50 protein-coding genes (1 of these 50 running past the window's edge) are annotated in these 57,671 nt (G+C 69.4%); 33 read left to right on the top strand and 17 right to left on the bottom strand.

The genetic code is table 11. The features are described from left to right. From IEZ06_RS28230 to IEZ06_RS28220, 3 genes are all read left to right on the top strand, one after another. On the top strand, nucleotides 1-86 hold the 3' portion of the coding sequence (locus IEZ06_RS28230; RefSeq protein ID WP_189239721.1) for a hypothetical protein. 823 nt of this gene lie to the left of the window's left edge; 86 of the gene's 909 nt are visible here — the last part of the coding sequence; its start codon lies beyond the left edge, outside the window; it ends in the stop codon at nucleotides 84-86. Between the two features lie 1,062 nt (nucleotides 87-1,148). Further along, a complete protein-coding gene (locus IEZ06_RS28225; RefSeq protein ID WP_307811760.1) occupies nucleotides 1,149-1,994 on the top strand; it encodes a DUF5710 domain-containing protein in 846 nt (281 codons plus the stop codon). Between the two features lie 153 nt (nucleotides 1,995-2,147). Further along, on the top strand, nucleotides 2,148-2,756 hold the full coding sequence (locus IEZ06_RS28220; protein ID WP_189239720.1) for a hypothetical protein: 609 nt from the start codon (nucleotides 2,148-2,150) through the stop codon (nucleotides 2,754-2,756). 193 nt (nucleotides 2,757-2,949) lie between these two features. Here IEZ06_RS28220 and IEZ06_RS28215 read toward each other — a convergent pair whose 3' ends face one another. From IEZ06_RS28215 to IEZ06_RS28195, 5 genes are all read right to left on the bottom strand, one after another. Continuing rightward, complete coding sequence (locus tag IEZ06_RS28215) at nucleotides 2,950-3,594, bottom strand: hypothetical protein (protein WP_189239719.1); 645 nt, start codon at nucleotides 3,592-3,594, stop codon at nucleotides 2,950-2,952. A gap of 97 nt (nucleotides 3,595-3,691) precedes the next feature. Then, entirely contained in the window at nucleotides 3,692-4,681 is a 990-nt protein-coding gene (locus IEZ06_RS28210; protein WP_189239718.1) for a sigma-70 family RNA polymerase sigma factor, read from the bottom strand. Nucleotides 4,682-4,908: 227 nt separating this feature from the next. Continuing rightward, nucleotides 4,909-6,009, bottom strand: a complete 1,101-nt coding sequence (locus IEZ06_RS28205; RefSeq protein WP_189239717.1) for a GNAT family N-acetyltransferase — start codon at nucleotides 6,007-6,009, stop codon at nucleotides 4,909-4,911. Next, nucleotides 6,006-7,571, bottom strand: coding sequence for an MFS transporter (locus IEZ06_RS28200; RefSeq protein ID WP_189239716.1), 1,566 nt, complete (start codon nucleotides 7,569-7,571; stop codon nucleotides 6,006-6,008). The genes IEZ06_RS28205 and IEZ06_RS28200 overlap by 4 nt, the downstream gene beginning before the upstream one ends. Then, nucleotides 7,568-8,779 carry a GNAT family N-acetyltransferase gene (locus tag IEZ06_RS28195; RefSeq protein ID WP_189239715.1) on the bottom strand — a complete coding sequence of 404 codons (1,212 nt, stop codon included), beginning with the start codon at nucleotides 8,777-8,779 and terminating at the stop codon, nucleotides 7,568-7,570. Before IEZ06_RS28195 ends, IEZ06_RS28200 begins: the two co-directional genes overlap by 4 nt. A 528-nt stretch (nucleotides 8,780-9,307) precedes the next feature. Between IEZ06_RS28195 and IEZ06_RS28190 the strand changes: the two genes are divergently transcribed. From IEZ06_RS28190 to IEZ06_RS28170, 5 genes are all read left to right on the top strand, one after another. Then, the gene (locus IEZ06_RS28190; RefSeq protein WP_189239714.1) at nucleotides 9,308-10,021 is read left to right on the top strand and encodes a hypothetical protein; all 714 of its coding nucleotides are present in this window, start codon (nucleotides 9,308-9,310) and stop codon (nucleotides 10,019-10,021) included. A 137-nt stretch (nucleotides 10,022-10,158) separates the two neighbouring features. Next, nucleotides 10,159-11,775: an MFS transporter gene (locus IEZ06_RS28185; RefSeq protein ID WP_189239713.1), complete on the top strand. Its 1,617-nt coding sequence runs from the start codon at nucleotides 10,159-10,161 to the stop codon at nucleotides 11,773-11,775. Nucleotides 11,776-11,973: 198 nt separating this feature from the next. Next, on the top strand, nucleotides 11,974-12,462 hold the full coding sequence (locus IEZ06_RS28180) for a hypothetical protein (RefSeq protein WP_189239712.1): 489 nt from the start codon (nucleotides 11,974-11,976) through the stop codon (nucleotides 12,460-12,462). An 88-nt stretch (nucleotides 12,463-12,550) separates the two neighbouring features. Beyond that, nucleotides 12,551-13,324, top strand: coding sequence for a hypothetical protein (locus IEZ06_RS28175; protein WP_189239711.1), 774 nt, complete (start codon nucleotides 12,551-12,553; stop codon nucleotides 13,322-13,324). A gap of 90 nt (nucleotides 13,325-13,414) precedes the next feature. Next, nucleotides 13,415-13,597 (top strand): hypothetical protein, encoded by a 183-nt coding sequence (locus IEZ06_RS28170; RefSeq protein ID WP_189239710.1) that lies wholly within the window; start codon nucleotides 13,415-13,417, stop codon nucleotides 13,595-13,597. A 211-nt stretch (nucleotides 13,598-13,808) separates the two neighbouring features. Here the strand turns inward: IEZ06_RS28170 and aroF are convergent, their stop codons facing one another. From aroF to IEZ06_RS28150, 4 genes are all read right to left on the bottom strand, one after another. After that, a complete protein-coding gene (gene aroF / locus IEZ06_RS28165) occupies nucleotides 13,809-14,903 on the bottom strand; it encodes a 3-deoxy-7-phosphoheptulonate synthase (RefSeq protein WP_189239709.1) in 1,095 nt (364 codons plus the stop codon). Next, nucleotides 14,904-15,311, bottom strand: a complete 408-nt coding sequence (locus IEZ06_RS28160; protein ID WP_189239708.1) for a hypothetical protein — start codon at nucleotides 15,309-15,311, stop codon at nucleotides 14,904-14,906. Between the two features lie 299 nt (nucleotides 15,312-15,610). Then, a complete protein-coding gene (locus tag IEZ06_RS28155) occupies nucleotides 15,611-16,621 on the bottom strand; it encodes a cytochrome P450 (RefSeq protein ID WP_189239707.1) in 1,011 nt (336 codons plus the stop codon). Next, complete coding sequence (locus tag IEZ06_RS28150; RefSeq protein ID WP_189239706.1) at nucleotides 16,618-16,890, bottom strand: hypothetical protein; 273 nt, start codon at nucleotides 16,888-16,890, stop codon at nucleotides 16,618-16,620. The genes IEZ06_RS28155 and IEZ06_RS28150 overlap by 4 nt, the downstream gene beginning before the upstream one ends. A gap of 551 nt (nucleotides 16,891-17,441) precedes the next feature. Between IEZ06_RS28150 and IEZ06_RS28145 the strand changes: the two genes are divergently transcribed. After that, on the top strand, nucleotides 17,442-17,906 hold the full coding sequence (locus IEZ06_RS28145) for a hypothetical protein (protein WP_189239705.1): 465 nt from the start codon (nucleotides 17,442-17,444) through the stop codon (nucleotides 17,904-17,906). A 271-nt stretch (nucleotides 17,907-18,177) separates the two neighbouring features. Here the strand turns inward: IEZ06_RS28145 and IEZ06_RS28140 are convergent, their stop codons facing one another. Continuing rightward, nucleotides 18,178-18,975: an SAM-dependent methyltransferase gene (locus IEZ06_RS28140; RefSeq protein WP_189239704.1), complete on the bottom strand. Its 798-nt coding sequence runs from the start codon at nucleotides 18,973-18,975 to the stop codon at nucleotides 18,178-18,180. A gap of 581 nt (nucleotides 18,976-19,556) precedes the next feature. Between IEZ06_RS28140 and IEZ06_RS28135 the strand changes: the two genes are divergently transcribed. Further along, nucleotides 19,557-20,387, top strand: a complete 831-nt coding sequence (locus tag IEZ06_RS28135; RefSeq protein ID WP_189239703.1) for an SAM-dependent methyltransferase — start codon at nucleotides 19,557-19,559, stop codon at nucleotides 20,385-20,387. Nucleotides 20,388-20,414: 27 nt separating this feature from the next. On the opposite strand, the gene IEZ06_RS28130 is transcribed toward IEZ06_RS28135, so the two are convergent. Continuing rightward, on the bottom strand, nucleotides 20,415-23,339 hold the full coding sequence (locus IEZ06_RS28130) for an AfsR/SARP family transcriptional regulator (RefSeq protein ID WP_189239702.1): 2,925 nt from the start codon (nucleotides 23,337-23,339) through the stop codon (nucleotides 20,415-20,417). Between the two features lie 664 nt (nucleotides 23,340-24,003). On the opposite strand from IEZ06_RS28130, the gene IEZ06_RS28125 reads away from it, so the two are divergent. Continuing rightward, complete coding sequence (locus IEZ06_RS28125; RefSeq protein ID WP_229798796.1) at nucleotides 24,004-25,749, top strand: cytochrome P450; 1,746 nt, start codon at nucleotides 24,004-24,006, stop codon at nucleotides 25,747-25,749. A 57-nt stretch (nucleotides 25,750-25,806) separates the two neighbouring features. Here IEZ06_RS28125 and IEZ06_RS28120 read toward each other — a convergent pair whose 3' ends face one another. Then, the gene (locus tag IEZ06_RS28120) at nucleotides 25,807-27,123 is read right to left on the bottom strand and encodes a helix-turn-helix domain-containing protein (protein ID WP_189239701.1); all 1,317 of its coding nucleotides are present in this window, start codon (nucleotides 27,121-27,123) and stop codon (nucleotides 25,807-25,809) included. A 176-nt stretch (nucleotides 27,124-27,299) separates the two neighbouring features. Between IEZ06_RS28120 and IEZ06_RS28115 the strand changes: the two genes are divergently transcribed. Beyond that, complete coding sequence (locus IEZ06_RS28115) at nucleotides 27,300-27,455, top strand: hypothetical protein (protein ID WP_189239700.1); 156 nt, start codon at nucleotides 27,300-27,302, stop codon at nucleotides 27,453-27,455. A 103-nt stretch (nucleotides 27,456-27,558) separates the two neighbouring features. Here IEZ06_RS28115 and IEZ06_RS28110 read toward each other — a convergent pair whose 3' ends face one another. Beyond that, a complete protein-coding gene (locus IEZ06_RS28110) occupies nucleotides 27,559-28,845 on the bottom strand; it encodes a helix-turn-helix domain-containing protein (protein WP_189239699.1) in 1,287 nt (428 codons plus the stop codon). A 566-nt stretch (nucleotides 28,846-29,411) separates the two neighbouring features. Between IEZ06_RS28110 and IEZ06_RS28105 the strand changes: the two genes are divergently transcribed. The 20 genes from IEZ06_RS28105 (at nucleotide 29,412) to IEZ06_RS28010 (ending at nucleotide 49,741) form a co-directional block, all read left to right on the top strand. After that, nucleotides 29,412-30,038 (top strand): hypothetical protein, encoded by a 627-nt coding sequence (locus tag IEZ06_RS28105; protein WP_189239698.1) that lies wholly within the window; start codon nucleotides 29,412-29,414, stop codon nucleotides 30,036-30,038. A 468-nt stretch (nucleotides 30,039-30,506) separates the two neighbouring features. Next, nucleotides 30,507-31,412: a DUF3427 domain-containing protein gene (locus tag IEZ06_RS28100; protein ID WP_189239697.1), complete on the top strand. Its 906-nt coding sequence runs from the start codon at nucleotides 30,507-30,509 to the stop codon at nucleotides 31,410-31,412. Nucleotides 31,413-31,697: 285 nt separating this feature from the next. Then, entirely contained in the window at nucleotides 31,698-32,093 is a 396-nt protein-coding gene (locus tag IEZ06_RS28095) for a hypothetical protein (RefSeq protein WP_189239696.1), read from the top strand. A 1,030-nt stretch (nucleotides 32,094-33,123) separates the two neighbouring features. Beyond that, on the top strand, nucleotides 33,124-34,185 hold the full coding sequence (locus tag IEZ06_RS28090) for a DUF4007 family protein (RefSeq protein WP_189239695.1): 1,062 nt from the start codon (nucleotides 33,124-33,126) through the stop codon (nucleotides 34,183-34,185). Between the two features lie 342 nt (nucleotides 34,186-34,527). Further along, complete coding sequence (locus tag IEZ06_RS28085; RefSeq protein WP_203872194.1) at nucleotides 34,528-35,517, top strand: hypothetical protein; 990 nt, start codon at nucleotides 34,528-34,530, stop codon at nucleotides 35,515-35,517. Between the two features lie 243 nt (nucleotides 35,518-35,760). Then, nucleotides 35,761-36,876, top strand: coding sequence for a hypothetical protein (locus IEZ06_RS28080; protein WP_189239694.1), 1,116 nt, complete (start codon nucleotides 35,761-35,763; stop codon nucleotides 36,874-36,876). Nucleotides 36,877-37,111: 235 nt separating this feature from the next. After that, nucleotides 37,112-38,068, top strand: coding sequence for a hypothetical protein (locus IEZ06_RS28075; RefSeq protein WP_189239693.1), 957 nt, complete (start codon nucleotides 37,112-37,114; stop codon nucleotides 38,066-38,068). A 141-nt stretch (nucleotides 38,069-38,209) separates the two neighbouring features. Further along, on the top strand, nucleotides 38,210-39,607 hold the full coding sequence (locus IEZ06_RS28070) for a deazapurine DNA modification protein DpdA family protein (protein WP_189239692.1): 1,398 nt from the start codon (nucleotides 38,210-38,212) through the stop codon (nucleotides 39,605-39,607). A 506-nt stretch (nucleotides 39,608-40,113) separates the two neighbouring features. After that, nucleotides 40,114-40,314: a hypothetical protein gene (locus IEZ06_RS28065; RefSeq protein WP_189239691.1), complete on the top strand. Its 201-nt coding sequence runs from the start codon at nucleotides 40,114-40,116 to the stop codon at nucleotides 40,312-40,314. A gap of 367 nt (nucleotides 40,315-40,681) precedes the next feature. After that, complete coding sequence (locus tag IEZ06_RS28060; RefSeq protein ID WP_189239690.1) at nucleotides 40,682-41,230, top strand: hypothetical protein; 549 nt, start codon at nucleotides 40,682-40,684, stop codon at nucleotides 41,228-41,230. A 306-nt stretch (nucleotides 41,231-41,536) separates the two neighbouring features. After that, nucleotides 41,537-42,346, top strand: coding sequence for a hypothetical protein (locus tag IEZ06_RS28055; protein ID WP_189239689.1), 810 nt, complete (start codon nucleotides 41,537-41,539; stop codon nucleotides 42,344-42,346). A 169-nt stretch (nucleotides 42,347-42,515) separates the two neighbouring features. Then, nucleotides 42,516-42,848: a hypothetical protein gene (locus IEZ06_RS28050; RefSeq protein ID WP_189239688.1), complete on the top strand. Its 333-nt coding sequence runs from the start codon at nucleotides 42,516-42,518 to the stop codon at nucleotides 42,846-42,848. A gap of 64 nt (nucleotides 42,849-42,912) precedes the next feature. Then, nucleotides 42,913-43,731: a hypothetical protein gene (locus IEZ06_RS28045; RefSeq protein ID WP_189239687.1), complete on the top strand. Its 819-nt coding sequence runs from the start codon at nucleotides 42,913-42,915 to the stop codon at nucleotides 43,729-43,731. 297 nt (nucleotides 43,732-44,028) lie between these two features. Further along, nucleotides 44,029-45,654 carry a DNA cytosine methyltransferase gene (locus tag IEZ06_RS28040; protein ID WP_189239686.1) on the top strand — a complete coding sequence of 542 codons (1,626 nt, stop codon included), beginning with the start codon at nucleotides 44,029-44,031 and terminating at the stop codon, nucleotides 45,652-45,654. A 234-nt stretch (nucleotides 45,655-45,888) separates the two neighbouring features. Next, nucleotides 45,889-46,233 carry a hypothetical protein gene (locus tag IEZ06_RS28035; RefSeq protein ID WP_189239685.1) on the top strand — a complete coding sequence of 115 codons (345 nt, stop codon included), beginning with the start codon at nucleotides 45,889-45,891 and terminating at the stop codon, nucleotides 46,231-46,233. A 62-nt stretch (nucleotides 46,234-46,295) separates the two neighbouring features. Further along, entirely contained in the window at nucleotides 46,296-47,528 is a 1,233-nt protein-coding gene (locus IEZ06_RS28030; RefSeq protein ID WP_189239684.1) for a hypothetical protein, read from the top strand. A gap of 160 nt (nucleotides 47,529-47,688) precedes the next feature. Then, a complete protein-coding gene (locus tag IEZ06_RS28025) occupies nucleotides 47,689-48,240 on the top strand; it encodes a hypothetical protein (RefSeq protein WP_189239683.1) in 552 nt (183 codons plus the stop codon). 78 nt (nucleotides 48,241-48,318) lie between these two features. Then, nucleotides 48,319-48,642, top strand: coding sequence for a hypothetical protein (locus IEZ06_RS28020; protein WP_189239682.1), 324 nt, complete (start codon nucleotides 48,319-48,321; stop codon nucleotides 48,640-48,642). Between the two features lie 97 nt (nucleotides 48,643-48,739). Continuing rightward, nucleotides 48,740-49,186, top strand: coding sequence for a hypothetical protein (locus IEZ06_RS28015; RefSeq protein ID WP_189239681.1), 447 nt, complete (start codon nucleotides 48,740-48,742; stop codon nucleotides 49,184-49,186). 174 nt (nucleotides 49,187-49,360) lie between these two features. After that, on the top strand, nucleotides 49,361-49,741 hold the full coding sequence (locus IEZ06_RS28010; RefSeq protein ID WP_189239680.1) for a hypothetical protein: 381 nt from the start codon (nucleotides 49,361-49,363) through the stop codon (nucleotides 49,739-49,741). Nucleotides 49,742-49,748: 7 nt separating this feature from the next. Here the strand turns inward: IEZ06_RS28010 and IEZ06_RS28005 are convergent, their stop codons facing one another. Next, nucleotides 49,749-50,366, bottom strand: a complete 618-nt coding sequence (locus IEZ06_RS28005) for a hypothetical protein (protein WP_189239679.1) — start codon at nucleotides 50,364-50,366, stop codon at nucleotides 49,749-49,751. A 176-nt stretch (nucleotides 50,367-50,542) separates the two neighbouring features. On the opposite strand from IEZ06_RS28005, the gene mobF reads away from it, so the two are divergent. Beyond that, nucleotides 50,543-55,081: a MobF family relaxase gene (mobF, locus tag IEZ06_RS28000; protein WP_189239678.1), complete on the top strand. Its 4,539-nt coding sequence runs from the start codon at nucleotides 50,543-50,545 to the stop codon at nucleotides 55,079-55,081. 159 nt (nucleotides 55,082-55,240) lie between these two features. On the opposite strand, the gene IEZ06_RS27995 is transcribed toward mobF, so the two are convergent. The 3 genes from IEZ06_RS27995 to IEZ06_RS27985 form a co-directional block, all read right to left on the bottom strand. Then, nucleotides 55,241-55,399, bottom strand: a complete 159-nt coding sequence (locus tag IEZ06_RS27995; RefSeq protein ID WP_157237489.1) for a hypothetical protein — start codon at nucleotides 55,397-55,399, stop codon at nucleotides 55,241-55,243. Between the two features lie 70 nt (nucleotides 55,400-55,469). Beyond that, nucleotides 55,470-57,194: a hypothetical protein gene (locus IEZ06_RS27990; RefSeq protein ID WP_189239677.1), complete on the bottom strand. Its 1,725-nt coding sequence runs from the start codon at nucleotides 57,192-57,194 to the stop codon at nucleotides 55,470-55,472. Further along, nucleotides 57,191-57,604, bottom strand: coding sequence for a hypothetical protein (locus IEZ06_RS27985; RefSeq protein ID WP_189239676.1), 414 nt, complete (start codon nucleotides 57,602-57,604; stop codon nucleotides 57,191-57,193). The genes IEZ06_RS27990 and IEZ06_RS27985 overlap by 4 nt, the downstream gene beginning before the upstream one ends. Between the last annotated feature and the right edge of the window lie 67 nt (nucleotides 57,605-57,671).

Here is a 57,671-nt window from a genome sequence, read left to right as displayed (position 1 = left end):
GGCCGGGATGCATCGAGCCCGGTGAGATGCTCTCGGCAGGAGACCGTGACCAAGAAGCGGCGATGAGCGCCGGGGAGAGCACCTGACAGAGCCAGGGCTCTTCGGCTCGTCTCCGGGATGGACGTGACCAGGGTAGGGATCACCGCTCAGACCAGATTGCCGACTGCTCCCGTGCTGCCCGGATGACCAACCAGCACGACCCCGTCAGGGCTTCGACCGGCCAGCCGGCCGCGTCTGCGCTGGTTGCGGCGGCATCCGCGACGGCTCCTGAGCGGCAGGGGTTTCTGCGAAAGGAGGATCCCCCTCGCTTTCCCCAGCCCTGGCCCGGACGCCGAAAGGTCCCGGCTCTCCGGGCCGGAGGGCACCGAGTACGGGGGCTCCCTTCATCCGGTCCGGCGTACGGTGCACCTGCGCTCCCTTGTCTTCGGCGATGTCGCTGATGATCACATGTTGCCGTGTCCGTGGTGGTTTGCGCCGGTGAACGGGGGAAATCGCCGGTGGTGGTCGGCAGGTGCCTGGCGAGCTCGAGGGACATGCTGGTGCTCGCGGTCCGGCCGCAGAGCCTAGGAGCGGCTACCGGGAGGAAGGGAGCACCGGACGCTGGTCGAGGACGGCGGGCGCGTTGCAGCGCGAGCGGATCCACGCGGCGGTGTCCGGGCACGCCCATTCGGCGACGTCGAGAGTGGAGGCATGCAGTTCCTTCAGCGGCCGCTCCTAGATGGGCGCGTGGTGGGCGATGCGGTTACGCAGATCGTGCAGCTGAGCGAGGGGATCATGGACGTCGCGGCGCAGCTGCCGGCTCGGCCAGGCCCGACGCAGACGCAACCACGGAGAGCGGTCGGAGGAGCGGATGAGAAGGTAGCGCCAGAATCCGGGCGGCAGCTCGGCCGCCACATGTCCCGAGGTCTCCGGTGCCCCGCTCCTACATCCTCGCCAACATGGCTGCGGTCGTCGGCATGTCGGTCTCGAGGGTCGCACCGCCTATGATCATGCTCAGGTCGCCGCGGTGGCTGAAGCGATCGGCAGTCCGGGCCGGGACGGGCGCGTCAGCGACCCAAGCAGCCTGTTCACTGCATCGCCGGAGCCGTGACGATCTCTTCCTCTTCCTTCGCTCACGCTCTGCCCCTTCCCCCGAATGGAGCTCGCGCATGGCCGTCAACCGTCTATGGCTCGATGTCCCCTACGGGCAAAAAGACGAGGCCAAGGCCCTGGGCGCCCGCTGGGACCCGGCCGCTAAACGCTGGTACGCGCCCCGCCCCGGCATGGACGGCCTGCACCGGTGGGCGCCGCTGCCGGACGTGCCTGACCTGCTGCCCGGTGAAGACCGCACCTTCGGCTCCGGCCTGTTCGTCGACCTGGTGCCCTCCTCCTGCTGGTTCACCAACGTCCGCTCCTGCGTCGACGAGCGCGACTGGGAGCGCCTGCGCCGAATGATCACACGCCGGGCCGGCCACCGCTGCGAGGCCTGCGGCCGCGGCGAGGACCGTGCCACCGGACGCTGGCTGGAAGCCCACGAGCGCTGGGCCTATGACCCCGCGACCCGCACCCAGACCCTCAAACGCCTGCTGTGCCTGTGCACCGACTGCCACATGGCCACCCACATGGGCCTGGCCGACATCCAAGGCAAAGGCGCCCAGGCCAGAGCCCACCTGCAGGCGGTGACCGGAATGAGCTCCATCCGGGCCCGCGCCCACATCGATGCCGCGTTCACCCAATGGCGTACCCGATCCGCAGCCACCTGGAGGCTGGATTTGAGCATCCTCACCGACGCCGGCGTCACGCTGGCACCGCCGCCCGAGGCCGCAGCCCGCACCCATCAGGCGCAACAGCGGCTACAGGGGGTGCGGACTGGTGCCATCCCCACCGTGCCCCGCTCGATTGCCCCCGCCCCGAGGATCAGCCCTCGCAGTGAAAGACCCGCCTCGACACCGAGTATCGAACGCCCCGGCCCTTTTGACCCGCCTATTCCATCGGCTGATCACTCCCGCCGATAGCCGGCCGCACCTATCAACACACACCGGCCAGGGGCGGCGCCACCGTCACAGGATCGCCTTATCCCGCTGTACAGGACCTGACCGCGGCCGGCTGACTGTCATCGCGCAGGTAACCCCCATGCCTCAGCGCGAACCCGATGCCACACTGACACGATGCCCCGTCCCGACCTCAGCGAGCCCGAATACCTCCGCCACATCGAGCACCTGGCCCGCAAGATCGTCAACGCCGCGAGCGCCGAAGGATGGCTCACCTACGCCGACGACCCCGCCGAAGCCACCCCGCTTCAGCGAATGGTGAACGAGACGGCCCGCCAGCTCCGCCACTACCACTTCGACGGAGACGGATGCCTCGACGAGGAACGGCCGTTCCTGCGCCTGGCCGGGGCCGTCCTCCTACAGCCCCAGGCCGTTCCCCTCGGCATGGAGGAGAGCTACCCCGAGATCTGCGCCCGCCTGGGAGTCGAGGCCAGGCCCGAAGGCTGGGCGATCTGGAACACCTGGGCCGCAGACGGCCAGAGCCTCTCGATGATCCTGGCCGACTCCGGCGGGACCGAAGGGCTGCTCATGAACTGGGCGCGGGGAATCGAGATCTACCCGCTCACCCCGCTGTCGGCCCAAGTCGTGCTGACCCGGCAGGGATGGCTCACCCCGATGACCCTGTCGCCGCGGAGCGCCCGCAGGCTGGGAGCCATCCAGCCCGTGAGCGGGAAAGCAGCAGCGAAGCCCGAGGCCTCCGGCGGGGGCACGCCGGCTCCGGGATGATCACTGCGGACGTGCTCATCACCGCCGATCTGTCGGTGGCTGGCGCAGGAGTCCGCTCATCGCGGCGTTCCCCTCATACAGGGCGATGGCTCTGCGCAGTACTGGAGGCCGCACCGCTCACCCCGGGCGCGTAGGCGCCCCCGGGGCTCGCCGTGGTGGCCGCGCTCGCCGTGAGCGGGATCGGCCTGTCGCGTCAAGCAGGTGCATCTTGCGGATCGATGCACTCGAGGAAAAGGCCGGGCGCGACGAGAATGCCATTGGTGAGTGGAGTTAACCAACCCTCGCGATGCATTTTCGTGAGTGCTTGGTGAAGGTCGCTGACGCCAGCGAATTCCAAGACGTGTTCCTCATTGTTGATCCAATCGTCGTTGCTGACGACAACACCGCCAAAGAAACGGGCCATCATGTCGATGACCGCTAGATCGGCGGGGATCTGGTCACCGTAACGCTCGACGATGAGATCGCGCTCGTCGGCTTCGCCTTCGTAATCCGGTCCGAGCTCCTGAACCCAGGATAGATTGCGGAACTCCTCGGGGCTCCATATCAGGCCGTTCGCCGGCGTCTCCTCCTCGCCCACCAGGTCGGTGGCGCCGACCAGCTGCTCGAGCGTAGGAGGTTCCTGCCAGTCGAGCGGAACCAACCGGAACCGGGGAGGACGGTGGGCATCCCCGGTGGAAGGGCCCGTTACCAGTGGCGCGACGATTCGAAAAGGGAGAAAAGGATCGGACGGTGCCGATGAGGCAGCCCCTCGACGGCCCTCATGTTGTTTCTTTCGACGTTGCGCTTTCTGTGCTCCGCGCTTTTTTGCCCGATGGCTGTGTGTGTTCGGCCTGCCCATCGTCTTCCTTTTCGTTTGGTTGTGATTCGGTTGCCGTCCGTCAGCGGAGGCAGAGCGATACCGGCCGGAGCGAACGTGTGAAGCGGCCCGGAGCGGCTTACAGAAGGTAGGCGCGCAGGGCGGGGGTCTGCGGGGCGGTGCGGATCGCCGCCAGGGTTTTGCGCTCGATCTGTTGGAGGCGCCCCGCCGATACCCCGCATATCGGGGCGATCTCCTGGTAGGTCTTGGGTTCGCCGTCGATGAGGCCGAACCGCAACGCCATCGCGTGTGCATCGCGCGCCGACACTGTGGCCAGAAGTACCTCCTGCAGGGCACGGCGGAGCTGGTGCCGAAAGACGGTCTCGGTCGCGTTCTCCTGTCCGTTGGCGGCGTCGCTGTCTTCGATCAGTTCACCGAGTTCCCCTTCGTTGTCGAGCGGGGTGTGCAGGGAGATCGGTTCCCGCTGGTGGCGCTGCAATTCGGTGACCCGGGTGAGGGACAGGCCGGCGGCGCTGGCCAGCTCGGCGGGGGTGGGATCGCGGTTCAGCTCGTCGCGCAGCCGCCCTTGCAGACGATGGAGCTTGCCGACCGTTTCGAAGACGTGCACCGGCAGACGGATGGTGCGCGACTGGTCGGCCAGGGAACGCTGGATGGCCTGCCGGATCCACCAGGTGGCGTAGGTGGAGAACTTGTAGCCCTTGGTGTAGTCGAACTTGTACACCGCGCGGATCAGGCCGAGGTTGCCCTCCTGGATGAGGTCCGGCAGGTCCAGACCCCGGCCGATGTAGCGCTTGGCGATGGAGACGACCAGGCGCAGGTTGCTTTCCAGCATCCGGTTGGTGGCCTGGCGGCCGTCGGCGGCGAGCTGCTCCAGCTGCGCCCGCTCCTCCCCGGCCGAGTCCTCGGATGCGGTGGCGAGCCGGTCGGCGGCCAGCAGACCGGCCTCGATGCGCCGGGCGAGGTCGACCTCGTCGGCGGCGCTCAGCAGCGGGACGCGGCCGATCTGGCGCAGGTAGTCACGGACCGGATCGGCCGTCACCCCGGAGAGTTCGGGTGCCGGCTGCGGGCGGGTGCGTACGGCCTGCGGCCGGGCGTCGATGACGGTCACCGGTGCTCACCTTCCAGGAAGATCACGAATGAGGTCGGTCGCGAGGGGCGGGGGATCGAGCGGCGGTACGGCGGGCAGCGTTGCGCGGGTGCGTGGCTGCCGGGTCGCGCCGCGGCGGCGCAGGAACCAGCGGGAGCACGTCGGCCGGGAGACGGCCGCCTGCCGTTGGGCAGGCCGCGCGGCGAACACGCCCGCTCGCCGTGTCAGGGGCACGGGTGAACCGCTGCTCACTGCTCGCACCTGTTCACCCGCCCCACCGCTGAGGGCACCGCGTAGACCAGCGAGGTCAGCTCGACCGGGGTGAGGCCGAGGCGGAGCTTGTAGTCGTGGTTGGCGCGGCCCATATCCAGCACCCGGGCCTTGGTGTCGACGGCGTAGCACGCGGTTGCGTGCACCAGCGTCCCGTACAGGCCGAGCTCGCGCAGGCGCGCGTAGTCCAGCCCGGCCGCCCAGGCATACAGCCGCTCGGCGTACCGGAAACACAGGAAACCGCCGACCAGCTCGCCGCCGTGCTCGGCGGCGATCAGCACCGCGCCGGGCACGACGGCGACCGCGGCGAAGACGTCGAGAGCCCAGTTGTTCGTGCCGTGCTTGAGGGAGGCGGCGGTGGCCAGCGCGGTGAAGCGCTCCAGCCGCGGGCGCATGTCCGCGCCGTGCAGGTGGCGCACGCGCACGCCGGCGTCGGCGGCGCGCCGGGCCAGGCGGGCCAGGTCCCGGCGTTGGCGCCGCACGGGCAGCGCCTCGTCGAGGCTGCCGGTGGGCATGGGCGCGCTGTAGGCGACGCTGGAGGGCACCCGCCGGGCGCCGGGCCGGACCCGCTCCCACAAGGTGAGCAGGTCTGGCGTCAGGTTCGGCACCACCAGGGCACGGGCCTGCTGGTGGCGGGCGAGCTCGCTGCCGCCCTCGACCGCGAGGGCGATCATGTCGGGGTCGGTCAGTCCGGCGCCGCCGTAGGTGCCGTACACGCTGCCCAGCGACAGCAGCGGGTAGGCGGGTTCGCGTCCGGCGTCGTGCTCCAGCCAGTCCCAGAACGGGGATCGCTCGAGCAGGTGGAAGGCGGCCAGCCGGTCGACGCCGGGGGCGTGCAGGTGCAGGAAGCGCGAGAGGCGGATCTGCTCGGTGACCACGGTGCTCCAGGCCCGGGCCCAGGCGGGGGTGTGCATGAGGTGCGGCGGCTGGAGGTGCTCCAGCTCGGTGGGGACGCCGGTGTGCCAGTGGGCGGTGACGTTGCCGCGGCGGCGGGGCGGGATCAGCGCCGCCGCGGTGGAAACGGCCGTCCCCGTGACAGGGACGGGGATGGGGACGGCGGGGAGGGTGGTGAGGGTCATCGCGTGCTCCGGTGCGGGATGCGAGGGGCGCCGGTTCGAACCGACCGGCGCGAAGGGTGAAGACGAGGGTGAGCGGGCCCGGGGGAGTGGTCGGGAAGATGCGGGCCGGGCTGCAGGTAGCGGTCGGCCAGCAGCAGCACGGCGTCGACCCGGTCCAGCAGGTAGACGAGCTCCGGGGGAGGCGGCGGGGATACGGAGGCCGCGCGATCGGGGCGGGTGGCGGAGGGCCGGCCGAGGGCTGCGTCCGTGGTGACGGGTGCCGGCTGGAGGCGCGGGGCGCGGTGGCGGCCGCCCGTCCTGGCCCCTGCCTCGGGGAAGGAGGCGGGGGCCGGGACGGGCGGCAGGATGCGGGTGCCGATCGCCAGGATTGCCGCGGCGACCAGGCAGACGGCGCCCAGCAGAGCGAACGCGGCGCGCGGGCCGAGCGGTCCGGCGGCCAGCACCACCACCAGCGGGCCCAGGAGATTGCCGCCGTCGGCGATCATCCCGAACACCCCGAACGCCTTGCCGCTGCGTCCGGTGTGGTGGGTCATGCCGTCCCGGGCGGCCAGGTAGGTCCACGCCTGGGCACCCATGAAGATCACGATCGCGGGCAGGCCGATGCCGAGGGCATCGACGTTGACCAGGGCGATGCTGGCACCGCCCATGATGATCGCGGCGGCGCTGCCCGCCCAGGGAGAGCGGGCACCGTCGGGCAGGCGGCCCAGCGCCAGGGTGACGGCGATGAAGCTGACCAGCCCGGCGGTCAGCACCAGCGCCGAGGCGCCGGTGGAATCGTGGGCGCCCGCGCCGAGGCTCAGCGGCACCAGCGACTCGACCGAGGACCAGGCGAGGTTGCAGCACAGGCTGCACACGCCGAACACGATCACCGTGCGCAGGTCGCCGGGCCGCAGAGCCGGGCGCTCGGCCGGGCCGGTGCCGGGCGCGCTCGCCCGGGGCGGGGCGGGCAGGCGCAGCCGGACCACCACCAGGGCGGCTCCGGCCAGGCCTATGGCGGCGGCGATGGCCAGCACGCCCTGGTAGCCGGTGAAGGGTGCCAGGAGCCCGGCCAGCGGGGGTCCGGCGGCCATGGAGGTGATCGCGCCCGCGCCGAAGCTGGCGTACAGGCGGGCGGGCGGCACCTGGTAGGTCTCGGCCAGCACGGCGATGGTGCGGTAGGCGGCCGGGACCGCGATCCCGGTTCCTGCGCCCCAGATCAGCCGTCCGCCGATCGCCAGGTGCGCCTGGTCAGCGACCATGACGACGGCGATGCCGGCCACGGCGATCACCAGGCCGAGCGGCAGGATCCGGCCCGGGCCGGACCGGTCGGTCAGGGCTCCGCCCAGCGGCTGGCACAGGGCCTTGGCCGCCGGGTCGGCCAGCAGGAACACCCCGAGCAGCAGCGGCGATAGCCCCAGGTGGGTGGCCACGTGCGGCAGGAACGGCAGCACCGCGGTGTGGGCGCCGTTCAATCCGGCGATGGCGAACAGCACGATCCGCAGCCGGGCCAGCCCGGCCCGCTGCAGCGCCGTGGACCCGCTCTGGATTGGTGTTCCGGTGCGGCGGACGGTCAGGGCCGTCACGGCGTGATCAGGCCGGTCCGGCCGATCGTGCGCAGCCGTTCGGCCTCATCGGGCTCCAGGTGGGCGCCCATTGCGGTGAGCAGTTCGGTGGCGCGGCGCCGGTTGCAGGCGATGGTGTGCGCCGGGGTCCAGCCGGCGGGCGGGCGCAGCAGCGCCGACCACAGCAGTACGGGCCGGGCGCCGCGCCGCAGTTTCTGGCTGAACGCCTCCAGGCCGAAGTCGATCTTGCGCAGGCCGTGTTCGAAGGCGTAGCGCAGCGGGGCGTGCACCATGACCGCGAAGTACTCGCCGTGGGTTGCGCGTTCGTAGTCCAAGCCGATGTTGCGCACCAGCAGGGTGTCGTCGTGGATGAACGCCAGGTGGTAGGCGACGAGCTCGCCGTGGTGGTCATGGGCCAGGAAGACGCGGGCGGCCTGGAGCAGGCGGGGCGAGGACAGGATGCGGCGGAAACCGGTCTGGAAGGCGGCCGGGTCGTCGGGGGCGTTGTGGCGGCGCTGGGTGAGCAGTTGCAGCTCGACCAGCTGGTTGATGTCGCAGTCGGCCAGGTCCTTCACCGTGATGGCAGATCCCGCTTCCTGCAGGCGCGCGGTCTCCTTGTGCGCCAGGTATCGCTTGCGGGAGGGCAGCTGGGTGTGGTGCTCATCGACGGTGGCGGCGGTGAGCGTGAGCACGCTGCGGGCGCTGGTCAGCAGCAGCGGCGCATCGGGGAAGTGCGCGTGGACCGCCATGGCGGCCGGCTCGTCCAGGTGCAGCATGGCCGCGGTCCCCTCGGCCGGGATCACCTGGGCGGCGGCGCGCGCCCAGGCGGCCTGCTGGCCGCTCGCGCAGATCGGCGCGGTCTCGTATCCGGCCGTCGTGCCCAGCAGGGTGATCGGGCCCCACTGCGGGGCGGGCAGGCCGGCGGCGGAGAACAGCCGGGCCGGATGCAGGAACGCATTGGCGGGCTTGCCGGGGTCGTCGGGGTAGCGGGAGACCGGCACCACCGCCTGGAGCCGGTGCCCGCCGGGGGCGGCCGTCCACGCCAGGACCACGCTCTCGGCCGCGCCGCTCAGCGCGCGGTTGGCCTGGTGCCAGGGGCGGCTGGAGTAGAAGCCCGGCGCCCCCGGCAGCGGCAGCTCATCCCACTGCGGCGGAGCATCGTCGAGGAGCACGGTGGTGCAGTCGACGTTCCGGGCGGCGTGCGCGGGGGCGTAGGCAGGGGCACTCATGATCGGCTCCAAGGTCAGTGGGGACGGCTTGCGATGCCGCACCGCCCAGGTCGGCATGGAGCCGCCGTCCCGCCGGGTGGGGTGCGGAAAACGGGCGGCGGCTCCATGCGGCGGTCTGCTTCGGTCGGCTTGTCACCGTGCGGCCGACCTCGCCGAACCGGACACGGAAAGCCTTGTCATTTTTTCTGACTAACTATGTCAATACGGGAAGGATGGTAGGCAGTGCACTTCTTTTGCGCCAGTCCAGGAACCCCGCTGCAGCGGCAATCGTGATCAATCCGTGTCCTGGACGTTGGCGCAGCGTGGTGTCACTGCAGCCGATCACCGCAGGTGGACCTATCCGGAAACCCGTGCATACTCCGCGAGCGTGAGGTTGTGGCCGTCGGCGCGATCCGGGCGCTCCGGTCGGGAGCCGTGCGCCGATTTGCGGCAGTGGTGACGTTCTGGCGAATCCGGCCTACACTGCCGACCGCACCTGACAAGAAACTTGACTAGTAGTCACTAACACCGTTTTGTGATGGAATGCCCATGACGACAGGCCAGCGAACAGCCCGCGCGGCCCTGCGCGACCAGGTCACCGCGATACGACGGATCAGCACCCGCGCGGTGGGCGCGACCACCGACATCCACATCGAACCGGCGCCCGGCCCCGACGCCATCGCCCAGATCATGACCCCTTCGCACCGAGCCCAGCAGCAGGTCCGCCGCGCCCTGCACCGCGTCGGCTGGCAGCTCGCCCAAGGCCCTCATCGCCTGATGATCGTGCAGGGGTGGAGCCGGGCCGCGCTCACCGAACGCGCCCACCTGCTCAACCTGGCCTGCGCTGATGCCCGCCGCACCCGCCCGCACACCATCCGAAGCGCGATCACCATGACCGAAGCAGACCTGCAGACCGGTAACCCCGGCAGGGAAAGCGAACTGGTGGCCCACGTCTGTGAAGCCGTCGATGCCCGCCTGCCGTGGCCGGACCTTATCGACGAGGTCAACGGCGTGCCGCGCACCAGCACCGACCCGGCGATCATCACCGCTCTGGACGCCGTGCGGGAAGCGGAGACGACGCTGGCCCTGCTCATCGCCGAACACCTGCTACTTGCCCGCCGGACCGTCGAAGTGCTGTGGCGCTGCCACCACGCGCAGCCGGACGCGCCCAGCCCGGCCGTCGCTCGCATGGCGGCCGAGCAGGAAGCGCTGCGGCTGATCCGCTCCACCCGGCCGGACGCTCCCGCTCCAGCCAGTGCCTGACTCGCGCTGTCAACTCCCGCATCACCGTCCGCCGCCGTCTCGATCAGGAGCCCTGGATGGCCGCCACGACCTCTCCCACCTCGCACCGACCCGTCACTTCCCCAAGGACGGCAGCCTCGGGCATGCCGCCTGCGTCGATGCGCCCAGCACGGCGGCGGCGCACCGGCGTACTGACCGCGGTCACCTGCGGCGCCATGGGCGTGGTCATGGCCGACAGCATCGCCGCCACCCTCGCCCTGCCCGCCCTGAGCAGCGCGGCGATCGGCACCGGCCTGCCGCTGGGCGACCTGCAGTGGGTGACGGCCGCCGCCGCGGTGCCGTATGCCGCGCTGCTGGCCACCACCGGCCGCCTGGCTGATGCGATCGGCCGCAGCCGCATGCTGCTGCTCGGGCTGATCGTGTTCACCCTGGGCGCGCTGGCGGCCGTCGCCTCTCCGACGCTGCCGGTGCTGCTGGCCGCGCGCGCCGTCCAGGGGATCGCGGCCGCCATGGTCGTCCCCGCCTCGCTGGCCCTGCTGCTGGCCGAGATCACCCCGGCGCGCCGCGCGAGCGCGGTGGGCGCCTGGTCGGCCGCCGCCGGCGTCGGCGGGATCCTCCTGCACAGTACGGGCGGCCACCTGGTCGCGGCCTTCGGCTGGCGGGGCCTGTTCGCCCCCTCGGCGATGATCGGCGCGGTGCTGATCACCGCCTGTCTCGTCCTGCCGCAGCGCACCCCATCGCGCGGGCGCCTGCCCGACCTGCTCGGCAGCATCGTGCTGCTGACCGGGGTGGCCATGCTGGTCCTGGCGATCGCCAAGGGACACGCCTGGGGATGGCGCTCTGGGCCCACCCTCGCGCTGGCGGCCGGTGGCCTGGTGAGCTTGGCCGTGGCGATCGGCCGCTCGCTGCGGCACCCGGCGCCCGCGATCGAGATGACCCTGTGGCGCCGCCCCGGCTTCGCCCTGGCCGGAGCCATCTCCTTCCTGTACGGGATGACCAGCTTCGTCGTGCTGGCGGCCATCCCCCTGCTGCTCCGGGAGACCTGGGCGCTTCCGGCATCCCGCCTCAGCCTGATGCTGGTGCCGATCTCCACCGGCGTGCTGCTGGCCAGCCTGGCCGCCGGGCGGCTGATCCGCCGCTACGGCGCCCGCTCGGTCATCTACGGCGGTGCGCTGCTGACCGCCGCGGCGAGCATCACCGGAATCGCCACGATGCACCCGGGCACCTTCGCCACGACCACCTGGGTGGGCGTGGCCGCGGCGCTGGGCCTGGGGTTCGGTGCGCTGAGCACAGGCGTGTCGGCCGCCGGGGCGCTGACCGCGGGCGTCGACCGCTACGCCGGCGCGGTCGGCGCGAGCATGACCGCCCGCCAGCTCGGCGGCGCTCTCGGCGTGGCCCTGGCCGTGGCCATCGTCGACCGGCCGCTGCTGAGCGGGGTGATGCCCGGCTACATCTCGATCCTCGCGGTGGTGATCGCGCTGATGCTCCTGGCCGGCGCCCTGGGGATGTTCATCCGGCCGACGAGCACCCCACCGCCTGCCCGCCCGCATGCCCCGGGCAGGGCGGCCGCCGTCCCGGCGATCCGGCCCGCACCACCGAGGGGTCTTCCTGCGCCGGATGGCTTCGATGCGCCTGCCCCGGCTGCGGTTTCCTCGTTCGCCACCGCCGGTCAGCGTCGCACTCTGCGGGAGCTGTATGACGCGGCCGCCGACGTGGTGGCTGCGGCAGATCTGCTGCTGGCCCAACAACCCAGAGCACATGGAGACCGGCGGTGATCGCTCCGCCGATCCGGCGCTACGGGCTTGGGTTGTCGTCCAGTCAGCGCCCTCAGTGGCAGGTTCAACTGGCGCGCCGGGAAGCGAGGCGGTCGCCCCGTCACCCCCAGGCGTACGGCTCTCCGGGAAAGCGCGGTTCGGCTATCCTGGAGTCGCTCGTCTCATCGTCCCTTCGAGGGGTCAACTTCCGACCACTCCATGGAGACGATCATGAGCAGTAAACCTTGGCGCACCCGACGATGGGACATCTGCGCCGGCCATACCGTGCGACCAGCTAAATGGCCCGACGGCATGCACACCTTCTACTGCGCCTACGTCGGGACCTCCGATGAGCTCGTGGAAGCCATGCGATCCATGGGCATCAGCGGGCAGGCGATCCGGGAGAGTTCGACCGAGCACCCCTCCGTTGTCGCTCGCCGTACCCGCAAGCAGGCCGCCGACCGGCAGATACCGTCCGGCGACGGCGACCAGCTCTGGTGCCTGCTCTGGGATGAGTACCCAACGGAAATGTGGGACGGACGCCGCAACACGCACCACCCCGATCACCTTCTGGCCGCCGCTGGACCGCCCGGCATGTCGAGCATGGAGATGGCCCGGGGGCAGGAAATCCTCGTCGCCCGGCTGCGGGTAGCTCGCGCCCAGTGGGAACTGGACGAGCTCATCGGCGATCCCGCTGTCTCCCAGTAGCCGTCGGCAGCGGTTCTCATCGCCCCTTCGAGGGGACATCCCGACCGCTCTTCGGCGGCAGGTTCCGCGACCATCCCCAGGAAGGGCTATGACCGACAACACATCGAACACCGGCACGCCGGAGCTCGCCGCGTGGGAGCACGACCTGCTCTTCGGGCAAGGCCTTGTTCCGGAAGCGACCGATGCCGACCGGGCGCGGTGGGTGCAACAGCAGCAGGAGCAGGCGCGCGCCCGCCAACTGGCACAAAACCCGGAGTGGGCCGTGCTCCACGAGACGCCGACCGGCGAGGTCGTCGACCTGTCCGAGGTGTGGGCGCCCATCCGGAAACGCCACCACAGCGCCTACCGAAGCTACGGCCTGATCGAGTACCTGGCCGACACGATCAGCAACGGCCGCGGCTGGACCGTCGCCCGCCGCCTCCGGCAGGTGGTGGACGAGATGCGGCTCTCCCCGGACGGCCACGTCCACATGGTCATGGACACGCCCCAGCCCGGCATGCTGGACGTGACCGCTTGGTACTGGGGCAACCATCAAGATGGGCATCTGCCCTGGTGGTTTCACGCCGACCTGGAAGTCACGGTCGGGCCACGCGGCCGAACTCGTATCCAGCCCATTAGCCCGGTCCTTCTCGCCACCCGGGACTGGGACCGCGGTGCCATCACCTATAAGGACAGTCCGGATGGGCCGCTTGGCCACCTCATCGCCTCATGGCTCATCTCCTGGACGGGGAGACTCGGTATTCAGGGATGCGCGGGCCTGGTGGATGAGGATGCCGGAGAGGATCTCCCGGAGCTGGTCACCTGTGAGGAGTTCACGGGACGGTTCTCGCCTTCGACCACCGGTCCCGCAGATGCCCGGTGACACCTACGGACCTCCCGACCGCATCACAGCCTCGGCCAGCAGTAAGTATTCTGCGCCCGTACGCCCGACAGCAGACCCCAGGAGTCCCCGATGCTCACGATCGAAAAAATGATCGCGGATGTGCTGGACGCCCTCGGTGACGACATGGAGTACGCATCTGCCCGCGCAGCCCTACAGGACGCTGTCGCCGCTCTCCGCAACGGCACGACAGCCGAGGCGCACGAGTATCTCGGCCAGGCGATGCGAATAATCGACCAGGCGTGTCCCATCTGACCTGGCAGCTGTTCCCGGGCAGTAGAAACCGCCACGCCGACCGGGAAACGACGAGATCCCGCCGAAAAACGTTGCCGCTGTCGTCGAGCTGCGTACGCTCCTCGCGGGGAGAGCCGTCGACACCGAAAGGTACGACGGCCGCTTATCCAATGCCGTACCGCTCGCCCCCCGCAGGTGCTCAGACCAGGCGAGCGGTACCGCACGAGGAGCGTTACGCCGACGTCGTGGCCGCGGTCGCGCCGACCAGCCGGGTATGCGCCGCCCCTGACAGCGTCACCGGCGCCGGCGGATGCGCACGCGTGCGCCCGCCCAGGGCCGGCAGCACCGTCATCACCCGAGCCAGCTCCCGCAGGTCCCCGTCCACCAGGGCCTGCGGACCGTCACACAGGGCCTGCTCCGGGCGGGGATGGAGGTCGACGATGAGGCCGTCGGCGCCGACCGCGATGGCCGCGCGGGCCAGCGGCAGGACCAGGTCGCGGCGGCCACCGGAATGGGACGGGTCCACGATGACCGGCAGGTGCGACAGCCGCTGGGCGACCGGCACCGCGGAGATGTCCAGGGTGTTGCGGGTGGCGGTCTCGAAAGTGCGGATCCCGCGCTCGCACAGCACGATGTCCAGGTTGCCGCGCTGGGCGATGTACTCGGCCGCCATCAGCCATTCGTCGACGGTGGCGCTCATGCCGCGCTTGAGCATGACCGGCTTGCCGATGCCGCCCACGGCCTGCAGCAGCGCGAAGTTCTGCGCGTTGCGGGTACCGACCTGCAGCATGTCCGCATACTCGGCCACCAGCTCGACGTCGGCCGCATCCACGACCTCGGTCACCACGGGCAACCCGGTCTCGGCGCGCACCTCGGCCAGGATGCGCAGACCCGCCTCACCCAGCCCCTGGAAGGCGTAGGGCGAGGTGCGCGGCTTGTAGGCGCCGCCGCGCAGCAGCGCCGCCCCGGCGGCCTTGGCCATCCGCGCCGCCCGCAGGGTCTGCTCGGGGGTTTCCACCGCGCACGGGCCGGCGATCAGCGTCACCGTGCCCGGGCCGATCGGCACGCCGCCGACGCGCACCGTGGTGCGCTGCACGTGGTGATCGCGGCTGACCAGCCGGTAGGGCACCGAGATGCGGACCACGTCGGCCACCCCGCGCAGGCGCCGCAGCGCCGCCGCCTCGAGCTGGTCCACCTGCCCCGCCAGGCCGATGATGGTCCGGCTGTCGCCGCGGCTGACATGGGCCTCGCAACCGGCGGCCTCGGCGACCTCGACGACGGCGACGATGTCGGCGGCGCTCCCGGTCGGGTGCATGACGATGACCATTTACGAGACCCTCCGCACCTCGACGGCACCCCACGCGGCAGGTCCTTCCAGGTGCCCGCTGCGTTCCACGGCGGCCCGGAAGCGCTGCGCGGCCGCGCGCATGTCCAGCAGCGCCTCATACGCCTCAGCCGTCAGCGGTACGGCCGCCCCCGCGGTGAGGAGCTCGGCGGGCAGCAGGGAGGCGCCCACCACGGTGGGCGTGTCATCGATTCCGGCCAGCGAGCCGCGCGGCGGGCCCGGCGGGCCCGGCCGCCAGACGGCGATGTCGCCGGTCCTCTCCCCGGGCAGCTCGTCGTCGAACCACGGTGAGGCCTCGCGCTGCGGCAGCCGGTAGGGCGTGCCGGTGGGCGGCTCCTCCGGACGGGGCCAGCTGCGCGCCTCCGGCGCGGACCGCGGCGGAGCAGCCACCGGCAGGGAAGACGACAGCGGGGGAGACGACGGTGAGGGCGGTTCCGGGCGCGCGAGACCGCGGTGACGGCCGCGCCGCGGACGCCGTTCGGGCAGCGGAGCCGGGGAGTGCGGCGGCGGCCACGCCTGCGCCGCTGTTCCGGCGTGCGAAGCGGCACGGGAGGGGACGGCGGATCCGGCGGGCACCGTCTGGCCGTAGGGGCGGCGGTAGGTACCGGAAGCGGCCTCGGGGCGCGCCGGAGTGCCCGGTGCGACGGGGCGGTAGGGGACGAGCGTCGCATCCTGCGGAGAGGAGAAGGTCATGACAGCAGCTCCGATCGGGGGTCGAGGAAGAAGGCAAGCGGCAGCTCGTGGTGGCCCTGATGCGCCTGGCGGATCCGTAGGCGCCCGGAACCGGCCGGCTCGAGGTGCGCCAGGTGTTCCAGCAACACGCCGAGCAACGCCTCGGCGTACAGGCCCAGCAGCGTGAACCGCCCAGGCGGACCGGCCAGCACCGGCAGACGCTCCGAAGACAGGCGCTCCGGCCGGAGCGCCTGCGGATCCGGCCAGTGCCGCTCGTCGCGATAAGCGCTGGCCACCACGACCAGGACCCGGGCGTGCATCGGCAAGGTGATTGCACTGTCACCCAGCCGCACCCGACGCGTGCTCCACCGCGAGACCCAATGCACCGGCGGCTCCAGCCGCAGGCACTCGGCCACTGCTTTGGGCACGAGACCGGGATCGGCCCGCAGCGCCTGCCACAGGGCCGGATGCGCCGCCAGCGTGGCCAGCACATTGCCCAGCCCGTCGACCAGGACCTCACCCGCGGCATCGAGCGACCACTGGCCCGCGGCCCGATCCCGGACCGGCCCATCGGCGTCGACCGCTCCCGCGGGAAGCGCCGGGACCTCGTCATGCGCGAGATCAGCGGCGACGACCGGCCAGATCAGCTGGCCGATCGCGTCGACCTGTCGTCGGCCCGCCAGCGCCAAGAGCCGTTCTTCGATCCGGTGCCGGATCACCCGCAGGTACGGCCGGATCAGGTACGGGGCGAGCTCACGGCCCAGGACGGCTTCCACCCGGGCTGGGACGTCCATGGTGCCCGCCCGCTGACCGCCGGCGGCCGCGGGCAGAGGAACGAAGTCCTCATGATCGCTCAGCGCCTGGCGCACGGCCGTGTGCCGGGTGATCGCCCACGCGCCGGTGCCCGGCAGCCACACGACCGGGCCGCACTCGCGCAGCCGCTGATACAGCGCGTAGGGCCGCGACGGGCGTTGGGCAGGGTCGAGCAGGTCGATCGTCTCCAGCCGTGCCGCCTCCTCGACGCTCATGCCGCACGCTCCACCATCACGACGGGCCGGCGCGCCGGGGCGAACGCGGTCGTCTCCGGCCGAGGCGGGGAAGGCGTTCGCTCGGTCAGGACTGCCACCCGATGCGGGCCGACGGCCGCTTCGATCCGCAGCAGCGGCGTTCCGCAGGGGAGGCGGCAGGACCGTCCCATGCTCGCCGGCGGCTCCCGGTCGAGGGCGCGCAGGCGCAGCGGAACATCGGCCGGGACGCTGAAGCTCGGGGTAGTCGTGCCGTCCTGCTCATGCACCATGCGGCTGATGGGAGAAATAGGGGTCATCATCACCCTGCCTTGATGTCAAATTTATTTACTCATCTTGTTGACGTGAATGTTGAGTCTAGGAATGCCTCATCTGACAACCCCTGTTGAGGCTGACTTCGTCATCAACTTGTGATGTTGTTGCTCTTTGCCGTGTTCCGAGCTGCTTGGAGCGGTGGCCTAAGCACATACATCGCGCTGGCGCTCTGCCTGGTCAACGGCCTCATATCGAACCTGTCGAGGTGGGGCTCGGGTCGCAAGCGTCAGCGGTGCTAATGCCACCTGTGCTGCCCGGCCGGTGTCATCGCGGTTAGGCCGCCATCCGAACGACCAGAGCGGTGACGTCAACTTGACAAGGCAGTTGCGTTATCTCGGGTGATTCCCGTAAGTTTTCCTGACAATCATCGCGTAAGCCGCGACGGGAAAATGTCAGCTGGAAGGTTCTAAGGTAAGCCGCCCCGCTGGCTTCATCGCTGACGTGAGGGCTGACCGCTCCTGGGGTCCGTACCGCCTACGTCGGCATTTCCGACAGGGAGATCAGGCTTGTGGCCGTCCAGCACCCACCCGCCATCGCCGTCGAGGCGCCTCGAATCGGCCACATCTGCGAGCGCGCCACCTCAGCGACGCTGACCTCGTTGCAGATCACTCCAGCGGGAGTCGATCTTCACCTGGACTCGCCCGGGGGCTTGGAGCACGCCGTCCAGGCCCTGCACTGGCACGGATATGAGGCCCTCTGCCATACCGCGTCTCCCGCAAGCCCAGTGGGGATCCGGGTGGGAGGCTGGTCACGTGATCGTGTGCTGCGACGCATCGAGCACCTGTCGGCAGCAGCCTGGCAGCTGGCAGATGGTCACCCTCAGATGGCCGTGGCCGCTTTGGCCCGCACGTACACGGTGCCCGAGCTGCGGCAGCTACCCGAGGATCCGCAACTCGCCCGGAGTCTCCGGATGCTGGCTTCCCTGACCGATTGGCTACGTCGCGCCTACGAGGAGGGAGACTTCGCGGCGTGAAACCTCCCGAGGCGGACCCTTACCGCTGTCGTTCACGCCGTGCACATGAGGCGACGGCCTGATCATCGCGGCTGGTGCGGGCGTCCCCGTGGTGGTGCACCGCCTCAAGGACGGGTGTTGGGGCCCGGCGAGGCTTCACCGACGGCCGCCGGTTCGCCGGCGGCCGATCATGGGGCGAGAGCGGCCGCCGTCTGCGACCGCGGCGAGTTCCCGGCGCTGGCGGCTGCCCGCCGTCAGGTTCGCACGCCCATCCATCAGTCCCTTGCCGGGCCTACTTCTTGATCGCGTACCCGAACACCGCTCGCAGCCAGGGCGCCTCAGCGGCTTCCTCCTGTGGCACACCCCACGCGCCGACGTCGACGAGTTCTCCGCCCACGATGGGGAGTCCGCAGAACAGATCCATGATCTCTTCCTCTGGTCGCAGAACCAGCGGACTCGGAACATCCCGATACATCTCGCTGAGGCGCCGCTCGAGTTCGGGGTGGATGCCATCGATCGTCGCGCTCGAAATCGCCAGCACGCTCCCCGCGGGGACCGCGTCCAAGAACCGCTGGATGGCCGCGCGCGGCTGAGCGCTGTCCGGCATGAAATGCACGATGGCGAAGAGCAGCACGGTGATCGGCTCGCCGGCGCTCAGCAGGGCCAGGGTATCGGGGTGTTCCAGGATGGTTTCGGGCTTGGTGGCGTCCGCCTGTATGAAGGCGGTGTAGGGATCACCGTCAAGGATGGACAGCGCATGGATCCGGGTCGTCGGATCGACGTCAACATAGACCGTGCGCGCATCGGGATGGACACGCCGTGCGACCTCGTGAACGTTTTCCTGCGTCGGCAGACCGGAACCGAGGTCGAGATATCTCCGGATACCGAGATCCTGCGCAAAATGGGTGACCGCCCGGATCAGGCAGGCGCGATTGCTTTTGGCGAGATCGGACAGTTCCGGCATACCTTGCGATGCCTTCTCGGCGAATTCCTTATCCACTTTGAAGTAATTCTTTCCGCCGAGCGTCAAATCGTATACCCGGGCAGCGGACGGGACGGTGGGATCGACGCCAGGCAGAGCAGACTCCATAGCCATATTTTTCGTCCTTCGACTGTCATTTTCTTAACCTGACCACGACTCATGTTTCGTGTGGCCCTGTCCCGGCGCCCTGGGTGGTCGTGGCCGAGCTTGCTGACGATCGGTGTCATGGGGAGTGCACCGAGAGGACCGGCGGTAGTCGTCCCTTTGACGGGTATCGGCGACACAGGTGAGCGGCCGCGCCGGCTTCCGGGTCACGACTGGCTGAGCGTCATTGCGGGCCTGCGTGCTGTGGCTCCTCAGGCACCGCAGAGCGTGCCGGCCTGGGTAACGGGGTGCTCATCGCTTCGGATGTCGCCTCCCTCCCTGGCTCTCGGCTGCGCCGGTCTGCCCGCGCTGTTCCCTTGATCACGTAATCTAGTATGATCAACGCGGTAAGCACTAGTGCTCAGCGTTCACTCCGATATCTTCGGCCCTCGCGTGACGATGGATCGAAGGTCGTTGTTGTCTGCCGTGCTGCTGAAGTTGTAACGTTGCCGTGGTCAGGTGAAAAGCAGAAACTGCGCACGCGCGCTGTTCGGCCGACCGGCGGATCGTTGCGGGACCTGTTGGCTGATGGAAACTGGTGAGGGATGAGTTCGGACGCGGCCTCCCATTCCACCTCTGGTGGAGCATCCGCAGCAGGACTGAACGCCTACGTGCTCGGCACGAGTCAACATAGCGAGGCTGACGCCAAGGCGGCCGAAGCGGTCCTCTCTCTCAGTCCATCGGTGCGTGAGCACCTGACGACCCTGGCGCGTGAGAGCCAGGAGTTCCTCACGCGGGCGATCCACCACGTCGTCCAGGAAAAAGGGATCGTCCAGTTCGTCGACTTCGGTTTCAGTGCCAATCAGTTGAACGATCTCAGCCTCCACCGGGCGGCGAAAGAAGCCGCAGCCGAAGCGGGACTTCCCGGGGTCCGGATCGCCTACGTCGATAACACGCCCACGACGTACACGGCAGCCGCTCTCGAGCTGGCCGAAGACGAATCGATTATTTTCCTGGACGTCAATCCGCTCACCCCGGCCCGCGCTTTAGCCGATCCGCGCCTGGAGCGCCACATCGACTTCAGTAAGCCCGTCTGTGTAATTATGTTCTCCTTCCTTCACTACGTCTCTGATGCGGATGACCCGCGCGGAGTCGTCAATCGCGTCATGCGGCATGTCGCGCCCGGGAGTCATCTCGTTGCGCATCACGTCACGAGCGATGGACTGGACCCGGTTCTGGGTGCCCATGTCCGGCAGCTATTCAACAGCATCGGCACGCCCATGAGTTTCCGTTCGCAGGAGGAGTTCGAGAAGTTCTTCGGCGAGCTGGAACTGCTGGAACCCGGAGTGGTCGACACCGCTGACTGGAGAGGCCGCTCCTTGCTCAACGAGCCGCATCCGCTGCGGGCCCTGGCGGCCGTCGGACGCAAGCGGTGACCTCCCAGGAAGTCGTGCCGCTGCCGATTACTGCGCTACCGCGTCGGCTTTGACCATCTTTTTCATGCAGCGATAGCGGTGCGCGTCGACCAGATCACCGCTGTATACATGTGAGGCTTCACGGTAAGCGGCCAAGGCGGCCTTGCGATGCTCCTTCGCTGCCCGATCGTCGCCCTGCTCCTTGGCGCACCGGATCATCGCCGTCAGAACGTCGCCGCGCTTTTCCACGAACCGCGCCTCGGCTGTCCGGTGCCGGATCGCCTGTGCCAGCGCGCGCCCGCTTTCGCACGCCTCGTACGCGGCCTGATACCGGGCGCAGGCCAAGGCGGCCGTCGCCACCGCGTACAGGGCGTGCATCTCGTAGCTGCGGTCACGGTGCTCGGCGCTGTGCGCGATGCCGAGCTTCATCGCCTCATCGGCGTATTCGGCCGCGGCGGTCCCGTCTGCTTGCAGGCTGGCCGCCATGGCGAGGATCCAGGTGCTCACCAGCTCCGTCTGCCGGGTGGCGAGGGTGCGGCTGAGCTCGCGCGCCTGCTGAGCGTCGTTGACCGCCTGGGCAAGGTGATCGGCGATCCGGTGATCGGCGCGGTGTGCGGGTGGCGTACCGGTGTCTTCTGCGTCGTCGTGCGCTTCTGCGGCCATGCGGTAGTGCGCTTCGGCGCGCATCGCCAGGGCTCGGCTCAGACCCTGGTGGTCGGATTGGTCGGTGAAGACGGTGATGCACGTGTCGGCCAGCGGGACGGCGCGCTCCGACTGGCCGGGCTGCTGCATGATCAACCAGGCCAGCCGGAGCCGTGCCTGCGCGGTGACGTTGGCATCGCCGGCGTCCGCGCTGATCTGCACGATCTCTCGCCAGAGGTCTTCGGTCTCCTGCAGGCGCTCTTCGCGGATCAGGTAGGCCGACAGGCGCGAGGCCAGGCCGTAGGCCAGCCGGTAGCGCTCGTACTGGCAGGCCAGCCGGGTCACGGTGACGATGTTGCCGCATTCGGCGTCGTACCAGCCGTCCGGATCGGTTGTGATCAAGTCGCAGACCGCGGCCGGTGCGAACGTCGTCGGGGTGATGGCCCGCGCCGAGGGGAAATGGAATTCGCCCGGCGTCGCGGCGGCCGCCACGCTGACCAACTCCAGCCATCCGAACAGCAGCTGCTGAAGGGCGATGGCGTGGTCGCAATAGTGTTCGCTCAGCCGCATCGCGGCGTATTCCCGCAGCACGTCATGGAAGCGGTAGCGCGGCTGGCCCACCGCATCCACGCCTGCGGTGGTCAGCAGGTTGTGCAGCACCAGCGTCTCCAGCAGCGGGCCGGCGTCACCGGTCGCGAGCAGCATCGTCGCCAGCCAGGCCGGCCAATCCGACCCGGCCAGGGACAGGACGCGAAAGGCCTGTTGGGCGGGCTCCGGCAGCGCTGTATAGCTCTCGGCCAGGCTCGCAAGGATCGTCTTGTCGCCGACCGAGAACTCCGACAGCTCATGGAGCCGCGCCGCCAGGTCGGCGATGCGCCATGAGTCCTGGATCACGAGCCGGGCCCCGGAGATCTGCAGAGCCAATGGCAGGCCACTGCACGCGCGGATCAACTCCTTCGCGCCCTCCGGTTCGGCGGCCACCCGCTGGCGGCCGATGATCTCTTCGAGCAGCGCGCGTGCCTCCTCGATACCCATCGGGTGCAGCACCAGCGAACGCACCCCGCTGTCGACCATGCGCTTGCGACTGGTGAGGATCACCGCCGAACCCGCCGTGCCCGGCAGCAGGGCCTGCACCTGATGCAGCTCGGCGACATCGTCGATGACCAGCAGCACCCGGCGTCCGGCCAGTATTGAGCGCACCAGCATGCTGCGCTCGTGCAGGCTCGGGGGAACGTTGCGGGAGGTGACTCCGAGCGTGCCCAGCAGCTCGGCCAGGACGTCGGCGATGGCGCGCGGCTTCCCCGACATCGCCCCCATCGGCACCCAGATCTGATCCTCATAGTCTGAGCTCAGCTCGTGCGCCACCTGGATCGCCAGGGTGCTCTTGCCGACGCCGGGCGGGCCGCTGATGTTCACGATCGGCACGCCGCGGCGCCCGTGCTGAGGAGTGAGCCACTGCACAAGTTGGGTGATCTCCGATTGCCGTCCGGTGAAGTCCCATAGCGCCGGCGGCAGCTGTTTCAGCACCGGCGTCATGACCGGCGGTGCTGGGGCCGGGGCGGCCGCGGTTTCGGCTTCGGCGGCGATCTCATCGCGCACCTGGCGCAGGTGCGGCCCGGGCCCGTAACCGGTCTCCTCGCGCAGCCGTGCGTCCGCCGTCGCGAAGTACTGCAGTGCCCGCGCATACTGGCCGGCCCGCGCCAGCGCCCGCATCAGCAGCGCGTGCAGGGGTTCGGAGCTCGGGTCGTCGGCCAGCGCCTGCTCCACGTCGGCCACGAGCCCATGGTGGTGATCGCCACCCAGCTCCAGCCGCGTCTGCAGCAGCAGCGCGACCGCGGTGCCGCGGTCGCGCAGCAGCTCCTCACTCCACGCGCGCAGCTGGTCGACCTGCTCCGGCACATCCGCCAGCGGCGGACCGCTCCACAGGTCGACGGCCTCTTGCAGGATCGTGACGGCCCTGAGCGGTTCTCCGGCGCCCATGGCGGTTTCGGCGTTTTCCAGCAGAGCGTGAAAGTCCAGCGCATCCACCGTGTCGGCAGGGTCCAAGACGATGCGGTACCGGCCATCACTGCCTTTCGGCAGGCGTTCCCCCAGACGCGCGCGCAGGCCCGACAGCAGCGTTTTCAGCGAATTGGCGTGGTCGGCGTAATCCTGCCAGATGGCCTGCATCAGCCGTTCCGCCGATAGCCCTCTGTGCTCGGGCGGCAATCCTCTTCTGCGCCCTATCAGTTCGGCCGCGACCAAAGCGGCGATCGCCCGCCGCTGCAACAGCGTCAGATTCAGGTTCTCGGCGTCGGCGACCGCCGTCTGTCCCAGGATCGCAAAACGCACGCTGCTCCTGACGCCGGTCCGGTCGGGTGCTGTCGAGTAGTGGATCACCCCGTACTGGAGCACTGTAGCTAAAGGGCACGGACGGAGCGAAACGACAATACGGTCGGTGAACGGATTTTTCACCTGACCATGCGCTTACCTCGCGCTAACCCCATTCTGACCTGGGCTCTGTACGGTGCGAGGTGCTGCTTCGGCAACGCGGGGGCGTGCTGTCGCTGCCCGGGAACTTCCTGGTCAGCGGCAGCATCCTGCCGGAGCAGCCACCAGGAGACAGGGTGTCGAAAGTCCGCATTCGGAACTTTTCGACATCAAATGCTTACTCGTCTTGGGCATGTACATACGGGAGGAATCACCCATGGCTGTCGGAGTGCGCAAAGGAACACCCCCCTGGATTCCCTTCGTGCAGCTCTCGCCTCACTCCGCGGCACCCCTGCTGCCACGGCAGTACACGCCCGGGAAAGCCGATGTCCCACAGAACCACCATGACCTTGTACCGGCGACCGGCGGCATCGACCGTGATGCTCCTGCGCACCCGGCGCCCCCACTGGAGCAGAAACTCCCGCTCGGCCACGAGGCAGCATCCTGCGATCACGACGGCCCGCACCTCGACCTGAACGCGCTACGCGCACAGGACGCCGACACGCTGATCACTGCCATCCAAGCAGTGTGGCCTGACCGGCTGAGCGCTGAGCCGCAGACCCTCGCGGACGTCATCGAGCGCCCTTACCTGCTGCCCTTCGCCTACCGGCGCTCCTGCACGCCCGGCGGCGTGGCCTTGTCACCGCAAGCGCGCGCCCTGATCTGCTGTCTGCTGCGCGCGGCCGGCCACGACCCCGAGGCCATCCGGCCGACGACCGCATCCACGCACGAGCACCGGCCCTCCAGCGAAGACGACACCGACCTCGAGGTCGTCGCCTTCGTGCGGCACTACTACGCGGCCGACCGCAGCCCTCTGCGACGGTTCGCCTCCCGCGTCGACACCGCCTATCTCAAGCAGCACCCCGAGGCCCTGTCCGCCGTCTACCAGCACCACCTCACCCTCGTCCCGGAGGCGCGCTGGCCGCTGCCCGTGCACGTCGAAGAGCGCATCACCACCCTGCTGAGCCAGCGCGAAACCGCCTACAGCTGGCAACCACCATCGTCTGACCCGCACCCGCACCCGCACCCGCACCCCGACCAGCAGCCGCGCCCGCGGCCGCGCCCTGAAGGAGACAGAACAACCGTGGAATACGATCCCTTCACCCACGCGCTCCAGGAGGATCCGTATCCCACCTACGCGTGGCTGCGAGAGAACGCACCGCTGTACCGCAACGACCACCACGACTTCTACGCCCTGTCGCGCCACGCCGACGTGCGCCTGGCGCTACGCGACCACGCCCTGTACTCCAGCAGCCGCGGCGTCAGCCTGGAGATGTGGGACGTCGTGGCACAGCAAGGACTCAGCGCCGCCGAACTCGTCGGCTTCATCGCCCTCGACCCGCCGCAGCACACGCGCCTGCGCGCCCTGGTCGGCCGCGGATTCACCCGCGCCCGCGTGGCCGCGCTCGAACCGGCGATCCGCGCCATCATCCGCCAGCACCTGCACCGCGCCTGGGAGAGCAGCGACGGGAGCTTCGACTTCGCCGAGACCTTCACCCTCATCCCGATGGACGTCATCGCCGAGATCCTCGGCATCCCGGCGGCCGACCGCACCATGGTGCGCGACATGGTGATCGACGTCGGCCAGCGCCAGGACGGCGACACCCAGCTGCCGATGAGTTTCTGGGAATCGCTGCAGGACCTGACCACCTACTACGGCCACCTGATCATGGAACGGCGGGCCCACCCGCGCGACGACCTCATCAGCACCATGGCCACCGCCGACCTCGACGGCGACCGGCTCACCGACCAGGAGATCATCGCCTCACTGCTGCTGATCAACGCCGCCGGCACCGAGACCGTCACCAAACTCGCCGGCAACGCGTGGTACCAGGCGTGGCTGCACCCCGAGCAGCAGGCGCTGGCCTGGGAAGGCAACATCGACGGCTGGGTCAACGAGACCCTGCGCTACGACGGACCCGCCCAGGCCCTGGCACGCGAACTCACCCGCGACACCCTCCTGCACGGCACCCTGGTTCCCGCCGGATCGCGCATCCTGCTGCTGGGCGCCTCGGCCAACCGCGACCCCCGGGTCTTCCCCGACCCGGACCGCTACGACCTCAACCGCGACACCGGCTCCGCCATCCCGTTCGGCGGCGGACCGCACTTCTGCCTCGGCGCGGCCCTGGCCCGCATGCAGCTGCGCATCGCGCTGGAAGAGCTCATCACCGCCGTCGACGCCTACGACATCGACCCGGAAGGAATCCGCCTGGCGTGCACGACGAACCTCCGGGGCTTCGCCGCGCTGCCGACCACGGTCAAGCTGCGATGAACCGGCGGGCCGCTGCCGTCCGGTGCAGCGGCCCGCCACGAGTTTCCGCTCAGACATTCACATATGCGCGCACTGCAGCGCTTGCACCAACGCCCGATGCTCCTGATCCGCCGCGCCCACCTGCCCATGCAGATCCGCTGCCGCCCGCCATGCCCGCGACGCCCGCGGCAGCGCCACCATCGCCTGCAGGATCTCCGCCGCCCGCGCCTGCGCGGCCGCCGCCCCAGGCAGGTCCCCGGCCGTCTGGTCGATCGCAGCCAGCAGCTCGTGCGCCTCCACCGCCACCGGCCCGACCAGATCCCGGTGCCGGACGATCTGCTGCGCCCGCTCCCGCGCCTGCACAGCCCGCCCGCGCACCAGGTCGACGCGCGCTAAGGCGAGCTCACACGAGGCCACGTCACCCGGATGGGCCGGCGCCGCGATCAGGTCGGCATGCGCAGCCGCGAGCATCTCCTCGATCCGGGCCAGATCATCGGGCATGTGCAAGAGCATGTGCTCGGCCAGGAACATCCGCAGCCGACCGGAGGCGAGCCGTCCTCCCCGCTCCTCCTGCAGACGCAGCGCCCGCTTACTCAGCAGCTCGGCGTTGTCCCGGTCACCGAGGACCATCGCCACGGCCGCGCCGTTCCAGGCCGCCGCCAGCTGCGCCCGCGTCGAGCCGATCCAGTCGGCGACCTCCAGCAACTGCTCGTTGAACTGCGCCATGCGCGCGTACTGCCCGCGCTCCATGTAAGCGGCCAGCAGCGTGGCGCCCAGCTCGACCAGCCGGTCGGTCCACCCCAGCGGCTCCTCCCGCTCCAGCGCCGCCTCACCCACCCGTACGGCCGCGCCGAGGTCGCCCACCTCCCGATGGCACCGGCACAACGCCAGCGCGATCGAGATGCGCTGCTCGCGGTGCCGAATCTCCTGATCTGCCATCTCGACCTGTTCCGAGCTCACCTGCTCCAGCAGCGTCGTCAGCCGGTCGATCGCAGCCCGGCGATCACCCGTGGCCTCCAGCGCCAAGGCGTAGCCGTACTCCACCTGCCAGCGCAGCTGAGGCACCAGCGGCAGAGCGGGCTCAGATCGCAACCGTGTGAACTCCTGGACGGCGACCTCGAGCCGGCCGTCGCGCAAGGCCTTGTCCGCCCGGTCGGCCCGGGACCGCAGCACGGCCATGTCCTGGGCGGCGACGCCGTGCTGCAGGTGCACCGGTGAACAGCCCAGCCGCTCGGCCAAGATTCCCAGCACCAGCGGCGACATGGTCTCCTCACCCGCCTCATACGCCGCGATGTCGTCCTCGGCGAACTCCGGTCCGGCCAACTGCGACCAGGTCATGCCGGCCTGCTTCCGCAGCGTCCGCAGTCTCCACCCCGCCGTGCTGTCACCGATCACGTCGCGCTCCTTGCTCTGCCGACGACCCACTCATCGATCATTTCATGGGCGTATCGGCCACCACCGTTGATGATCACCGTCGCTCGCAGAGACTTGTCCCCATGCGGACGTTGTGTCACACGACGGTCCACGGGACAATTCCTCCCGAAGATCATGACCGTGATTCGGAGAAACCCGTGACCAGACGCAATCGACGCACCGCCCTCGTCACCACGGCCACGGTGGCCCTGCTCGCGTTCGCCGCTCCCGGGACGGCAGCGGCCGACCCGCGACCGGCCGACCGCGCCCCGGTCTCAGCGCCGGCCGCCGGGGGAGCCTGCTGCTACCAATGACCCCTGCCGCAGGCGACCGCGGCGCGGCGGTACGGCGCATGGTGCCGCGCCGATAAGGCGGCACCCGGGCGCGACCGACGAAACGACTCGGCCGCAGCGCACGTCACAACCCCGCGTGCGCTAACGCCTGCTGATACGCCTCGGCGCTGCCCTTCGCATCATCCAGATCCTCGCGGATGCGCGCGATCGCCAGCCATGCCCGCGCGATTCGCCGGGTGGGCGGCGCCGTGGCCAGCCATGCGCCCGCCGCCGACAGTTCAGCAAGGGCGTCTCGCGGCCGCCCCAGCTGCGCCATGATCTGCCCGGCCAGCAGATGCCGCTCCGCCCGCACATCGTGTGGCAGCTCCTCCAGCCGGTCGTCGACCACCGCCAGGTGTTCCTGCGCCTGCCGCACCGCGCCTGCCGCCAGCTCCGCTCGCGCGAGATCCACCGCGCACCGCACCGTTTCCCGCTCAGCACCGGAAAGTCCGCGCAGTTCCTCCAGCGCCCGCGACAGCACCGGCCGCCACGCGCCGCCGCGCTCCGGTGCCACGCTCAGCGCGATCGCGGCATACCGGCTGCGGACCCGGTCCTCGCTGGCGCCCGCCGCGCCGCTGCCCAGCTGCGCGGCGATCGCCCGTTCGATGGCCGTCAGCGCCTGTTCGCTCTGTCCGCTCTCGGCGGCCACGAGCGCCGCGGCGCGCCAGGCGGTCGCCAGCGCCGGGGGAGCGGCGAGCCGTTCGGCGGCCGTCACCAGCTGCCGGCAGAACTGCTGCGCCCGCAGTAGGTCACCGCGCTCGATATAGGCGGCCAGCAGTTCGACGCCCAGCTGGATGATCCCGGTATCCCACCGGGGCGCCGGCGAGCCCAGTACCACCGGTTCGGCGATCGCCACCGCCGACGTCAGATCACCCCGCTGCCGGTAGCACGATGACAACCGGCTGATGACGGTCATCGCCGCGTCGGCGGGTAGGGGCTCCTCACGTTGACGGATCCGTTCCAGCAGCGTGATCGCCTCATCCAGTTCACCGCAGGCTTGCATCGCCGCGGCCAGCCCGAGCTCGGCCTCCCGGTGCAGCTCCGGCAGACCGGTCAAGCCGCTGTCATGGACCAGCGCGGCATACCGCGCCCGCGCTTGAGCATGCGTGCCGGTCTCCAGCGCCGTACGCGCCTCCCGAAGACCTTCTTCGAACGTCGTCGTCTGCTCGGGCGTCACGCCGTGCCGTAAGTACAGGACGGAGCACCCGAGCTTGTCGGCCAGCAGTTCCAGCACGCCGGGCGTGGGGATGCGCTTACCGCTCTCGATCAGGGAGACATAGCTGTCCGACACCTCCGGGTGGGCAAGCTCCGCCTGTGATAGCCCTCGTTGCCGACGAGCGGCCTTGATGCGGTCCCCGACCGACGCTCCCACTACAGCAGTAGACACGGCATCCCTCGCCCGAACGGTCCTTGCGCGGCACGGCTCGTCCGATAGCCCGTGCGCCCCACGCGCCGTCACCCCACGATCCTGCTACGGCGTGATCCACAGGCAAATCTACCTTTACAGGCCACTTTGCTGATCGCTACCCGCCGCCAACGAACCAGATCGTTACCGCGGATGCCGGGTCCCGCGCGGACCCTGTGCGACGCCTCATCGCACTGACGGAACTTCCGGCTGCTCCGGCGGTCGACCCTCTGCTCCCACGATGTCGCCCTAGCCTGTCGGGGAAGCGCGCAAGAACATCAAGGAGCCGACGGATCCGCGTGAGCGGGTGGCAACCGTCGGCTCCATCGTCACTCACCGCACAGCGAGGACATCCTCCAGAGTAGGGCGTGTCCGCCGTCCCGGGAACGCAACACTCGGCGGTCTCGGCGCGAGCGCCCATATAGGCGCTGCCGCGGCGTCGCCGGAAAGCACCGCGGACGGCGAAAGGCGATCACCGACAGCCGTATCCTGCCTCTACCGACGTCGCCGGCGTCAAGGGGAGGGGTAGTCGCATGATCCGCGCGGGCCGTACCGCGGTCGACGCCGCCGACTTGGCCAAGCTGCACGGCATCACCAGCGTTGTCACCGCCCGCAAGAAGGGTCTCTACAGCGACCCCACCCTCCCGGCTCCCATCAGCGCAACCCGGAAAAGACTCTGGGACCGCGACCAGGCCGCGGCGCACGCGGCAGGCGAACCCATCCCCGAGCTGCCCGCCGAGGACGACCCGGACGATCTGCTGGAGGCGCAGGAAGCCGCCGCGTTGTGGGAAATCACGCCCAAGCGATGGCTGAAGAACGTGGCCGAGGACTACGCGCCGCCAGCGAGCGCCGAGGTGTACGGCATCCCGCACTGGACGCGCGCCACGGTCACCGGCTACCGGAGGCCGGGCGCCGGTGCGGGCGCGGGCCGGCCACGTGGCGCCCGCGACAGCCGGCCGCGCGCCCGCAGCATCCGGGACGAGCAGCACCACAAGCGGGTCCGCCAGGTCCAGGAGATGGTGAAAGCCGCAGCCGCCGAAAAGCGTGAACTGAAGGGCCCCGACGTCGCTGTGGAACTGGGGATCAGCAGAGCCCAGGGCCGACGACTGCTCGATATCGCCCTTGGCCTGCAGGCAGAAGGCGCCGCGACGCACCGCTGAGCAGAGCCGAGCGGCTCGAGCTCTTCGCCGTTGGCCCCTTGCGCCCTGGCTCTCACCACGGGCGAGCACTTGTTGCCCGGCCACGTCCGCGACGTGAGATCTTTCGGCCCCTCTCAGGCCAGACCGTGGCCGAAGGAGCGCCTGACGTTGAAGCACGTCGCGCAGCAGGGACAGCTTCTGCCCGGTTCCGATTGCCGCCCCACCGGCACGCCGCCGTGACCTTGCATCGACCTCTCGTGACGGGAACGCCCGCCGAGGAGGATCGGCAAGGTCACGGCGGCGTGCCGCGGAAGGACCTCGCCGCAGGCGGCGCCTCACGCTCGCGGCCGCCCAGGCAGTGAGTGACCTCACTCGCGTTGACCGCTAAATACGCTAGGATTTTATATGTGACCGAGAGAGGTGGCATCTCTCGGCGAACTCACCGCACTCATCCAAAGGACACCAATGAGCATCGATCACACTCGCGGCGTGAAGTGGCAAGACCTCGTCCGTGAACTTCGCCAGCGGGGCGACATCACCCTGCCCCGCTTCCTCGAGGAGACCGGCTTGGAGCTGGAAGACCTCTACCGGCGCCGGGAGGGCTGGACGGCACTGCGCCGCGCGGCCGGGCTAGAAGGCCCGGCCGCCGATGCGGCAGCCGACAAGCACCTCGGCCGGGCTTTCGGCCGGATGCTCCACATCGACGACGCCGAACGCCTGGACTTCCTGCGCGCGGTGCTGAACGGCGATGCCCACCCGATCTCCGGTCGGCGATCCCGGCTGCTGGCGATGGCCGAGGCCGCACTGTGGGGCAGCGTCGACTCCTGCCGCGACGTCGCAACCCGGCTGGCCCGGATCAACGAGGTGCGAGCGGCCGAACTCGCGCAGCTGGTCGACATCCTCCAGGCCAGGGCGCTGGACCCCGCTGCGCCTCTGGACCCGGCGGTCCCCCTGCGAGTGCATGCCCGCTACAGCAAGAACGAGACCTTGGCCGCTTTCGGCCTGACCAGCTTCGAGCACATGCGCCAAGGCGTCCTCTACGTTCCCGCCCACAAGGCAGACCTGTTCTTCGTCACGATCGACAAGGCGGAGAACCAGTACTCCAAGACAACGCTCTACAACGACTACGCCATCACCGAGGACCGGTTCCACTGGGAGTCGCAGAGCACCCTGCACGCCGACGCGCCCACCGCCCACCGCTACATCGGCGGGCAGTCCACCGCGCATCTGCTCCTCCGCCCGTCCAAACGGGACACGGGTCTGGGAGCTCCGCCGTACGTGTACGCGGGACCCGTAAGTTACATCCGCCATGACGGTGAGCGACCCATTCGCTTCGTCTGGCAGCTGGCCCATCCGCTGCCGCCCGAGGTCTTCCAGTACGCCGCTCGGGCGTAGTAACACGCCCGGGTCAAGCGTCGCGGAGACTTCACCGATCGGCTGGCCGCCACCCGATGGCGGCCAGCCTGCCCGCTTCCTCGCTGATCGACGCGGGCACCTCGATGCCGGTAGCGCAGCCGATGATCAGGCTCACGCGGCCAACGAGCCGCATACCCCTCATCCCCACGGCGGCAAGGGCCGCCTCCCTACACTCCGCATATCGGTATTTACGCTAAGATTTTCTATGCGACCGAGGGGGTGGCATCCCTCGGTGAACTCACCGCATCTACCAACGGAGGACACATGTCATCTCCTACGAGCCCAACTCAGCGCACCGCGGTGCTCGCCGCGATCCTCAACGACGCGTCCGAGGACGACCTGGACGCCTACTTCGAGGCGATCAAGGAGCGTCACGTCATCCTGAAGCGGCTGGCCTCCGCCGCCGTGACCACGGGCGTCACGGTCCGGATCGTCGGCATCAAGCCGCGCTTCCTCGACGGGCTGACCGGCACCGTCACCGATGTGGTCTCCCCGGCGCGACGAAACGCCACCCAGTGCGTGACGATCCTGCTGGATGAAGCATCCACCGAGATCTACAAGACGCATCGCGCATCCCCCGTCCTGCAGGACAACCGGGCCACGGTCGCCGGCATCCCCATCATCTGCTGCCGACCGCTGGACGCGGCCGGATCGCTCTGACCGACAGCGCGGTCCGCTCACCGCGAGCGGCGCCCTGACGAGCGGGCCGGGCACACGATGCCCGGCCCGCTCTTTTCTTTCCCCGCCGCAGCAAGCGCCCACGATCACCACCCCTCGGGTCGTGCTCACCGCCGTCCCTTCTACGGCCAGGGCGTCCGATCACCCACGCGATCAGCCGCCGTCGACGACGCGAACATCACCATCCGCCGGTCCAGCGGCTGCAGGACGCATTCGACCGGCCCGGCGAGACGCCCATGGCGCGCCTGCTTCCCGCGCCTGACGACCAGCCGAACGCCCGTGAGCAGGCACCGCATCACCGCCGCCTTGGCGGGGATTCTGCCCGGACGCCGCTTCGGCCGTCTTTCTGAGCTCCTCCCACCAGCCGGAACCTCCCCGCTGGCTGTCGCTTCGACCAGTAGACGCCTGATCGCCCATGCGAGGCAGCCCGCCCGCTACGGGCTGGACGGCATCCTTCCCGATCCCCGCCGCCGGGCCTGAACGCCTTGATCGGACCGGATACCGTCCAGCCCGCGGACGTGCGCAGGTATGAATGCGCAGGCGCAGCAGGACGGTCCCGCCGGTAGCCCGAGCCCTCGCCTGATGGCAGGCCGGCACATAACCGGCCGGCTTCAACGGATGTGCTCCAGCCCGAGACCGGACCGATCGGCGAGCCGGGCGATCGCCGCGGCGTCCGGCTCACCGGCCACGGGACGTCCGAGCCGTGCCGTGAGCGGGAGAGGCACCGAAGCCCGGTGACAAGGCGAAGACCGGCGGATGGTCTCCGAAGAGACCGCGGAATGGCACTCCTGTCCGCCGGCCTTCTCTCCAATCCGAAAGGACAGTCACGCTCCCCTTCCGAAGCACCCATGGTACGCCCTGGGCGGAGCGCCCTGACGCGCACAGGACTAATACCCCAAACACTCATAAAAACCGTAAACGCTCTTAAAAGGTAAAATCAGGTTGTGTCGTGTGGAGGCACCCACCGGCATCAGCCCGCCTTTTCCAATCCGATATCCGAAGGACATCCGCCATGCCTCATCCAGCGCCGCGGCGCCCATCCGCACCGCCTTCCCCCAGCGCCGAGCAACTCCTGCTCTTCGCCACCGAACCCGCCGAACCCACCAGGCCCGCTGCGGGCTCCCTGGCATCCGCCTGCTCGCCGACCTGGGGCCGCCACGGCTCCAACCCTCCCCGCTACGGCTGGCTCGGCCGCGCCTATGTCGCGCTCGCCGACGATCCCGAGGCCTTCGCCCGCGCCGACAGCACCGTCCGGCTCGCCGCCGGCAGCAGGAACCGCGTCGCGTCCATCCGGTTCTGGATGAGGGCCTTCACTCTCACCACCGAAGCCGATCCCGTGCCCGGCCAGGCCTCCAGCGTCACGCTCACCGAGCGCGCGCACTGGCTGCTGAACCCTGACACCGGCGTCGACCCCTACCTGGAGGATCCCGCCAGTCTCTGGCTGCTGCACTGGTGGCTGCTGTCTTCGCGCCCGTGCCGCGTGCCCACCTGGCACGTGGCCTTCAACCACATGCTCACCGTCTTCTCCACCGACACCTTGCACCGGCGTCTCGGCGCGCTGGCCGACCAAGCCGGATGGAAGACCCCCAGCGCGAAGGTCATCAATGAGGACATCTCGTGCCTGGTGCGCATGTACAGCCCGGATCGCAGCTGGGCCGACAACCCGCAGGCGCACCTGGAGGACATCATCGACCGGCCGTTCGCCTCTTTGATGCTGCTGTCGGCCCCCGAGGACGGTCAGCTGCGTCTGAACTCCGGTGTCATGCCTGCCGAGGTGGTCGCCTACGCCTGCCTGGCCTACAGCCACACCATCGACCCCGCGGCCCGCACGATCTCCCTCGCCCGGCTGGGCACCGACGTCGGCGGGCCGGGCCGGGCGTTTCGGCTGTACTCCCGTCAGCTGACCGCCTACCTGCAGCGGGTGGCCGACACCCACGCCGGCATCCAGCTCGCCGAATCACTCGGTGAGCCGGTCCTGATGTTCGACGAGCCCGCCATGCCGATGGGCGGGCACCTGCTGAGCACCCTGTACTCCCGTCCCGGCTACGAGGCACCGCCCTTGCCTGCGCACTGATCCCGTGAGCACCGGCCCGGTCGGGGGACACGATCCGAACCGCTGACGGATCCCTCGACCGGCACCTCATCACCGATCCTGCTCAGGCCCATCTTCGATTTCTCTGCCACCGATCGGTAAGAACCGGACACCGCCCCTCCGTCGTACACGACCGAAAGCGCTCCTGCGCTTTTCCCGAGATCCCCCCAGGGCCGTACCGCAAGGAAAAAGTCATTCCGCAGGAGACGGAGAAACATGAAGTTGCGCTTTTATTTTGAGGGATGAATTGGCTGTATCCTATTAAAGATGGACGGGATGGCACCCCGGTCATCGTCTACTCCAGTCCCGAAAAGAAACAAGAGCGTGAAATCCGTTTCCGTCCTGCCGTCCAGAAAGCAACTGGAACGGCTGCGCGATATATCCAGAACCCGGCCTCTGTCTCTCGGCTCGCTCGGCGCCGGAGTCCAATCGAGCACGCTTCTCCTCATGTCGGCGCTCGGCCTGGCTCCCAGGGAGGTGCCGAGATACGACGCGGTGATATTCGCCGACACGCAGTTCGAGCCGCAAGCCGTCTATACGCATCTCGCCGTCCTCGAGGAGATCGCCCGATCCGCGGACATTCCCCTGATCAAGGTGACCGCGGGAAGCATCCGCCACGATGCGCTCAAACCATCCGGCCACTACGCCGCCATGCCGCTCCACATCCTGGGCGAGGACGGCCGCCGCGGAATGATCAAGCGTCAGTGCACCGAGGAATACAAGGTCAAACCGATCAAGCGCGTGGTCCGGGCGGCGCTCGGGGCACCCATCGATGGCGACGGGAGCGTGGGGAGAGTTCCCGCTGGCCGCTACGCCTACCAGGACATCGGTTTTTCCGCCGATGAAATGCGACGCGTCAAGGACGACGAAGCACCAGGCCCCCACAGCGAACTCATCTATCCGCTGATCCAACTCAAGATGACACGCGAAGATTGCGTGAACCTCCTTTCCGAATACGGAATGGAGAATACCCCGAAATCAGCCTGTGTGGCATGCCCGTTTTCCGGGAACGCCCGCTGGAGAGCGATGCGCGATACGCAGCCCGACGACTGGGCGGCCGCAATCGAATTCGACGAGAAAATCCGCAACGGACATCCCGCCGCAGGCACGCCATTGAGAGGTCAAGCGTTCGTCCACCGATCCCGGGTGCCGTTGGCCGAGGCGAACATCGACCAGGTCACCCCGCGTGAATGGCGCGACCGGCAAAGCGCGATCAGTATCGCCGACTATGAGGAAGACCCGCCCGGCTGCTCCCCCTACGGCTGCCGCCGAACCGAGATCCCCAAGGAGGCAGCGATAGAAGCCGGAGCCTGACCGAGAAGAAAGAGGGTGGCTCGGCCCCCGGGCCGCCCTCTCTCTCGCGATTTCCATAGCGCCCGCAACCGGTGCCCGCGGTCGATGCCTACCGAAGCCCCCGCCCTCCGGCGAGCCGTCTTCCAAGGTGCCCGTTCCGCAGCCGCGACTTTCCCGCACATCAACGAATTCTGATTCAATGAACGTGCCGGTCTTTATGGCACAAAGAACGGCGCGTCATTCACCGATCCGACAGGAAACCCCATGAAACCCACCCACGACTTTCCCGGTCAGTTCCTCTTCCTGCCCCCCGAGGCGGCGCAACCCGGAGACGTCCTCATGGAGAGGAGCGTTTTCGGCCCCCTGGCCACCAGCCCGCGCCCCCACGCCGACGGCGAGATTCTGCTCACGATCGAGGGCCGGGCGCCCGTCTCGGTGCCGGGCACCAACAAAGTGCGGCTCTTCCGACCCGACGACCCGGCCGCCGCCGACACCTGCGCCTGCGGAGCCCCGCCGGGGGAGCGGCACGATGCCGTCAACTGCCCCCTGTTCGACGACCTCCGGTACGCCGCCCGCACCACCTGGCACCACCTGGACGAGCGAGGACGCCCCGTCGGATGGGACCTGCCCGGAGTCTTCCAGCGCCTCCCCTACTGCGAAGTGACGAACGGCGACATCGTGCTGGAGCCGGACGCGTGCGGCGTCATCGTCCAGTGGTCGCAGGGCCCCCTGCTGACGCGCAACGGCTTCCCCCAGCGGGCACCGGACGCGGACGCGCAGGTCCGCTTCTACCGGCCCGCCGATCCCTGGCACGCCGCCGCGTGCATCGACCCCGAACGCTCACCCGGCGGCTACGGCCCGCCGTGCGCGGAGAGCCACTCCAGCGACTTCTGCCTGTCGATGATCGACCTGCTCAACATCGCCTACCAGCTGTGGCCCGGACTGAAGGAGGAGCACGAGCGAGCGTATGAGCAGTCCGTCGTCCTGGCGCGGCAGCGCGACGCGGCGTTCGCAGCGGACGTGCGGGCATGCGCCACTCGCCTGGAGAGGGCGATGAAGGCCATCAGTACCCTCGGCGCCGCCATCAGCACGCACGGCCAGCAGGTGGAGGTGGCCTGGCCGGACGGATCGGTCTACTCCATCGACAGCGCCCTGTGCCCGGCCGACGATCACGACGCCCCCCACGACGGCTCACCCGCCGCCATGCTTATCAGCCGACGACGTCCCGAGGGCAAGACCACCACCATCTGCAGCAACATCGCGGTCATCCCGGTCCCGCCCCGGTACGCGCACGACGCCCGCCTGCACGCCGAGTTCGCCCTGGCGGCCATCATCCGGGACCGGAACCTGCTGGCCCGGCAGGCACCACATCGGATGTAGGCACCGCCCAAGAGAACAGACCGGCGGCGCCGGTGCCGCGCCAACCGCCCATCGAGGAGATCTCCCTCCGCCGGTCCATCCAGCACCGCAGCAGGCGTAGACGACGCCTCACCCACCGGCGCGCCGGTGGGTGAGGCCGCCTCTGCCGAGCCCGCCGCGAGGGCGGGCCCCTCTCGAAGCCGGCGCACCACCCGGAAGGTGACCCCGGCACCCGAGTACCCGTCACAATGGTCGGATGCAGGTCGATCTCACCCAGGCGCGCCGTATCGCCCAAGCGAACGCCGGACGCCGCCTCATCGGCGACGACGAGATCACCACAACCGGTATCGCGGCCCTGACCGGCTCACATCCCGCCACCGTCCGGCGCTGGGCCGCCGACCCCGCCAGCGGATTCCCGGCCAGTGTGCGCACCGGCGTGTTCCGGCTGGACGACGTCGTCGCCTACCTGCGCCAGCAGGAGGCTCTCCACGACGACACCTTGCTGCGTCTCGCCGAGTTCGCGGCCCTGCAAGAGGTTGGAGCCGCAGTGGTCAGGCAGTACGCCGACCACCCCTACCTGGTTCAGCGCAACGACCCAGCCAACGCCGACAGCAAGGGGCGCCCGCGCTGGCGTTATGGCGACCTGGTCACCTTCTGGTACGAGATCCGACCCAGCAAAGCCCTCCAGCCCCGCGGCCGCCCCGACCCGCTGCTGCCGCACGTGCGAGCCATGCAGGCCGAGGCACGCGCCGCGGACCGCCCGCTGGACGAGACAGCCATCATCCGAAAGCTGGGCGTGGGAGAGCCGCGGGCGCGGCGCCTGCTGACCGCCGCCGCCCGCCCGCAGCCCCTCGACGACGATCAGCGCACCGCCTTGGCCCCCCGCGTAGAGCAGATTCTGCGCCAGGCCGCCGCCCAGGGGATCCGGGTGACCGGTCCCGCTCTCGCCGAGCAACTGAGCATCCGTGTGCAGGACGCCCGTGCTCTCCTGGCCGAGGCCCGCGAGAAGCTCCGATCCCAGCAACCGCCGCCGGCTGCGCCGCAGCGCACCATCAGCCCTGGACTGGCCGCGGCGGTGCAGTTGCTGCGCGACGCACGCGCCGCCGGAACACCGTTGACGGGCTCCCAGGTCGCGGCCCACGTCGGGGTGAAGGAGCGGCAGGGATTTCGCCTGCTGGCCCAGGCGAAGAAGCATCTCGCGGCCGAGTCCTAGCAGCCGCGCGGCGCTGACGGCCATGGCCTGCGGCCACTACTGCCCACAAAGCGCGCATAAATGAACTAAAGTGAATATGTGTGACCGGGATGGCACCCCGGTTCGCCGCTCTCGTCTCCTCCGATCCGAAGGTCCCCCCCTATGTTGTCCACCGCATCGGGCGGCGCCGCGCTCACCCGCGAGTCTTCCGCCCCCACACCCCCGTTACTGCCCCGCCCGATCTGGTACGGCATCGTCCCGGCCGCCGAGGTGGACACCGTCCTGCACACCGGGCTGTGGCCCACCTCGCAATACGACTACCCCGACCTGACCAGCCGCGTGCCCGGCTACGTCTACCTCGTCACCGCCGACGTCCTGGTGTGGGGCGAGGCCTGGACCGGCACCCCGGTCCCGCAGCAGGACCACGCGATCATCGCGGTCAACCTGACCGGCATCAGGGCCGCCCTGCTGTGCCCGGACGGCTTCGAGGTCCCCGACCACCACACCACGGCCATCGCCGCCCCAGCGCCCCCGATGGCCGACACAACAGCGGCCCTCCACCGCGACGGCATCACGATCCGGGGCCACATCGCCCCTGAACGCCTGGTCGCGGTCCCTGCCGACCGCCAGCACCGGCTGATCGAGTGGGAAGCCCTCATGCGCCCGTTCCTGGACGGCACTGGATGGGCGCTGCCGCCCGCCCGCGCGGCGCACGCCGCACCGGCGCCCAAGCCGCTGATCACCACCGACCGCCCGGCGCCGCCCGCCGCACCCGCCGCTCCCGGCCCGGCCCCGCCGCAATCACCCGCGCGCCCCCGCCTGTACGTCGGCGCTCCGGACCCCTCCTGGCTGGGGCGCTTCGACTTCCCCATGCTCGTCTCCCGAGCGCGCCTGAGTCGCCTGGTCCGCAAGTTTCCCACCGCCATCACCGAATGGATGCTGGATTCCAGCGGCTACAACCACATCCGCAAGCACGGCCGATGGGTGATCACCGCCGAGCAGTACGCCGAGGAAGTCCAGTTCTGGATGGAGGCGATCGGCCGCATGGTCGCCGCGGCCCCGCTTGATTGGATGTGCGAAGAGGACGCCCTCCGGCAGACGGGCAAGTCCATATCCGCACACCAGGAGCTGACCACCGCCAACCTCCTGCGGCTGCGGGAACTGGCTCCCGCCGTCCCGTGGATGCCCGTCCTGCAAGGGTGGCGGCGCAGCGACTACCTGCGGCACATCGAGATGTACGCCGCCGCCGGCATCGACCTGACACGCGAACCCCGCGTGGGCGTCGGCTCCATCTGCCGCCGCCAGAACTCCATCAGCATCGCTCTGCTGATCGACGAGCTGGCCGCGCTCGGCCTGCGCCTGCACGGCTTCGGTGTGAAGATCGGAGGCCTGGAAATGTGCGGCGAAAAGCTGGCGTCGGCCGACTCGGCCGCCTGGTCCGACCACGCCCGCCATCAACGCGACAAACTGCCCGGCTGCACACACGCCGACTGCCGCAACTGCCCGGCGTACGCAGCAGCATGGCGAGACGACCTCATCGACCGCGAGCTGGTCCGGTAAATCCCAACGCGGCAAGCGTCGCGGCCGAACCGCATCAACCCGCGATCGGCCACAACGCCCATCCATCAACGACCCATCCGCTCCTTCACCAAAAAGCGGACAGTACAACCATCGAGCCCCGAACTCCCTCGATCAATGAGGATTCGCGATAACCTAATAACACCTCGAACGGGATGGCACACCGGACGAGGAAAAAACACATCTCCAACTCGGAGGAAACTCATGCAACACGCTGTCGCCCTCGCAGAGGGAAGGACACGACTCTCCGCCGTCCCCCATTCTGATTCGCTGCTACCGGACCCGATTCGGCACCGCGAGGCTTTCACCGAAGCGGCGGGCAGACCCCACTACCGGCTCACCGGCATCGGCTTCACGAAGACCATCGCCCCGGGGGTGACCAGCCGATGATGACCAGCGGCGCCACTCAGATCCACCGGCGGGGCTGCCCCTGCCGCTCGTGCGAGAAGCAGACAACCGCCCCTCTGGAGCGGGCCACAGTCGAAGACATGGCCCGCCTGATAATCGGCGAAATCGAAAACTACAGCGAGGAGCCACTGGACGTGGCCATCCAGCATCGCATCCAGGAGGGCGGGAGCTTGCTGAGACTGGATCCCACCGGGATCGTGGTCACAGCCGACGATCTGACATGGATGCTCACCGCTGAGACCTTGAAGGAAATCGGATCAGGCCGGTGGCGCCTGAGGTAACGAACACAGCGGAACCGCACTACCCGACTGTCATCCCGGAACAACCGCAAGGGTGACATCACACAAACGACGGCCAGGGCGCGAATCCAGCGCCCTGGCCGTCGGCATGTCCGCTTGCCGCATGATGGATAAAAGACGAACCGGCGGCAGCGGTAAACACCGAGAAAACACAGCTCTCGCTGGCCGCGATTCACAGGCCAAACGCGAATAAGGATTCGTGGTAAATTAATAACACCTCGAACGGGATGGCACCCCGAACGAGGAAAGAAACACATCTCCAATCCGAAGGAAACTCATGCAACACGCTGTCGCCCTCACAGAGGGCAGGGCGCGACTCTCCGTCGTCCCTCATCCTGATCCGCTGCTTTTGGACCTGCTTCGACGCCGTGAGGCTTTCGGCCTCAAGACGGAGTACGTCGCCGAGCGAATGGGCATCGCCCGGCACGGTGTCTACGAGCTGGAACGAAAGATCCGCAACGGCGAGAACATCCTGTTCTCAACCGCCGTCAACTACGCCCACGCGGTCGGTGCGCTGTTCACCGCGGAAGCCGACCCCGACTTCACGCCCCCGCCCGCACCGGAGCTGCCCACCTGCAAGAACAAGGAGTGCGGCGGCACCATCCCCAAGGGCACCGGCAGGAACGGCCTGTGCGGCGCCTGCTACAACCGCTGGCACAAGGCCGGACGGCCCGAGCAGGTTCCGCCCCGATCCGGCCGCACCCCCGGCCAGGCGATGGCCGAGCGCCGCCAGGCGATGGCGGCCATCAGGCGAGCCGAAGCGCACCGCCGCTTCACCGTCCTTCACCAGGACGTGGAGACGATCGCCGAAGCCCTTAAGGTGACCGTGGCCACGGTCAAGGGTTATCTGGCCGCTCTACCCGCGCCGGACGACACCGCCGCTCCCGCTGTCACCTGATGACGGCAGCGTGCCCAGGGATGGCGCCGAGACGCCGCCCCTGGGCACGCGTTAAGCGCACAGAACAACGCTTGCGCTGAAGACCGCGCGACCCTTCCCGCTGCGTGGCGCGTGGCCCCGGCCCGCGAACGCCTCGCGCCGCCGAGGCCACGCACCACGCAGCCCCCGCCACCGGCCCCTGACAGCCCCACAGCGCGCCGCCCCGGGCCATCGGCAGGGACAAGGGCCCTCATCCCTTTTCCAGCATCAGGGCGCGCTTCAGGCCGTGCTGGCCCCTAGCGCGCCACACCCCGACAGGACAACACCATGGACGATCTCCCCACCTACGAAAACGACCTCGACACGCTTCGCGCGGCCGGCCTCAGGGCCATCATCACCTCCGACCGGTACATCGAGCTGGAAGCCCCCGACGGCTACAGCGCCCGAATCGGCTGCGACGACCAGCCCCTGCCCGACGACTCGATGGACGTGCCCTGCTGGACGCTGCGTCTGCACCGCCTGTCCGATGCCGCGCTGTTTTGCTACCGCGACTCCGAAGGCGACACCGCACGCTTCGCCAACACGGTCCGGAACCTGCTCGACCAGCTTCCCGATCTCCCCTTCCAGCCTGTCCACCACCAACCGCACTGGATCTCCGGGGCTGTCGCGTGCCTGCCGAAGAGCACCGCTGAGCGGTTCAACCGGGCGGCCCGCTTCCACCCCCAGCTCGACGACGACACCCCGCCCTGCATCGAAGTCGCGGGCGTGCAGAACTACTCCTACGTCCACCCCGCGACGGGCGGTGTGTGCGTGGCGCTCGATCTGGAGGAGGCCGTCGCCGCCGTCCTCGACGAGGCGGGGAACGTGCGGCTGGAGATCACCGTTGGCAGCGTCACCGTGCTGGACACTGCCCCGGCGACCGGTGCCGAGGGCCTGGCCGCCAACCCGGCTCAGGCCGTCGGCGCGATCTTCCGGCTCTACAACGAGATCCTGGCCATCCACATGGAATGCGGTGGCGACTGGAACGGCGGCGACATCGTCTCCCTCGTGGAGCGCTGGTTCGAGGAGATGGGGCTGACCTTCCCCACCGAGCACCTCTACGAAGACACCGACGAAGCCCTGGACGCCTCACGCTGAGCCGCTCAGCGGGCAGGTGCCCACGCCCCGCGCCGGAGCGCGGGCACCTGCCGCATCCAGCGCCGCCGAGTTCACCATTCCCGGCGGCATCACCGCACCACTCCGGCGCTCCTGTCCGCCGCGTCGCGCAGGCACGCGCACCGGCATCTCTGATCCGAACGGAATCCCCATGAAGACCATCCCGACCGACCACCCCGGCAACTACACCCTCGTCACCACCACGGTGTGGCTCGACCACGCCGACCTTCCGCCTGTGCCCGACTGGTACGGCAAGGACATGCGCGTCGAGTCCGCCGTCATCACCTGGCGATGGGACAGCCGTGGCGGGTGGGTGAACCACGGCATCGAGGTCCGCGGAACCGTCCTGCGCAAGGACAAGACCTTGACCGCGCGGTCCACCAGTCGCCGCCAGCTCCCCGGCGCTCCCGTGGAGAGCCTGCCGCCGGAGTACAGCGACCTCATGGAGCGCAACCGTCCTGCCTGGACCCCGCTCCCCGCTTGACCCCGACTCGGGTGCGGGCCGTACGGCCCGCACCCCTTCCCATCCCAACAAGCAAAGGATCACCATGCCCACGCTCACCTTCGATGGTGTCTTCGACCCCCAGCCCCGCCGCCTGGACATCGCCGCTCTGGACCTCCAGGGATTCCTGGACGCCTCCTACGCCGACCTGCGAGCCGCGTTCGGCCCGCCGTCCATCGACGCCGTCCCCGACGGCGCCGGAGCAATGTGGCACATCATCACGCCCGCCGGACCGGTGGAGCTGTTCGACTACGACAACCCCGACTCCCCGCAGGAGTACCCGGCGCAGCGTGCCGGCTGGCATCTGGCCGCCGACGACCTCAGCGCCCTGCCGTGGATCTACCAGCACGTCCTGGGCAGCACCGAGGACTTCCCCCGGCTCACCCTGAGCCGCGACGTGGTGGCCATCACCGAGGCCTACATCCTGTACCTGTCGCACCAGGCCTCCGGCTGGAAGGCGAAGGAACGCGCGGGGGAGCTCAAGTGGTTGCAGGCCAGGTCCCTATTCGTTCCCTTGCACCGTAGCCGCACGCTCCTACTCGATGTGCTGCTGGCCGACGAGTGGGCGGCGGCCGACGAGACGCAGCGGCAGGCGTGGCAGGCCCTGCCCGAGCCCCGGCTGAGGCATCGACTCGGCGACCCGGAGTACCTGAGCGGTCTGCGTGCCCGGCACCGCTGGGCGGTGCTGACCGACTGGCGCGGTCCCGGCGTCCAACCGGCCGAACTCGCCACCGGTCTGGCCGCGCTGGCCGACCGTCTCGCCGAGCGCCGCCAGATCGCCGTCGGCCGCGCCTACTACGAGATCTACCGCCGCACCGTGGCGGCACTGGCCGAGCGGGCGGCCGAGCCGGACCGCATCGGCTGACCTGTCGGCCGGGTGACCGGCCACGGCGGTCCCGCACCGGCTGAACGGTGCGGGACCGCCGCATATCGGCCATCCAAAACAAAGCGTGCATAAACGGATTAAATGGATCTGCCGGGCGGGGATGGCACCCCCGCTTCCGGCCACCACTCCAATCCAATCCAAAGGACCCGTCTTCATGCATGCCTTCTTCCGGCACGACCCCCGCCCGGCCACCGCGCCGAGCACGCCCGACCGGCCACCCCTGAAGCCGCAGACCCCCGGCGCCGATGCCCGCCGCCCGGCAGGGGAGCGGCACTGATGCTCGCCTCCCCCTACAGCCTGTGGGCCACCGACTGGCAGCCCGCCCGGCCCAACGGCCTGACGTTCATCGACATCTTCTGCGGCGCCGGAGGATCGGCCATCGGCCTGACCGCCGCCGGCTACTCCCTGCGCCTGGCCGCAAACCACTGGAAGCGGGCGATCGCCACCCACGCGGCCAATTTCACCTCCGCCGACCACCTGTGCGCCGACGTCAACAACTACGACATGCGACGCCTGCCCCGCGCGCACGTGCTGTGGGCCTCGCCGATCTGCTGGGAGGCCTCCCCGGCGGGCGGCAACCACAAGCCGAAGTTGCCCGGCGGCATCACAGGTCAAGGCGACCTGCTGGCCGAGGACGACGACGAGCCCGCCACCGACGATCGCTGGGCACGCACCCGCGCCACCGCCTACGACGTCTTGCGCGCCACCGAGGTCTGGCGCTTCGAGGCGATTCTGATCGAGAACGTGGTCGAGTTCGCCACCCTGTGGCCCCTGTTCTGGTGGTGGCTGGAGGCGTTCACCACCCTCGGCTACCACTACAAGATCGTGTGCGTCAACAGCGCGCACATCGGCGGCGACGGCATCCCGTACGCGCCGCAGTGGCGCAACCGCATGTACATCGTCCTGCTGCCCAAGGGCGTGCCCATGCCGGACCTGGAGCCGCGCCCGCTGGCGTTCTGCTTCGACTGCGGCGAGAACGTCCGCGCCCGCCAGACGTGGAAGAGCACCGATCAGGCCAAGCTGCGCATCGGTAAGTTCCGCGAGCAGTACCTCTACACCTGCCCCAACACCCGCCGCTCGCACGCCAACCCGGTCGTGGAGCCCTACGTGCTGCCCGCCGCCGCCGCACTCGACCTGAGCGACCCCGGCAAGCGCATCGGCGAGCGCCGCAAGCCGCTGGCCGCCTCCACCATGAAGAAGATCCGCGCCGGACTGGAGATGATCAGCGCCGGGCCGACCGCCATCCAGGTCAACCACGGCGGCCACGACGGACGCCACTACCCCGTCTGGCACAACCCGCTGGCCACCCGCACCAAGAAGGGCGGCGACGGGGTCGCCACCCCGCCCATGCTCGTCCAGGTCGGCGGCAACACGTCCGCCCCCCACTCCGCCGGGCTGCCGCTGCGCACCCGCATGACCCGCGACACCGACGCCGTGATCACCCCGCCCGGCATCGAGTTCGCTGACGCGCTGCCGCCCTACCTGGTCGAGGCGCGCGGCGGAGGATCGGTCGCCCGCCCCAGCGACCACCCGCTGGCCACCGTGACCGCGAAGGGCAACCACCTGTTCCTGACCACCCCCGACGACCGCATCACCTGGGACGGCGGCCACGGCCTGGTGATCCCCTACCGGCGCGGCGAGGCCAAGACCACCGCCACCCCGCTGCACACCGTGGCGTGCAAGAGCTCGGCCGCCCTCGTCCAGCCCCGCGAGCACCGGCCGATCGAGGAATTCCACTTCCGGATGCTCAAGGCACGCGAGCACCTGCGCGCCCAGTGCTTCCCCGACCACTACATCGTCACCGGAGGCCACACCGACCAGACCGCGCAAGCCGGAAACGCCGTCAGCGCCAACGTCGCCCAATGGCTCGGCCAGCTCGTCGCCCAGGCCCTGGGCTGCTGACCGGCGAGGCGACCGCCGCCGCGCGGTGACCGATCCCCTCACCGGTTCGGGCCGGAACACCGCTTCCGGCCCGAACTGCAGCCGGTCGGCACGCTCACCGCACTCCGCCCCGCCGCGTGTCACCGGGGAAACACCCACCCAACAAAACGCGCGAAAACTGATTTAATTCAAATGCCGGATCGGTGATGGCACCTCTGATCCGGCACCGCATCCAATCCGACAGGAAGTCCACGCATGACATCCACGGCACTCGACAGCTACTTCCTGGTTGTCCGCAACCGGGAACTGCGCCCCGGCGACGTCGTCCTGGAGCCGCTCGCATGCGGCTACGTGACCGCCCCGCCCGTCGCCGCCGACCCGCGCGGCGAGCAGGTCTTCGTCACCCTCGACGGCGGCCAGCCCTACCCGGACCTCGCCGCAGCCAAGGTCAGGGTCTACCGGCCCGGCAGCATCGACCTCTTGCCGCCGTGCCCGTGCGCGGCGGCCGGACTCGGCCAGCTCCACGACGGCTCGTGCACGCGCCTGCACGAGCTCGTGGAGCAAGCCGCCGAGCTATGGCCCGACCTCGGCCGCGACTGACCCCGACCGATCCCGAGCCCCGCACCAATGGTGCGGGGCTCACCCCTCACACGGAGCACAACATGACGCACGAGACCGGCATCACCGGAACCGTCGTATTCGCCAGCGACTACGCCATGGGCCGCTACGTCTTCACCACCTCGGGAGCACACGCGATCCCCGAAATCCAGATCCCGTTCCTGGCCGACTACGCCGCCCACTGCCAGAGCATCGGCCAGAAGGTCACCCCCGCCAGCTACAGCACCTACACCGCCACCTTCCCCGAGGAGGCGATCAGCCAGGAGCTCAAGAACCCCGGTGACGGCCCGCTGCCCCACCTCAAGCAGCCCGGCGAGCACTACCTGTACACCATCACGCCCACCGACTTCACCGCCGAGGAGGGCCCGGCCGACCTGCTGCACCTGACGGTGCGCGGAGTCGATCCGGAATTCGACTGGCTGGAGATCGGCGCCTACTTCACCGCCGCAGCGCTCTACCAGACGGCTGTCCGACTCCTGCGCCACCGAGCCGAGACGCGCACCTGGCGGTTGCGGAACCGCTGGGGAGCCCTCGCCTCGGTGATCTCCCCGCTCGTCACGGACTTGTGCGAACGCGCCGACCGCCTTGCCGCCCTGATCCCCCCGCCACCCGCACCCCGAGTCCTCACCCTGGCCATGCTGGCGCAGCTGCACACCAGCTACAGCGACGTGCTGGCCCAGCTACGCCGCCACGGCGTGCCCGACCCAGGCATCGACCAGCGCGACGCCTGCACCACGCACATCACCGTGCCCCTGCCCGGCGGCCGAGCGCTTACGGCCCGCTGCGCGCATACCGACACCCTGCCGGCCAACCCCGCCGCCGTACGAAGCTGGCGAATCGAGCGCACCATCCACGGCGTGCTCGCCGAGGAAGACACCTTCGAGATCATGGACCCCTCCCGTCTGGCCGAGGTACTCGGCCGCGAAGCCGAGCTCGTCGTCAACGCCCTTGCTGCCGCGACCGTGCGCCAGCAGGCAAAGCGGTCGCGGCCATGCCCCGCGTGCGACCGCCAGGTCTGGGACAACCGACTGAAGGGCGAACCATGCTCGATGTGCACTCCCTCGCACGCCGTGACCGAGCACACCCTCTTCCGCTTCGACGACATCGCCAAGCACCTCGTCAGTGAGCACGGCATCGATGTCACTACCGCCACGGTCACCCCCGAGGCCGTCAAGCGCTGGGCGAGCGAGCAGGACCTGCCCAGCACGCTCACGGAGCAGGCCATGATCGCGCACTACCTCCACGAGCAGACCCCCCACCGCATCCCGCAGAACTGACCGGCTCCCGGCGGGCGGGCCCACGCGGCAAGCGTGGGGACCCGCCCGCCGTTCAGCGGCGCACCACCATCCCCACAAAGCGCGCAAAAACTGATTAAATGAATTCAAGCGGTTCCGGATGGCACCCGGACCGCGCCTCTCCAATCCGAAAGGAATCACCATGATCCGCATCAAGCACGACCTGCCCGCCGGTACCCGCGTGATCGAAGAGCCGCCCTTCGAAGGCGTCGGCCTCATGCTCTCGACCGCCGGGTACGAATGGGACTACCGCACCAACGAATGGATCCAGCCCGACACGGCGTACCTCCCGGCGGACACGAAGGCCATCGAGGAAGTGGTGCGCCTGCTGACCAAAGCGGGGTTCACGACCACCGTGGAAATCGCCGACTGGATCGCCCCCACCGAAGAAGCCCGCAGCAGCGCCGCCCGCCACGTCGGCCCCACCGGCCCCGCCGGTCGCTACCTGGTGACCGACCTGCGCCCCGGCGACCTGATCCGCTACGGCGACCCGCACAGCACCCAGACCAAGTGGGGCCGAGTCGGCCGCATCAACCGGCGCACCGCCGACGTCTACCCCCACAACATGCTGTGGTCGCGGGTCCGCGTCACCCCGACCGCCGTGCAGGAGGCACGCCGCACGACCAGCCCCACCCAGCTCGCCAACCTGGCGATCCACGCCCGCATCCGCTTCAGCGCGAAGATCCCCGCCTAGAGACGCCCGCCGCCCCCGGCCCCGCGCCGGGGGCGGCGCCCCGACCCACCGGCATCTCTTCGACAAGAGGGACCTTCCATGAACAAGCTGCCCGAACGCCACCTCCGCCGCCTCGTCGCCCGAGCCGCCATCTTCCGGGCCGAAGCCGACCGCGACGCGACCCAACTGGACGACACCCCCCGCTGGCGACTGCGCCGCCGCCACGGCCTGCGCCAGCAGGCCCACGACTCCGCCATCAGGGCCAGCACCGCACGGCACATGCTGTGCATGGCCTTGGCCGCCGACTGCTTCGACCAGCAGGCCGTGGAGGACGACGCCGACCGAATGATCCGCGACTACATCGCCTGGGACGGGATGCAGCAAGCAGGGACCTACCTCATGCTCGGCCTTCACCGCTCCTGATCCGCACCACGACCGCGCGGCCGCCGGAGCACCTTCCCGCCCGGCGGCCGCCCTCCCCGATGGACTTCACCCCTCACGGACACGAAGGCCCTTGATCATGAGCAACCGCGCATCGTGGAACACCGCCGCAGGGCTCCGCCGCACATTGGAGCTCCTGCCCCCGGATCTGCTGATCGTCTTGTCTCTGGATCCCGCAGGCAACGCCTACGCCCCCCTCGGCCACTGCACCGAGAACCACCTCTACGCCCCCGAACCCGAACAGAACCCTGCCACCGTCACCCCGTGCATGACGCTGTGGCCCCGCCCTGTCCTTTCCGGTCAGCAGACCGAAGGGCTCACCGTCCGCCAGATATGCGACCGGCTGCTCCGGATCCACCCGGGCGCACCGATCGTGCTGGCCCACGACCCCGAAGGCAACACCTACAGCACGCTACGCGCCTACAGCTACGGCCGCCTGTACTACAACCCGGCAGCCGACACCGCCCACGCGCTGTCCGCCGACCCCCAGAGCGGTCCCGAGTGCGCGGTCTTCTGGCCACGTTGACCAACCAGCGCCTCCCCCTCCGCCGTGGTGGCCGAACGCACCGCTCGGCCACCACGGCCGCCCCCGTCCCTGCCCTGCCCCGAAAGGCCGACCATGCCCACCGCCCCGACCGTACTGACCGCCGCCGCTCTCTGCCGGATCCTTGCCCCGCTCCCCGGGCATCGACTCATCGCGATGACCGCCGACGCCGAGGGCAACGACTTCAGCCCCGTGGCCGACGCGCTCACCTACTCCACGATCGGCTTCTTCACCTACCGGACGCACGCCGGGCGAACAGGAACGCGCGTCAGCGCCCAGGGCATCGCCCTGTCGCCAGCCAGGGCGGCCAGCGATCCTGAGCAGTGGACCACCGTCCAGACGCTCCAGCGCGTGCTCAGCCCCTTGCCCGCCAGCATGCCCGTCTTCCTCGCCCAGAACCCTTCCGGCAACTCCTACGCCCCCGTGGTCAGCCACCACATGGAGCTGTCCTACATGCGCGAGGCCATCCGGCGAGACGCCGAACGACCCCGCGGTCCCATCTGCGGCTGCCCGTGCCTTGTCCTGATCCCCGGCTGAGCCGCGCTCAGCCCGGTTCCTGGCCGCCCGCCGGCCACCCCCCAAGAGCCCCGAGCCGATCATCGGCTTGGGGCTCTTGCGTTGCCCCGGCACGGACGGGAGCAAGGACAGGAGGCGTGTCCGTCGTTCCGGCTTCCTCGGATGCGTCATCGGCCCGGCGAGCCCCGCGCCGTCGAGGTTGACGCTCCTCGGCGGGGCGACCGGTGATCTCCTGTACGGCCGCGTCCACCTTCTCTCCGTCGGCGGCCCGCTCGGCCGCCTCGATGGTCTTCACGCCCAGCCCGTACTCCTGGCATGCCTGTGGACCGAGGGTCTCGCTGAGCATCGCGTGCGCGTGCGCGGCCCCGCCGAAGAGGCGGGCCAGCACGGCCAAGGCGACCCGCTCGTTCGCCACCGCCGCCTCCCGCTCCTTGTCGGCGGCCCGTCGGCGCGTGATGGCGGCTTCGGCGCCGACGGCGGCGAGCTCCTGCTGGCGTGCCTTCTCCAACGCCCGCTCCCGCAGCGCCTTCCTCAACTGTCTTCCTGACAAGCCTCTGACTTCATCTGTCATGAAGACATGACAAACCAAGATCATAAAAAAATCAAGATCATAAATGAAAGTAACAAAAAGATAACAGAAGATCATATAACAAGATCAACAAGACAAGACAACACAAAAGATCAAGAAGATAGAAGAGATCAATATAGAAAAAGTATTCACAAAAGAGAAAACAAAGATCAAAATAACAGTGCTAAGGTATCGGTCACTTCGTGACGATACGTTGGGATTAATATACAGAGCGTAGGAGGAGGAGGTCAGACGTGTCATGGGTCACCGTCATCGGCCCCTCCGACGCCCAGGTCGAGTACCGGCTGGCCGGTCTGCACGGCTGCGCGGGCGGCAACATCGGCCAGCTGGCGGCCGCGCCGCTGATCCAAGCCGTCCAGGACAAGGCCGCCGCGCTGGGCGTGGAGGCGGCCCAGTTGCTGGAAACCGACCGCCAGCGGCACGTGTTCGCCGACGCCGTCGCCCGGCTGCAGCGCGACGGAGCCGATGTCGAGATGAACCTCGGTGCGGTGATCCAGATCGCCGCGGCGACCGGCGTCGACCTGCACCAGCTGTATCCACCGTCGGTCCTGGCGGCGTTCGCTGCACTCGATGAGCAGCTCACCTACCGGATGAGCGACACCGAACGGCCGCTGTGGTGGATCGGCGGAGGCTGTACAGACGTCGGGATCGAAGCAGGCGCCGAGCTGACGGGAGAGCAGTTCGACGACGCCCGAGCGCTGATGAAAGGCCTCGATCCGCGTACGGGCGAGCAGCTGGTGGAGCCGAAGATGGCCGCCCACCCCGGCTCCAAGCTGCCGGCGGCCCCGCTGCTGCAGGCCATCCGCGATCGCGCCGCCGCACTCGGCCGCACCGACCCGCTTGACCTGCTGCGCTCCCAGCGGCAGAAGACCAGTTTCGAGCGGATGAGCCGCCAGGTGCGCCGCTACGGCTCCACCCACCGGGTGAAGGTGACGGCGCTGCTGACCCTGGCCGATGCCGCCGGAGTCGACGCCTTGGCACTGTACGGACGGCCCGAACTGGAAGAGGCACTGGAGCGCGAGCACGACCGGGTGGTGGTCGGCAACCGGGGCTATGACCTGACCATCAACCTGCCCAAGGCCTTCAGCGTGCTGTACGCCTTCGCCCGCGGAGACCTGGCCGAGGAGGTCGAGCAGGTCTTCATCGACTGCCTGAGCGAGGCGATCGCCGCGGCGGAGGCGTGGACGTGCTACGGCATGCGCGGCCACCACGGCGACGGCGAGCAGGCCGAGCGCGTCGACGGCAACGGGTTCATCGGCTGGGTGAACCTGCACCGGGCCGCCCGGCCGGTCGGCGGGGTGCCGGTGGGGGACCCGCACCTGCACGCGCACGTCACGATCGCCAACATGTGCAAGGGCGCCGACGGCAAGTGGTCGACGATCGCGGCCGGCGGCCGGGACCTGTTCCGGCACATCCTGGCGGTCGATGCGCTGATGCAGGCGCGGATCCGGCAAGTCACCCACGAACGCTGGGGGATGGTCTGGGAACGCAACGCCCACACCGGGGTGTGGCAGATCGTCGGTGTTCCCGAGGAGACGATCCGGCTGTTCTCCAAGCGCAACACCGAGATCCTGGCGTTGTTCCAGCAGTGGGGGATCGACATCACCACCTGCACCGCGACCCAACAGCACACCGCGGCCGAGGTGCTGAAGAACGCCAAGACCCGGGAGGCGACCTCGACGCCGACCGCGGGGTTGCGCGCCTACTGGCGGGCCGAGGCTCGCGCGGACGGACACGATCCGGATGCGGTCATGGCCGATGTGATGGCTCCGCACCGACTGATCGGCCGCCCACAGGTAGCCGGAGCAGCCGGTCCATCCGATCTGGATGCACTGTGCCGGTGGCTGTTTCGCCCCGATGAGGGCCTGACCGGGCACCGCAAGGACTTCACCAGCGCCCAGGCGCTGGCCGCGGTGGCCGACGCCATCCAAGGCGGGGTCGCCTCCCGGGATGAGGCCGAAGAGCTCACTGAGCTGGTGCTCACGCATGGCGGGTACGCGGTTCGACTGGCGTCGACCGGCCCCGTCCACCTGTCCCACAATGACCGCTACACCACCGCCGACATCATCGCGGCCGAGCGCGCGATCATCGCCTCGGTCCGCCGGCGCCACCGCAGCGGGTGCGCGGTGCTGTCACCGGCGACCTTGCAGATGGCCATCGGCACCTACCAGATCACCCATCAGCTGATCCTCAGCGCCGAACAACGCGCCGTTCTGGAGCGCCTGACGCTGGCCGGACACGGTGTGGATGCGGTCATCGGTGTGGCCGGAGCGGGCAAGACCACACTGATGGAAGTGGCGCGGATCGCCTGGCAGGCCGAGGGCAAGGTCATCGCCGGTGCCTCCACCGCAGCGGTGGCGTGCGCCAACCTGCGCCAGGAGACCGGCATCCCGGCCTACACCATCGCCAAATGGCTGGAACGCATCGAGCACGGGCCGGGCCTGACCGGCGTGGACGTCCTCATCGTCGACGAGTCCGCGATGGTCGATGACCGGCAGCTGGCTGTCCTGCTCGCGCACGCCGCCGAGACCGGCACCAAGGTCATCGGCATCGGCGACCCGGCGCAGCTGCAATCACCCGGCGTGGGCGGCAGCTTCAACGCCGTGCACACCCTGATCGGCGGCCTGACCTTGTCGACGAACTACCGCCAGCAGGACGCCGTCGAGCGCCGCGCGCTGGAGATCTGGCGCTCGGGGGACCGGCGCGAGGCGCTGCGCATCTGGGCCGAGCACGGCCGGGTGCACGCCACCACCACCCGCGAGCAGGCACTGGCGCAGATGCTGGTGATGTGGGACGAGCGGCGCCGCCTGTACCCCCAGGTGCACGAGGCTATCGCCGAGGTGCTGATGCTGGCGGGAAAGAACAGCGATGTGGACGAGCTGAATCTGTCGGCGCGCGCGATCCGCCGCGCCGCCGGCGAACTTCCCGGCCCCGACACCATGTTCGCCCTAGCCGATGGCGGCACCCTGGCGCTGACCGTCGGTGACATCGTGCTAATCCGCAAGAACCAGTACCGCGAATGGCGCAGCAACGGCGCCCAAGCCGACGTGCTCAACGGGTTCCGCGGCATCGTCACCGCCATCGACCGCCACAACGGGGTACAGGTCGAATGGCGCCACAGCGACGCCGACGGGCAGATCCAGCTGATCCGCGAATGGGTCAGCGCCGCCTACATCGCCGACGGCGGCCTGTCGTACGGCATGGCGATGACCGTGCACAAGACCCAAGGACTCGGCGCGCACTACGCCCTGACCTACGGCGCGGGCCTGCACGCCAACGCCACCTACACCGCACTGTCGCGCGACATCCGCGAGGCGCATCTGTTCCTGGCGCGCACCGCGCTGGAAGATGAGGACCGCCAAGCCAGCATGGGCCTGCCGCGCAGCCCCGTCGAGGAACTCGACCGCGCGCTGAACGCCTTCGTCGACTCCCTCGAACACGACCGCGGTGAAGGGCTCATCATCGCCGAACTCGGTGAAAAGATCACGCCGATCGACCCGCCCGACCTGGCCGGACCGGACCCTGCCGCGCCTACAGACGGCCGTATCGATCAGCCCGACCCGCTGGCTGAGGCGGTCCGGGCCGCCCTCGGCCCCTGGGCCGCGATCGTCACCGTCGATGCGCAATGGCCCGTCCTGGCACGGGTCCTGCACCGGGCAGCCGAAAACGGGCACGACCTGGAGCCATTGATCAGCGCCGCGGCCGCCGAACGACCGCTGACCGACGTGCACTCCCTGCCGCGCGTCCTGGCCTGGCGGATCCAGCAGCAGCTCGACGGCGAGACAGCCCTCACGCGGCGCGCCCAGCCGGGCACATTCGCCCCGCCGGTCCTGGACGCCGCCGCCCGCGCGGCGCTGGCGCACCTGCCGGGCATCGTCATCGGACGACTGCACCCCGATGCGGCCGAGACCTTCGACGATCTCGGGGACGACCTGTCACTGCTTTCGCCGCTGCCGCACGCGGCCGAGCCGGCGGTGACGCCCTGGCAGGAGCGGCTGTTCGGCGCGCTCACCGACACCGAACTGCACACACAGATCGACGAGATCACCATCGGCCTGCCCGCCCTGCACACCGCCGCCACCCAAGCCGCCGCCCTGGCCGACGCCCTGCGCGATAGCGCCGCCTCCGGCGTCGGGCCCGCCGTCAGCGCGGTGCTGCGCGCCCACGAGACCTTGCGCGCGCACGTGGCCGCGATCGACGAGCTCGCCGCCGTCGAAGCCGACCTGCAGGCCCAGCTCGCCACCGAGCGGCGCTTGCGCGAACAGCTGAACCGAGCCACCCGGGCAGGCACGGCGAGCGAAACCGCGCGACTGAAAGAACAGATCACCGCCAGCGGGCAACGCATCGCCCAGCTCACCACGCGGCGCACCCTCGTGCGCCGCGCCGCAGGGCCGGCCTCACAGTTCGACGCGGTCCGGCGCCGCCTGCAGGCACGCGATGAGCAGCAGCCGACGCTGCTGGAGCGGGCCCGTGACACTGATGTCCGCGACGCCGAGCGCACCGCCGAACAAGCCCAGCAACTGCGCCGCCAGGCGGCGGAACTAACGGTACGGCTGCAGCATCTACGGGCTGAGGCCGCCCTGCGTGAAGAGGGCGATACCGACGACGAAGCGCATGAGGCGGTACATCGTCTCCTGGTGCGCGTCGCCGGAACCTCCACTAACAAGGCCGTGCTCGAAAGGCGCGATGCCCCGGCTGTTGCTGCGGTGGTGGAACCGCCGATCGCAGCGGAACCCGGGACGGGACTGGGCGCTCCTGCGCAGCGGATGTAGCGGTCGTTGCGCTCACTGGGCAAGGCCGACAGCGGCGGCGCCCGAGCGGACATCAGCCCATCAGCGGTGAAGCCAGCCCCCGGAGCATCGGTATTTCCGCACACGGCATCAGCATGCCCCCTACCGTACGGCCGTGCCGCGCCTGCCGGAACGAATCGGCTAGTAGCGGCGGTACGACTGGATCCGCGGGCCCCGCGCACCCGGAGCCATCGCGCCGATTCCCACGATGAACGCCAGCACGATCATGACGAAGGCCAAGCCGGCGACAAAAACGAAGACCGTCAAGAGCACGGCGAGGACCTTCAGGGCGGTGTTCATCGCCCCCTCCTTGCGTCCGTAAAAATCCGTATCGGCCAGTGTGAAGGATGTGATCACCGAGCGCAACCGATCACAGCCGGGCGCGCCAGGTCGGCCCGTCGACGGCAGGGCCGTCATTACCGGGTGGCGTGTACGGCACGGCTGCGCCCGGCTGCGGCCCGCCGTCGGTGATGCTGCGCCGCGGCGCGGGGGACCGCTGCGGCGCCTGGGTGATGCCAAGTGCTTGTTGATCAGGCCATTGCTGCTCATCGGCGTCATCGAACATGCGGGCCAGGGCGCGCCGGTCGCTGCGCCGTTGCAGGTCCATGATGGGGCCGACGAGCCCGCTGCGGCGCTCGGGCGGGGTGGCCAGCAGAGCGGCCTGGCCGAACACCGAGGACGAGGCCATAACGTCGCTGATGAGGCTGCGATAGCTCGCCAGGACGGTCCGCGCCTGCTGGTAGACCGACGGGGCCGGTGCGGTACGGCGCAGGCGTTTGGCGATGCGAGGGGAGCGCAACAGCAGCATGTCGTGAGCGAGCATGGCCTCGTTGGCGTGCGCCAGGTTGGTCCGGGCGACCACGGCCATGGTCTCGTTGACGTGATACATGGCCATGCTGATCGCGGCGATCGTCTCGGTGCTCGGCGCCACGTCGGCGGGCTCTTTAGCGGGGGCGGCGTCGCGCCGCGCCGGCGTCCAACGCGGGTTGGCATACAGCAGTCGCCCCATCCGGATGACGAGATGCTCGACATGCTCCTCGGCAGTGGAGCGTGCCGTGACCGGGACATCGGTCAGCAACTCGGTCCATGCGCGGCTGACGCCGCGCCAGGCGGCGACCGAACGTTCGCTGAGGCCGTGGGCGTCGGCCAACGCCGCGCGCAGCTGCTGGGGATGGCCGCCCGCGCGCGCTCCCAGTCGCAGCGCCCGGGCACTCAACGCGTGGCACAGCTGCAGTTGGGTGTGGCTGAGGATGGCACCGCCGGTGGCGATCCGCTGCCATTGGCGGATGTCGAGCACATCGCGATCGTCGCCGTCGTAGAACGGGTCGGTGTAGAGCGCGCGCAGCGACTCGGCATTGTCGATGATGTCCTGGCACAGTTCTTCAGGGGTTTGCGTGTGCTCGGCCGGGTGGACGGGGGCGGTGCTCGGCCGTGGTGGAACCGTGCTGAGCAGGGCATGACCGCCCGCGCGATGCTGGACGGCGGTGACCATGGGCAAGGCGTCCGGCAGGTGCCGCAGCTGATCGATCGCGGCCTGCACGGTGGCGGCTTCCGGCAGCCTTCGCCGCTTCACGGTGGGCAGGATGCGCTCCAGGACGTCCGCCAAATGCAGGCCGTGAACCGTGATCTCGTGCAGGAGCGCATGCTGGACATCGAGGCTGTCGATGGCGCGGGCCCAGTCCGAACGTGCGACCCGCGTGCCGTCGGCGTCGATGGAGTAGTGAGTGCGCAGCAGATCAAGACCGATGCCTAACATCTGCGCGGCGGTGGCTAAATGCATCGCCAGCGGGTCGTCACGCTCGGCGGCGCGGTGCCGCATCTGCTCGACGCTGTGCTGGAGAAGGTCGTCGGCCGTGCGGAGGTGGCCGACCGTGCTCAAGTCGGCCAACCCGAGGAACAACCGCTCGCGGGCCTGGATCGTCGAAGCCGGAACCGAGAGGAATTCCCACATCTGGGCGGTGATCGAGCTGAGCTGACGGGCCGCGCCGATGGCGGCCACGCACTGACCGGTCGCCAGACGCGGCTGGCTGAGGTAGCTGGCGGCCGTCATGTGCTGCTGGGCGGCGGCGAAAAAGTCGCCCAAGGTGGCGTTCACAACGCATCCACCGCCAACAGCCGGTGCGCCTCGGCGACGTGCACCGCGGCGGCCGACAGCAGTACCTGCTGGCTGGGATCGTCGTGCTCACCCACCAGGCGCAGCAGGGCCGCACGCAGAAGAGCGAGCAGGTCGATGAGCGCGGCCGTAATGGAAGCGAACTCCTCTGCGAGCGTCATTGCCACCTCATCGGGGGCCGGCTCACCCAACGTGCGCAGCGCGGTGATGATCGCTTCGTCGGCCGAGACGAACGCTGGCCACTCGTGGACCGCTGCCCTGGCAGGCAGCGCTGTACTCGCGGCCGCCGCTGCAGCGAGCGCGCTCACGGTCGCGTCCAAGCGGACCACCGGGTCGGCGTGCTGCAGCCGCTCGCGCAGGGCCGGGTCGCTCAGTGGGGGTGAAGTCATCATCAGGGTTCCCTAAGATCGATTTGTCTGGAGTGAGTCGCTCTGGATGCCCAGGGCGACGGGGTGTGGC

The organism is Planomonospora antibiotica (genome assembly GCF_014647955.1).
Taxonomy (GTDB): domain Bacteria; phylum Actinomycetota; class Actinomycetes; order Streptosporangiales; family Streptosporangiaceae; genus Planomonospora; species Planomonospora parontospora.
Note: the sequence above shows the minus strand (reverse complement) of the source record. Positions and strands in the feature narration are given on the sequence as shown.

What these genes read in the sequence shown, in the direction of transcription:
- IEZ06_RS28070 (WP_189239692.1), top strand. Translation starts at nt 38,210, where the DNA reads ATGTTGTCCACCGCATCGGGCGGCGCCGCGCTCACCCGCGAGTCTTCC.
- IEZ06_RS28180 (WP_189239712.1), top strand. Translation starts at nt 11,974, where the DNA reads ATGGAGACGATCATGAGCAGTAAACCTTGGCGCACCCGACGATGGGAC.
- IEZ06_RS28150 (WP_189239706.1), bottom strand. Translation starts at nt 16,890, where the DNA reads ATGGTGCATGAGCAGGACGGCACGACTACCCCGAGCTTCAGCGTCCCG.
- IEZ06_RS28075 (WP_189239693.1), top strand. Translation starts at nt 37,112, where the DNA reads ATGCAGGTCGATCTCACCCAGGCGCGCCGTATCGCCCAAGCGAACGCC.
- IEZ06_RS28105 (WP_189239698.1), top strand. Translation starts at nt 29,412, where the DNA reads ATGATCCGCGCGGGCCGTACCGCGGTCGACGCCGCCGACTTGGCCAAG.
- IEZ06_RS27985 (WP_189239676.1), bottom strand. Translation starts at nt 57,604, where the DNA reads ATGATGACTTCACCCCCACTGAGCGACCCGGCCCTGCGCGAGCGGCTG.
- IEZ06_RS28140 (WP_189239704.1), bottom strand. Translation starts at nt 18,975, where the DNA reads ATGGAGTCTGCTCTGCCTGGCGTCGATCCCACCGTCCCGTCCGCTGCC.
- IEZ06_RS28135 (WP_189239703.1), top strand. Translation starts at nt 19,557, where the DNA reads ATGAGTTCGGACGCGGCCTCCCATTCCACCTCTGGTGGAGCATCCGCA.
- IEZ06_RS28185 (WP_189239713.1), top strand. Translation starts at nt 10,159, where the DNA reads ATGCGCCCAGCACGGCGGCGGCGCACCGGCGTACTGACCGCGGTCACC.
- IEZ06_RS28170 (WP_189239710.1), top strand. Translation starts at nt 13,415, where the DNA reads ATGCTCACGATCGAAAAAATGATCGCGGATGTGCTGGACGCCCTCGGT.
- aroF (WP_189239709.1), bottom strand. Translation starts at nt 14,903, where the DNA reads ATGGTCATCGTCATGCACCCGACCGGGAGCGCCGCCGACATCGTCGCC.
- IEZ06_RS27995 (WP_157237489.1), bottom strand. Translation starts at nt 55,399, where the DNA reads ATGAACACCGCCCTGAAGGTCCTCGCCGTGCTCTTGACGGTCTTCGTT.
- IEZ06_RS28020 (WP_189239682.1), top strand. Translation starts at nt 48,319, where the DNA reads ATGAACAAGCTGCCCGAACGCCACCTCCGCCGCCTCGTCGCCCGAGCC.
- IEZ06_RS28090 (WP_189239695.1), top strand. Translation starts at nt 33,124, where the DNA reads ATGCCTCATCCAGCGCCGCGGCGCCCATCCGCACCGCCTTCCCCCAGC.
- IEZ06_RS28045 (WP_189239687.1), top strand. Translation starts at nt 42,913, where the DNA reads ATGCCCACGCTCACCTTCGATGGTGTCTTCGACCCCCAGCCCCGCCGC.
- IEZ06_RS28030 (WP_189239684.1), top strand. Translation starts at nt 46,296, where the DNA reads ATGACGCACGAGACCGGCATCACCGGAACCGTCGTATTCGCCAGCGAC.
- IEZ06_RS28215 (WP_189239719.1), bottom strand. Translation starts at nt 3,594, where the DNA reads ATGGGCAGGCCGAACACACACAGCCATCGGGCAAAAAAGCGCGGAGCA.
- IEZ06_RS28205 (WP_189239717.1), bottom strand. Translation starts at nt 6,009, where the DNA reads ATGACCCTCACCACCCTCCCCGCCGTCCCCATCCCCGTCCCTGTCACG.
- IEZ06_RS28065 (WP_189239691.1), top strand. Translation starts at nt 40,114, where the DNA reads ATGGCCCGCCTGATAATCGGCGAAATCGAAAACTACAGCGAGGAGCCA.
- IEZ06_RS28095 (WP_189239696.1), top strand. Translation starts at nt 31,698, where the DNA reads ATGTCATCTCCTACGAGCCCAACTCAGCGCACCGCGGTGCTCGCCGCG.
- IEZ06_RS28035 (WP_189239685.1), top strand. Translation starts at nt 45,889, where the DNA reads ATGACATCCACGGCACTCGACAGCTACTTCCTGGTTGTCCGCAACCGG.
- IEZ06_RS28225 (WP_307811760.1), top strand. Translation starts at nt 1,149, where the DNA reads ATGGCCGTCAACCGTCTATGGCTCGATGTCCCCTACGGGCAAAAAGAC.
- IEZ06_RS28015 (WP_189239681.1), top strand. Translation starts at nt 48,740, where the DNA reads ATGAGCAACCGCGCATCGTGGAACACCGCCGCAGGGCTCCGCCGCACA.
- IEZ06_RS28220 (WP_189239720.1), top strand. Translation starts at nt 2,148, where the DNA reads ATGCCCCGTCCCGACCTCAGCGAGCCCGAATACCTCCGCCACATCGAG.
- IEZ06_RS28175 (WP_189239711.1), top strand. Translation starts at nt 12,551, where the DNA reads ATGACCGACAACACATCGAACACCGGCACGCCGGAGCTCGCCGCGTGG.
- IEZ06_RS28010 (WP_189239680.1), top strand. Translation starts at nt 49,361, where the DNA reads ATGACCGCCGACGCCGAGGGCAACGACTTCAGCCCCGTGGCCGACGCG.
- IEZ06_RS28025 (WP_189239683.1), top strand. Translation starts at nt 47,689, where the DNA reads ATGATCCGCATCAAGCACGACCTGCCCGCCGGTACCCGCGTGATCGAA.
- IEZ06_RS28005 (WP_189239679.1), bottom strand. Translation starts at nt 50,366, where the DNA reads ATGATCTTCTGTTATCTTTTTGTTACTTTCATTTATGATCTTGATTTT.
- IEZ06_RS28040 (WP_189239686.1), top strand. Translation starts at nt 44,029, where the DNA reads ATGCTCGCCTCCCCCTACAGCCTGTGGGCCACCGACTGGCAGCCCGCC.
- IEZ06_RS28055 (WP_189239689.1), top strand. Translation starts at nt 41,537, where the DNA reads ATGGACGATCTCCCCACCTACGAAAACGACCTCGACACGCTTCGCGCG.
- IEZ06_RS28195 (WP_189239715.1), bottom strand. Translation starts at nt 8,779, where the DNA reads ATGAGTGCCCCTGCCTACGCCCCCGCGCACGCCGCCCGGAACGTCGAC.
- IEZ06_RS28050 (WP_189239688.1), top strand. Translation starts at nt 42,516, where the DNA reads ATGAAGACCATCCCGACCGACCACCCCGGCAACTACACCCTCGTCACC.
- IEZ06_RS28155 (WP_189239707.1), bottom strand. Translation starts at nt 16,621, where the DNA reads ATGAGCGTCGAGGAGGCGGCACGGCTGGAGACGATCGACCTGCTCGAC.
- IEZ06_RS28190 (WP_189239714.1), top strand. Translation starts at nt 9,308, where the DNA reads ATGACGACAGGCCAGCGAACAGCCCGCGCGGCCCTGCGCGACCAGGTC.
- IEZ06_RS28080 (WP_189239694.1), top strand. Translation starts at nt 35,761, where the DNA reads ATGAAACCCACCCACGACTTTCCCGGTCAGTTCCTCTTCCTGCCCCCC.